52 protein-coding genes (1 of these 52 running past the window's edge) are annotated in these 57671 nt (G+C 63.3%); 27 read left to right on the top strand and 25 right to left on the bottom strand.

The genetic code is table 11. The features are described from left to right. The 3 genes from mfd to NCT32_RS06720 form a co-directional block, all read left to right on the top strand. Window positions 1-3450, top strand: the 3' portion of a protein-coding gene (mfd, locus tag NCT32_RS06730) for a transcription-repair coupling factor (protein WP_061117386.1). 24 nt of this gene lie to the left of the window's left edge; the window shows 3450 of its 3474 coding nt (coding positions 25-3474); its start codon lies off the left edge, out of view; it ends in the stop codon at window positions 3448-3450. A gap of 91 nt (window positions 3451-3541) precedes the next feature. After that, window positions 3542-4768 (top strand): acetylornithine deacetylase, encoded by a 1227-nt coding sequence (gene argE / locus NCT32_RS06725; protein WP_061117387.1) that lies wholly within the window; start codon window positions 3542-3544, stop codon window positions 4766-4768. Window positions 4769-4788: 20 nt separating this feature from the next. After that, entirely contained in the window at window positions 4789-5793 is a 1005-nt protein-coding gene (locus tag NCT32_RS06720; RefSeq protein ID WP_061117388.1) for a threonine/serine dehydratase, read from the top strand. A gap of 53 nt (window positions 5794-5846) precedes the next feature. Here NCT32_RS06720 and NCT32_RS06715 read toward each other — a convergent pair whose 3' ends face one another. The 4 genes from NCT32_RS06715 to NCT32_RS06700 form a co-directional block, all read right to left on the bottom strand. Further along, window positions 5847-6662: an ABC transporter permease subunit gene (locus tag NCT32_RS06715; RefSeq protein ID WP_061117615.1), complete on the bottom strand. Its 816-nt coding sequence runs from the start codon at window positions 6660-6662 to the stop codon at window positions 5847-5849. Then, on the bottom strand, window positions 6662-7567 hold the full coding sequence (locus tag NCT32_RS06710; RefSeq protein WP_061117389.1) for an ABC transporter permease subunit: 906 nt from the start codon (window positions 7565-7567) through the stop codon (window positions 6662-6664). Before NCT32_RS06710 ends, NCT32_RS06715 begins: the two co-directional genes overlap by 1 nt. Then, window positions 7564-8736, bottom strand: coding sequence for an ABC transporter ATP-binding protein (locus NCT32_RS06705; RefSeq protein WP_061117390.1), 1173 nt, complete (start codon window positions 8734-8736; stop codon window positions 7564-7566). Before NCT32_RS06705 ends, NCT32_RS06710 begins: the two co-directional genes overlap by 4 nt. Before the next feature lie 130 nt (window positions 8737-8866). Continuing rightward, a complete protein-coding gene (locus NCT32_RS06700) occupies window positions 8867-9982 on the bottom strand; it encodes a polyamine ABC transporter substrate-binding protein (RefSeq protein WP_061117391.1) in 1116 nt (371 codons plus the stop codon). 519 nt (window positions 9983-10501) lie between these two features. Here NCT32_RS06700 and NCT32_RS06695 point away from each other — a divergent pair. The 3 genes from NCT32_RS06695 (at window position 10502) to NCT32_RS06685 (ending at window position 13493) form a co-directional block, all read left to right on the top strand. Beyond that, window positions 10502-11839 carry an Nramp family divalent metal transporter gene (locus NCT32_RS06695; protein WP_061117392.1) on the top strand — a complete coding sequence of 446 codons (1338 nt, stop codon included), beginning with the start codon at window positions 10502-10504 and terminating at the stop codon, window positions 11837-11839. Between the two features lie 97 nt (window positions 11840-11936). Next, a complete protein-coding gene (locus NCT32_RS06690) occupies window positions 11937-13217 on the top strand; it encodes a phospholipase A (RefSeq protein ID WP_250490008.1) in 1281 nt (426 codons plus the stop codon). A gap of 72 nt (window positions 13218-13289) precedes the next feature. Then, window positions 13290-13493 (top strand): DUF1289 domain-containing protein, encoded by a 204-nt coding sequence (locus NCT32_RS06685; RefSeq protein ID WP_061117394.1) that lies wholly within the window; start codon window positions 13290-13292, stop codon window positions 13491-13493. Window positions 13494-13557: 64 nt separating this feature from the next. Here the strand turns inward: NCT32_RS06685 and NCT32_RS06680 are convergent, their stop codons facing one another. From NCT32_RS06680 to NCT32_RS06665, 4 genes are all read right to left on the bottom strand, one after another. Continuing rightward, on the bottom strand, window positions 13558-15150 hold the full coding sequence (locus NCT32_RS06680) for an ABC-F family ATPase (protein WP_061117395.1): 1593 nt from the start codon (window positions 15148-15150) through the stop codon (window positions 13558-13560). Window positions 15151-15349: 199 nt separating this feature from the next. Next, window positions 15350-16795, bottom strand: coding sequence for a threonine synthase (gene thrC / locus NCT32_RS06675; RefSeq protein ID WP_061117396.1), 1446 nt, complete (start codon window positions 16793-16795; stop codon window positions 15350-15352). A 15-nt stretch (window positions 16796-16810) separates the two neighbouring features. Continuing rightward, window positions 16811-18133: a homoserine dehydrogenase gene (locus tag NCT32_RS06670; RefSeq protein WP_061117397.1), complete on the bottom strand. Its 1323-nt coding sequence runs from the start codon at window positions 18131-18133 to the stop codon at window positions 16811-16813. 25 nt (window positions 18134-18158) lie between these two features. Then, window positions 18159-19397 carry a pyridoxal phosphate-dependent aminotransferase gene (locus tag NCT32_RS06665; RefSeq protein WP_061117398.1) on the bottom strand — a complete coding sequence of 413 codons (1239 nt, stop codon included), beginning with the start codon at window positions 19395-19397 and terminating at the stop codon, window positions 18159-18161. A 443-nt stretch (window positions 19398-19840) separates the two neighbouring features. On the opposite strand from NCT32_RS06665, the gene NCT32_RS06660 reads away from it, so the two are divergent. The 12 genes from NCT32_RS06660 to NCT32_RS06605 all read left to right on the top strand — a co-directional run bounded on the left by NCT32_RS06660 (window position 19841) and on the right by NCT32_RS06605 (window position 32805). Continuing rightward, window positions 19841-20215 (top strand): Mth938-like domain-containing protein, encoded by a 375-nt coding sequence (locus NCT32_RS06660; protein ID WP_061117616.1) that lies wholly within the window; start codon window positions 19841-19843, stop codon window positions 20213-20215. A 365-nt stretch (window positions 20216-20580) separates the two neighbouring features. Continuing rightward, window positions 20581-22254, top strand: coding sequence for a glycosyltransferase family 39 protein (locus NCT32_RS06655; RefSeq protein ID WP_061117399.1), 1674 nt, complete (start codon window positions 20581-20583; stop codon window positions 22252-22254). A gap of 97 nt (window positions 22255-22351) precedes the next feature. Further along, window positions 22352-22723 carry an SMR family transporter gene (locus tag NCT32_RS06650; protein ID WP_061117400.1) on the top strand — a complete coding sequence of 124 codons (372 nt, stop codon included), beginning with the start codon at window positions 22352-22354 and terminating at the stop codon, window positions 22721-22723. A 76-nt stretch (window positions 22724-22799) separates the two neighbouring features. After that, window positions 22800-23969: a DegT/DnrJ/EryC1/StrS aminotransferase family protein gene (locus NCT32_RS06645; protein WP_061117401.1), complete on the top strand. Its 1170-nt coding sequence runs from the start codon at window positions 22800-22802 to the stop codon at window positions 23967-23969. 34 nt (window positions 23970-24003) lie between these two features. After that, window positions 24004-25041, top strand: a complete 1038-nt coding sequence (locus NCT32_RS06640; RefSeq protein ID WP_061117617.1) for a glycosyltransferase — start codon at window positions 24004-24006, stop codon at window positions 25039-25041. Further along, entirely contained in the window at window positions 25038-26024 is a 987-nt protein-coding gene (locus tag NCT32_RS06635) for a formyltransferase (RefSeq protein ID WP_061117402.1), read from the top strand. Before NCT32_RS06640 ends, NCT32_RS06635 begins: the two co-directional genes overlap by 4 nt. Next, on the top strand, window positions 26021-27067 hold the full coding sequence (locus NCT32_RS06630; protein WP_061117403.1) for a bifunctional UDP-4-keto-pentose/UDP-xylose synthase: 1047 nt from the start codon (window positions 26021-26023) through the stop codon (window positions 27065-27067). The genes NCT32_RS06635 and NCT32_RS06630 overlap by 4 nt, the downstream gene beginning before the upstream one ends. 9 nt (window positions 27068-27076) lie before the next feature. Then, a complete protein-coding gene (locus NCT32_RS06625) occupies window positions 27077-27973 on the top strand; it encodes a polysaccharide deacetylase family protein (RefSeq protein ID WP_061117404.1) in 897 nt (298 codons plus the stop codon). 83 nt (window positions 27974-28056) lie between these two features. Then, window positions 28057-28518 carry a peroxiredoxin gene (locus tag NCT32_RS06620; protein WP_061117405.1) on the top strand — a complete coding sequence of 154 codons (462 nt, stop codon included), beginning with the start codon at window positions 28057-28059 and terminating at the stop codon, window positions 28516-28518. 397 nt (window positions 28519-28915) lie between these two features. Beyond that, a complete protein-coding gene (locus tag NCT32_RS06615) occupies window positions 28916-30784 on the top strand; it encodes a PhoH family protein (RefSeq protein ID WP_061117406.1) in 1869 nt (622 codons plus the stop codon). 193 nt (window positions 30785-30977) lie between these two features. After that, a complete protein-coding gene (locus tag NCT32_RS06610; RefSeq protein WP_061117407.1) occupies window positions 30978-31940 on the top strand; it encodes a C40 family peptidase in 963 nt (320 codons plus the stop codon). Window positions 31941-31998: 58 nt separating this feature from the next. Beyond that, entirely contained in the window at window positions 31999-32805 is an 807-nt protein-coding gene (locus tag NCT32_RS06605) for an SDR family oxidoreductase (protein WP_061117408.1), read from the top strand. Between the two features lie 49 nt (window positions 32806-32854). On the opposite strand, the gene NCT32_RS06600 is transcribed toward NCT32_RS06605, so the two are convergent. The 8 genes from NCT32_RS06600 to NCT32_RS06565 all read right to left on the bottom strand — a co-directional run bounded on the left by NCT32_RS06600 (window position 32855) and on the right by NCT32_RS06565 (window position 38810). Beyond that, window positions 32855-33865 carry an inorganic phosphate transporter gene (locus NCT32_RS06600; protein ID WP_061117409.1) on the bottom strand — a complete coding sequence of 337 codons (1011 nt, stop codon included), beginning with the start codon at window positions 33863-33865 and terminating at the stop codon, window positions 32855-32857. Window positions 33866-33977: 112 nt separating this feature from the next. Continuing rightward, the gene (locus NCT32_RS06595) at window positions 33978-34604 is read right to left on the bottom strand and encodes a DUF47 domain-containing protein (protein WP_061117410.1); all 627 of its coding nucleotides are present in this window, start codon (window positions 34602-34604) and stop codon (window positions 33978-33980) included. A gap of 139 nt (window positions 34605-34743) precedes the next feature. Further along, window positions 34744-36132 carry a replicative DNA helicase gene (locus NCT32_RS06590; RefSeq protein ID WP_008349838.1) on the bottom strand — a complete coding sequence of 463 codons (1389 nt, stop codon included), beginning with the start codon at window positions 36130-36132 and terminating at the stop codon, window positions 34744-34746. Window positions 36133-36249: 117 nt separating this feature from the next. Continuing rightward, window positions 36250-36705 (bottom strand): 50S ribosomal protein L9, encoded by a 456-nt coding sequence (gene rplI, locus NCT32_RS06585; protein ID WP_061117411.1) that lies wholly within the window; start codon window positions 36703-36705, stop codon window positions 36250-36252. 28 nt (window positions 36706-36733) lie between these two features. Next, entirely contained in the window at window positions 36734-37009 is a 276-nt protein-coding gene (rpsR, locus tag NCT32_RS06580; RefSeq protein WP_007000150.1) for a 30S ribosomal protein S18, read from the bottom strand. 2 nt (window positions 37010-37011) lie between these two features. Continuing rightward, the gene (gene priB / locus NCT32_RS06575; protein WP_061117412.1) at window positions 37012-37311 is read right to left on the bottom strand and encodes a primosomal replication protein N; all 300 of its coding nucleotides are present in this window, start codon (window positions 37309-37311) and stop codon (window positions 37012-37014) included. A 45-nt stretch (window positions 37312-37356) separates the two neighbouring features. After that, window positions 37357-37728, bottom strand: a complete 372-nt coding sequence (rpsF, locus tag NCT32_RS06570) for a 30S ribosomal protein S6 (RefSeq protein WP_061117413.1) — start codon at window positions 37726-37728, stop codon at window positions 37357-37359. Window positions 37729-37856: 128 nt separating this feature from the next. Then, the gene (locus NCT32_RS06565; RefSeq protein ID WP_061117414.1) at window positions 37857-38810 is read right to left on the bottom strand and encodes a LysR family transcriptional regulator; all 954 of its coding nucleotides are present in this window, start codon (window positions 38808-38810) and stop codon (window positions 37857-37859) included. A 171-nt stretch (window positions 38811-38981) separates the two neighbouring features. On the opposite strand from NCT32_RS06565, the gene gcl reads away from it, so the two are divergent. The 4 genes from gcl to lysM all read left to right on the top strand — a co-directional run bounded on the left by gcl (window position 38982) and on the right by lysM (window position 43363). After that, entirely contained in the window at window positions 38982-40757 is a 1776-nt protein-coding gene (gcl, locus tag NCT32_RS06560) for a glyoxylate carboligase (RefSeq protein ID WP_061117415.1), read from the top strand. A 71-nt stretch (window positions 40758-40828) separates the two neighbouring features. Next, window positions 40829-41629 (top strand): hydroxypyruvate isomerase, encoded by an 801-nt coding sequence (hyi, locus tag NCT32_RS06555; protein WP_061117416.1) that lies wholly within the window; start codon window positions 40829-40831, stop codon window positions 41627-41629. A 27-nt stretch (window positions 41630-41656) separates the two neighbouring features. Then, window positions 41657-42565: a 2-hydroxy-3-oxopropionate reductase gene (locus tag NCT32_RS06550; protein WP_061117417.1), complete on the top strand. Its 909-nt coding sequence runs from the start codon at window positions 41657-41659 to the stop codon at window positions 42563-42565. 303 nt (window positions 42566-42868) lie between these two features. Continuing rightward, the gene (lysM, locus tag NCT32_RS06545) at window positions 42869-43363 is read left to right on the top strand and encodes a peptidoglycan-binding protein LysM (RefSeq protein ID WP_061117418.1); all 495 of its coding nucleotides are present in this window, start codon (window positions 42869-42871) and stop codon (window positions 43361-43363) included. A 79-nt stretch (window positions 43364-43442) separates the two neighbouring features. On the opposite strand, the gene NCT32_RS06540 is transcribed toward lysM, so the two are convergent. From NCT32_RS06540 to NCT32_RS06515, 6 genes are all read right to left on the bottom strand, one after another. Then, on the bottom strand, window positions 43443-44435 hold the full coding sequence (locus NCT32_RS06540) for an asparaginase (RefSeq protein WP_086960875.1): 993 nt from the start codon (window positions 44433-44435) through the stop codon (window positions 43443-43445). Window positions 44436-44466: 31 nt separating this feature from the next. Then, window positions 44467-45393: a CysB family HTH-type transcriptional regulator gene (locus tag NCT32_RS06535; RefSeq protein WP_061117420.1), complete on the bottom strand. Its 927-nt coding sequence runs from the start codon at window positions 45391-45393 to the stop codon at window positions 44467-44469. A gap of 34 nt (window positions 45394-45427) precedes the next feature. Beyond that, window positions 45428-46498 (bottom strand): sulfate/molybdate ABC transporter ATP-binding protein, encoded by a 1071-nt coding sequence (locus NCT32_RS06530; protein ID WP_061117421.1) that lies wholly within the window; start codon window positions 46496-46498, stop codon window positions 45428-45430. 16 nt (window positions 46499-46514) lie between these two features. Continuing rightward, window positions 46515-47423: a sulfate ABC transporter permease subunit CysW gene (gene cysW, locus NCT32_RS06525; RefSeq protein WP_061117422.1), complete on the bottom strand. Its 909-nt coding sequence runs from the start codon at window positions 47421-47423 to the stop codon at window positions 46515-46517. Beyond that, window positions 47420-48325 (bottom strand): sulfate ABC transporter permease subunit CysT, encoded by a 906-nt coding sequence (gene cysT / locus NCT32_RS06520; RefSeq protein ID WP_061117423.1) that lies wholly within the window; start codon window positions 48323-48325, stop codon window positions 47420-47422. The genes cysW and cysT overlap by 4 nt, the downstream gene beginning before the upstream one ends. A 91-nt stretch (window positions 48326-48416) precedes the next feature. Beyond that, window positions 48417-49451: a sulfate ABC transporter substrate-binding protein gene (locus tag NCT32_RS06515; protein WP_061117424.1), complete on the bottom strand. Its 1035-nt coding sequence runs from the start codon at window positions 49449-49451 to the stop codon at window positions 48417-48419. 258 nt (window positions 49452-49709) lie between these two features. On the opposite strand from NCT32_RS06515, the gene lexA reads away from it, so the two are divergent. The 3 genes from lexA (at window position 49710) to NCT32_RS06500 (ending at window position 51617) form a co-directional block, all read left to right on the top strand. Continuing rightward, window positions 49710-50387 (top strand): transcriptional repressor LexA, encoded by a 678-nt coding sequence (gene lexA / locus NCT32_RS06510; RefSeq protein ID WP_061117425.1) that lies wholly within the window; start codon window positions 49710-49712, stop codon window positions 50385-50387. Between the two features lie 206 nt (window positions 50388-50593). Continuing rightward, a complete protein-coding gene (locus tag NCT32_RS06505) occupies window positions 50594-50920 on the top strand; it encodes a hypothetical protein (RefSeq protein WP_061117426.1) in 327 nt (108 codons plus the stop codon). 100 nt (window positions 50921-51020) lie between these two features. Continuing rightward, the gene (locus tag NCT32_RS06500; RefSeq protein ID WP_061117427.1) at window positions 51021-51617 is read left to right on the top strand and encodes a DUF2939 domain-containing protein; all 597 of its coding nucleotides are present in this window, start codon (window positions 51021-51023) and stop codon (window positions 51615-51617) included. Window positions 51618-51634: 17 nt separating this feature from the next. On the opposite strand, the gene NCT32_RS06495 is transcribed toward NCT32_RS06500, so the two are convergent. Then, window positions 51635-52144 carry a universal stress protein gene (locus NCT32_RS06495; protein ID WP_061117618.1) on the bottom strand — a complete coding sequence of 170 codons (510 nt, stop codon included), beginning with the start codon at window positions 52142-52144 and terminating at the stop codon, window positions 51635-51637. Between the two features lie 331 nt (window positions 52145-52475). Between NCT32_RS06495 and nodI the strand changes: the two genes are divergently transcribed. Next, on the top strand, window positions 52476-53438 hold the full coding sequence (gene nodI, locus NCT32_RS06490; protein WP_061117428.1) for a nodulation factor ABC transporter ATP-binding protein NodI: 963 nt from the start codon (window positions 52476-52478) through the stop codon (window positions 53436-53438). A 4-nt stretch (window positions 53439-53442) separates the two neighbouring features. After that, complete coding sequence (locus NCT32_RS06485) at window positions 53443-54303, top strand: ABC transporter permease (protein WP_284508491.1); 861 nt, start codon at window positions 53443-53445, stop codon at window positions 54301-54303. A 58-nt stretch (window positions 54304-54361) separates the two neighbouring features. Here NCT32_RS06485 and gnd read toward each other — a convergent pair whose 3' ends face one another. Together gnd and tkt are read right to left on the bottom strand one after the other, a co-directional pair. Continuing rightward, window positions 54362-55342 carry a phosphogluconate dehydrogenase (NAD(+)-dependent, decarboxylating) gene (gene gnd / locus NCT32_RS06480; RefSeq protein ID WP_061117429.1) on the bottom strand — a complete coding sequence of 327 codons (981 nt, stop codon included), beginning with the start codon at window positions 55340-55342 and terminating at the stop codon, window positions 54362-54364. Between the two features lie 6 nt (window positions 55343-55348). After that, window positions 55349-57442, bottom strand: coding sequence for a transketolase (tkt, locus tag NCT32_RS06475; RefSeq protein ID WP_061117620.1), 2094 nt, complete (start codon window positions 57440-57442; stop codon window positions 55349-55351). Window positions 57443-57671: the final 229 nt, after the last annotated feature.

The following is a 57671-nucleotide window of genomic DNA, read 5'->3' as shown; positions in this document are numbered from 1 at the left end:
CAGTCCAGTTCTCCCATCGCGCTCGTAAAGCCGGGCCAGCGCTTCGTCTTCGACGGCGCCTCCGGCTCCGCCGATGCGCTCGCCATCGCTCGCTATCACGCCGCGTATCGCGAGAAGGTGCCGCTTTTGACGGTCGTGACCGCGGGCGCCGTCGATGCGCAGCGTCTCGCCGCTGAAATTCCCTTCTTCGCGCCGGACGCGCGCGTGCGGCTGCTGCCCGACTGGGAAACGCTGCCGTACGACACCTTCTCGCCGCACCAGGATCTCGTGTCCGAGCGTCTCGCGACGCTGCACGATCTGGGCGAAGGCCGCTGCGACATCCTCATCGTGCCCGCGACGACGGCGCTCTATCGCATGCCGCCCGCGTCGTTTCTCGCGGCCTACACGTTTTCGTTCACACAGGGCGAGCGCCTGAACGAGGCGAAGCTCAAGGCGCAATTGACGCTCGCCGGCTACGAGCACGTGAGCCAGGTCGTGCGGCCGGGCGAATACTGCGTGCGCGGCTCGCTCATCGATCTGTATCCGATGGGCTCGGCGCTGCCCTATCGCATCGACTTGTTCGACGATCAGGTCGACTCCATCCGCGCGTTCGATCCCGACACGCAGCGCAGCCTCTACCCCGTGCGCGACGTGCGCCTGCTGCCGGGCCGCGAATTTCCGTTCGACGAAGCCGCGCGCACGGCGTTTCGCAGCCGCTGGCGTGAAGTCTTCGAGGGCGATCCGAGCCGCTCGCAGATCTACAAGGACATCGGCAACGGCGTGCCGTCGGCGGGCATCGAATACTATCTGCCACTATTTTTCGACGAAACCGCGACGCTCTTCCACTATCTGCCGGAAGGGTCGCAGCTCGCGTTCGTCGGCGACATGGACGCGGCGATCAAACGCTTCACGAACGACACGAAGCAGCGCTACGACTTTCTCCGGCACGACCGCGAACGGCCTTTGCTCGAACCGCGCCGGCTCTTTCTGACCGACGACGATTTCTTCACGTTCGCAAAACCGTTCGCGCAACTGAAATTCCCGAGCACGCCTGAAGGCGGCTGGGCGGTGCCGCTGCCGGGGCTCGCCATCGACCGTCACGCCGACGAACCGCTGCTCGCGCTGCGCCATTATCTGGAGCAAACCGAGAACCGCGTGATGCTCGTCGCGGAATCGGCGGGACGGCGCGAAACGATGCAGCAATTGCTCGCGGATAACGGCCTGCGCGGCGAGTCGCGCGACACGTTCCAGGAATGGCTCACGAGCGACGGCAAGTTCACGCTCGGCATCGCGCCTCTGTCGAACGGTTTCGCGCTGCCGCTCGAGAAGCTCTCGATCATCACCGAGACGGAGCTGTACGGGCCGCTCGCACGCCGCGCGGGACGACGTCGCCAGGAGCAGGCGAGCAACGTCGATTCGATGGTCCGCGATCTGGCCGAGCTGAAGGTCGGCGATCCCGTCGTCCATGCGCAGCACGGCATCGGCCGCTACATGGGCCTCGTGTCGATGGATCTGGGCGAAGGCGAAACCGAATTCCTGCATCTCGAGTATCAGAACGACTCGAAGCTGTACGTGCCGGTTGCGCAGTTGCACGTGATCTCGCGCTATAGCGGCGCGGACCCGGAAAGCGCACCGCTGCACACGCTCGGCTCGGGCCAGTGGGAAAAGGCCAAGCGAAAGGCTGCACAGCAGATCCGCGATACTGCCGCGGAACTCCTCAACCTCTACGCGCGCCGCGCCGCGCGCGAGGGCTACGCGTTCAAGCTCGAACCGCGCGATTACACCAAGTTCGCGGAAAGCTTCGGCTTCGAGGAAACGCCGGATCAGGCGGCGGCGATCGCGGCGGTGATCGGCGACATGACGAGCGGCAAACCGATGGACCGCCTCGTATGCGGCGACGTCGGCTTCGGCAAGACGGAAGTCGCGCTGCGCGCCGCGTTCATCGCCGTCATGGCGGGCAAGCAGGTCGCGATTCTTTCGCCCACTACCCTGCTCGCCGAACAGCACACACAGACCTTCACCGACCGCTTCGCCGACTGGCCCGTGCGCATCGCGGAGCTGTCGCGCTTCAAGAGCGGCAAGGAAGTGTCGACGGCTGTGCAGCAGATCAATGAAGGCTCGGTCGATATCGTCATCGGCACGCACAAGCTCTTGTCGGGCGATGTGAAGTTCAAGCGCCTCGGGCTTGTGATCATCGACGAGGAACACCGGTTCGGCGTGCGGCAGAAGGAAGCGTTGAAGGCGCTGCGCGCCGAAGTCGACGTGCTCACACTCACCGCGACGCCGATTCCCCGCACGCTCGGCATGGCGCTCGAAGGCCTGCGCGATTTCTCCGTGATCGCGACCGCGCCGCAGAAGCGCCTTGCGATCAAGACCTTCGTGCGGCGCGAGGAAGACGGCGTGATTCGCGAAGCGATGCTGCGCGAGCTCAAGCGCGGCGGCCAGGTGTACTTCCTGCACAACGAAGTCGAAACGATCGAGAATCGCCGCACGATGCTCGAAGCGCTGGTGCCCGAAGCGCGCATCGCGGTGGCGCACGGCCAGATGCACGAACGCGAGCTCGAACGCGTCATGCGCGATTTCGTCGGCCAGCGCGCGAACGTGCTGTTGTGCACGACGATTATCGAAACGGGCATCGACGTGCCTAGCGCGAACACGATCCTCATGCATCGCGCGGACAAGTTCGGGCTCGCGCAGTTGCATCAGTTGCGCGGCCGCGTCGGGCGCTCGCATCACCAGGCGTATGCGTATCTGCTCGTCCACGATACGCAGTCGCTGACGAAGCAGGCGCAACGCCGGCTCGAAGCGATCCAGCAGATGGAGGAACTGGGCTCAGGCTTCTATCTCGCGATGCACGACCTCGAAATCCGGGGCACCGGCGAGGTGCTCGGCGACAAGCAATCCGGCGAGATTCACGAGATCGGATTCCAGCTTTACACCGACATGCTGAACGACGCCGTGCGCGCGCTGAAGGAAGGCCGCGAGCCGGATCTGAACGCGCCGCTTGCCGCGACGACCGAAATCAATCTGCACGCGCCCGCTATCCTGCCCGCCGACTACTGCGGCGACGTGCAGGAGCGTCTGTCGCTGTACAAGCGGCTCGCGAACTGCGAATCGAGCGATGCCATCGACGGCATTCTGGAAGAGCTCGTCGACCGTTTCGGCAAGCTGCCGCCGCAAGCGCATGCGCTCGTCGAGACGCATCGGCTGCGACTGGCCGCAAAGCCGCTCGGCATCACGAAGATCGATGCGGCCGAGCAGTCCATCTCGCTGCAGTTCGTCCCGAACCCGCCCGTCGATGGCATGAAGATCATCGAGATGGTTCAGAAGCACAAGCACATCAAGCTCGCGGGGCAGGACAAGCTGCGCATCGAGTCGCGCAGCCCCGATCTCGCGGTGCGGATTTCGACGGTGAAAGAGACGTTGCGGGCGTTGGGCGGCCCGGTGAGGCAGCCGGTTGCCGCGCGGTGATGAGTGCTCGAAACCAAGACCCAAAAGCCTTAGGTGCAGGCCAACACCTAAATTTGGGCTATGATCAAACTCTCCTCGCTGGAGTCAAAAAATGTCACAAACCGCCGATGCGGCGCATCCCAAAGTTCAGTCCGAAAACGAAACGCCGATTTCCCTGGCGTGGATCGAACGCCTAGTCTCGATCGATACCGTCAGCCGCAATCCGAATCTCGGCCTGATCGAAACCGTGCGCGACGCATTGCGCCACGCGGGCATCGAAGCGACCGTCACCAACGATCCGCGCGGTCAGTGGGCGAACCTGTTCGCCACGGTCCCGGCGCACGATGGCGAGACCAACGGCGGGATCGTGCTGTCGGGTCACACCGATGTCGTGCCGGTCGATGGCCAGGACTGGCAGAGCGACCCGTTCAAGCCCGAAGTCCGCGATGGCCTGCTCTACGGCCGTGGCTCGTGCGACATGAAGGGCTTCATCGGCGCGGCGCTCGCGATGCTGCCGAAGATGCAGGCGACGAAGCTCGCGAAACCGATCCACTTCGCGCTGTCGTACGACGAAGAAGTCGGCTGCGCCGGCGCGCCGCGGATGATCGCGGACCTGCAAAAACGCGGCGTGAAGCCGGATGGCTGCATCGTCGGCGAGCCGACATCGATGCGCCCGATCATCGCGCATAAGGGCATCAACACGTATCACTGCTGCGTGCGCGGGTTTGCGGCGCACTCGTCGCTCACGCCGAAGGGGCTGAACGCGATCGAATATGCGGCGCGGCTCATCTGTCACATCCGCGATCTCGTCGACGAGTTCCGCGCGAAAGGTCCGTTCGACGAGCTTTACGACGTGCCCTTCACCACCGGCCAGACGAGTACGATCAAGGGCGGCAACGCGATCAACACCGTGCCCGCCGAATGCAACTTCGAGTTCGAGTTCCGCAATCTGCCGACTATCGATCCGGACGCGATTTTCAGGCGCATCGAGTCGTACGCGCACGAGACGCTGCTGCCGAAGATGCTGAAGGAGCACGGCAACGCGGCCATCGAATTCACCAAGCTCGCGTCCGCACCGGGGCTCGACGCCACCGAACAGGCCGCGATCACGCAGCTCGTGCGCGCGCTCACGCAAAATCAGGAGAAGCACAAGGTTGCCTACGGCACCGAAGCGGGCCTGTTCGCCAACGCGGGCGTGCCTAGCATCGTGTGCGGCCCGGGCAATATCGAGCAGGCGCACAAGGCAAACGAGTATGTGTCGCTCGAACAGCTCGTCCAGTGCGAAGCGTTCCTGGGCAAGTTCATTCACAGCATGTCTATCGAAGCGCAGGCTCGCTGACCTTTTCATAACAAAAAGCCATGTCCACTGCCACGCAGCATTCCGACAACACGATCGACGGCACGCCGATTCCGACGCTCGACGAAATCGCCGAGCAGCACATGGCGCTCACGCCCTGGGTTGCGCGCACGCCGACTTTCGAGCGTCACGATTTTCCGACGCTCGAAGGCACGCCGATCACGTTCAAGTTCGAACTGCTGCAGGCGAGCGGTACGTTCAAGGCGCGCGGCGCGTTCTCGAACATCCTCGCGCTCTCGGACAGCGAACGCTCGGCGGGCGTCACCTGCGTGTCGGCGGGCAATCACGCGGTGGCGGTGGCTTACGCGGCGCAGCGCATGGACGTGGGCGCGAAGGTCGTCATCATCAAGAGCGCGAGTCCGGCGCGTGTCGCGCTGTGCCGGCGCTTCGGCGCGGAGGTCGTCTTCGCGGAAAACGTCGCCGAAGCATTCGATGTCGTGCGGCGAGTGGAAGCGGAAGAAGGACGTGTCTTCATCCATCCGTTCAACGGCTACCGTACGGTGCTCGGCACGGCGACGCTCGGCTATGAGTGGACCTCGCAAGCACCCGATCTCGACGCGGTGATCCTGCCGATCGGCGGGGGCGGCCTGGCCGCGGGCGTATCCACGGCGATGCGTCTCGCGAATCCGTCGTTACACGTGTACGGCGTGGAGCCCGAAGGATCGGACGCAATGAAGCGCAGTTTCGAAGCCAATCACACGATCAAGATGGGCGCGATGCACGGCATCGCCGACTCGCTGATGGCCCCGCACACCGAGCAGTACAGCTATGAGTTGTGCCGGCGGCATATCGATGACATCGTGACCGTGTCGGACAACGAGTTGCGGCATGGCATGCTGCAGCTTTTCAGCGAGCTCAAGCTCGCGGTCGAACCGGCGTGCGCGGCTGCCACGGCCGCCCTGCTCGGCCCGTTGCGCGAACGTCTGCAAGGCAAGCGCGTCGGTGTGCTGTTGTGTGGCACCAATACCGATCCGGCGACCTTCGCGAAGCATCTGGCGAACGCCTGAAAATGCACGCGGCCCCATGCAGGGGCCGCGATGCCATTCGTGGGCGTCCGGCGCTACAGAACGCCCGCGAGCCTTCTGCGCTCACTGCGCTGCATGAAGGCATTCGCCCCGATCACACCGATCGTCACGAGCGCGATGAACAAGGTCGCGAGCGCGTTCATTTCGGGATTCAGGCCCAGGCGCACACGCGAAAACACGACGAGCGGCAGCGTAGTCGATCCTGGCCCGGAGAGAAACGCCGACAGCACGAGATCGTCGATCGACAGCGTGAACGAGAGGAGCCAGCCTGCGACGAGCGCCTGAGAAATCAACGGCAGCGTGATCGCGAAGAATACGCGCAGCGGCGTCGCGCCGAGATCGAGCGCGGCCTCCTCCAGCGACGGATTCAACTCCCGCACGCGCGATTCCACGATGATCGCGACATACGAGATGCACAGCATCACGTGCCCGATCCAGATCGTGAAGAAGCCTCGATCGGGCCAGCCAATGAGCTTCGCCATTTCGACGAACAGCAGCAGCAGCGAAATGCCCTGAATGACTTCGGGGATCACGAGCGGCGCGTTGATCATGCCCGCGTAGAGCGTGAAGCCCTTGAAGCGTCCCATGCGCGCCAGCACGAAACCCGCCCACGTTCCGATCACGACCGACGCGCACGCCGTCAGGAACGCGATGCGCAACGACAGCCACGCGGCGTTGATCAGTTCGTCATCCGTGATGAGCGCGCGATACCACTTGAGCGACGGCTCCGTCCACACCGTGACGAGCGGTGAGTCGTTGAACGAATAGACGATGAGACTCAGGATCGGGATATACAGAAACGCAAACCCGAGGCCGAGCGCGGTGATTTGCAACGGACGGCTGGGCTTGATCATCGCTTCTGCTCCAGTTGTTTCGCCTGGAAGTGCTGGAAGAGCGCCATCGGCACGAGCAGCAGCAGGACCATCGCGCAGGTGACGGCGGACGCCATCGGCCAGTCGGCGTTGTTGAAGAACTCGTTCCACATGACGCGGCCGATCATCAGCGTGTCAGCGCCGCCGAGCAATTCAGGAATCACGTACTCGCCCACCGCCGGAATGAACACGAGCAGACAGCCCGCGATGATGCCGTTCTTCGACAACGGCAATGTGATCTGCACGAACGCCTTCCACGGCTTCGCGCCGAGATCGTAGGCCGCTTCGAGCAAGGTCAGGTCCATCTTCACGAGATGCGCGTAGAGCGGCATCACGAGAAACGGCAGATACGAATACACCATGCCGATATACACCGCGATATTCGTGTGATACAGCTCGATCGGCGAATGCAGCAGGCCGATCGACATCAGGAAATTGTTGAGCAGGCCGTTGTTCTTGAGGATGCCGATCCATGCATAGACGCGGATCAGAAACGACGTCCAGAACGGCAGCATGACCGCCATCATCAGAATGTTGCGCGTGGACGGATTCGAACGCGCGATGTAATACGCCATCGGATAGCCGATCAGGAGGCACAGCAGCGTGGACACCGCCGCGACCAGCAGCGAGTTCATGTAGGTCGCGAAGTACAGGCTGTCCTTGATCAGAAATGCGTAGTGCGCGAAGTCGAGCGCGATATGCATCACGCCTTCTTCCATCGACACGAGATCCGTGTACGGCGGAATGCCGAGCTGGCTGTCCGCGAAGCTGATCTTCACGACGAGCAGGAACGGCACGAAGAACAGCAGCAGGAGCCACAGGTACGGCCCGCCGATGACGAGCGTGCGCCCTGACACGCCCAAGCGGTTGAGCAGCTTCATCATGAGGTCAGCACCACGCCCGCGGACGCGCTCCAGCGCACGTAGACTTCGTCGTCGAAGGTCGGCGATTCGATCTCGCCGATCGCGAGACTCGACAGGTTCGCAACCACGACCTTGCCCGAATCGAGCGTCACGTGATACAGCGTGTAGCCGCCCATGTACGCGATGTTCGTCACCCTGCCGCGGCCCCAGTTGTACGCGCCTTCGGGCGGCTTGCGCGTGAGCGCGATGCGCTCCGGGCGCACGGAGATCGTCACCGGCATGCCGAGCGGGCCGGTGATGCCGTGGCTCACATAAAGTCGCACGGGCAAGTCTTGCGATTCGACGAAGACGTGATCCGGCTCGTCTTCCACGACATTGCCATCGAAGAGATTGGTCGAGCCGATGAACTGCGCCGAGAAGCGCGTGTTCGGGTATTCGTAGACCTCGTGCGGCGTGCCGAGCTGAACGATCTGCCCTTCGCTCATCACGGCGAGGCGATTGGCCATCGTCATCGCCTCTTCCTGATCGTGCGTCACCATGATGCAGGTGACGCCGACCTGATCGAGAATGTTGACGAGCTCGATCTGCGTGCGCTGGCGGATCTGCTTGTCGAGCGCGGACATCGGCTCGTCGAGTAACAGAAGCTTCGGGCGCTTCACGAGGCTGCGCGCGAGCGCGACACGCTGCTGCTGACCGCCCGACAACTGATGCGGCTTGCGTTTGGCGAACTTCGCCATCTGCACGAGCTCCAGCGCGTTGTTCACGCGATCCTTCAGCTCGCCGCCCTTGACGCCTTCCTGCTTCAGCCCGAACGCGACATTCGACTCCACGCTCATGTGCGGAAAGAGCGCGTAGGACTGGAACATCATGTTCACCGGCCGGTTGTACGGCGGCATCTTCGCGAGGTCTTCGCCGTCGATCAGGATCTGCCCTTCCGTCACGGATTCGAGCCCGGCGAGCATGCGCAAAAGCGTCGACTTGCCGCAGCCGGAACTGCCGAGCAGCGCGAACAGCTCGCCCTTCCTCACCGACAGGTTGACGCCCCGCACGGCCGTCGTCTCGCCGAATTTCTTCACGACGTTGACGATCTGCACGAAGTTGTCGTCCATGTTCCGGGCCGATGGAGATATGCCCGGCTCGCGCCGGCCGGCATTAGGCGCTGCCTTCAACGCGCTCGACTGCTCACTCATGATTGCCTGTTCGACTCCTTGCTTCCATGCGTCTTTTTCGTGACTCGCCCGACGTGCGATGCGATCACGAACAAAGCCCCCGGAGGTCCAGGGGCTTCGTCGTTTCAAAAGAATAACCGGCTTTTGGGATTCATCGGCCGGACTTGAATTCCGTCCAGAGCCGCGTCTGCAGGCGCTGGATTTCAGGCGGCAGCGGCTTCAGCAGGAACAGCGTCTTGATGACGTCCTGCGGCGGATACACGGCGGGATCGTTCGCAACGTCCTTGTCCACATACTTGCGCGCTTCCAGATTCGCGCTCGGGTAGTAGACCGCGTTCGTGATCGCCGCGTGAACCTGCGGCGTCTCGATGTAGTTGATCCACTCGTGCGCGGCGTCCTTGTTCTTCGCGTCCTTCGGGATCGCCATCACGTCGAACCACACGGGCGCGCCGCCCTTCGGAATGTAGTACTCGATCTTGAACGGCTTCTTCGCCTCGACCGCGCGATGCTTCGCGATCACGACGTCGCCCGACCAGCCGTAGGTGAAGCAGATGTCGCCGCCGACCATGTCGTTGATGTAGCCCGACGAGTTGAACTGCGTGATGTACGGGCGGATCTTCTTCATCATCGCGAGCGCTTCGCGATAATCAGCCGGATTCGTGCTCATCGGGTCTTTGCCGATGTAATGCAGCGCGGCCGCGAACATCTGATCCGGCGCGTCGAGCACCGAGACGCCGCACGCCTTCAGCTTCGAGATGTTCTCGGGCTTGAAGAGGATGTCCCAATTGTTCAGTTCGACGCTCGGGCCGAGGATCTGTTTGGCCTTGTCGACGTTGTAGCCGAGGCCGGTCGTGCCGTAGGCCCAGGGCACCACGTACTTGTTGCCCGGATCCGCGCCCTCGACGAGCTTCATCAGCTCGGGATCGAGATACTTGAGGTTGGGCAGCTTCGACTTGTCGAGCGGCATGAAGATGTTCGCGGCGATCTGCTTGCCCGCGTAATTGCTCGTCGGCACGACGATGTCATAGCCGGAACGGCCGGTGAGAAGCTTTGCCTGCAGCGTGTCGTCGCTGTCGTAGTTGTCGTACTTCACCTTGATGCCGGTTTGCTTGGTGAAGTTGGGAATCGTGTCCTTCGCGATATAGTCCGACCAGTTGTACACATTCAACTGCGTGTCCTTCGCAAGAGCTGCGAGCGGAGTCAGCATCGCGGCGCATGCCAGTGCGCCCGCCAGCTTGGCCGTGCGGCCCGCCAGTTTCTGGTTCATTTCGATTCTCCCTTGTTCCGACTTGTCACGGTGTCGCGCCGCGCCGACCCGGCGCATGGTTGCATCGCCCGAACTGGTCCGCGACTCCCTTAAAACCCCGAAAACTACCATTAAACGCATGTCCGACAAAAAATAAAAAGTCGCGTGTCGCGCAAAATGTACACGCCCTTGCGCGGCGGGGCCACAGTCTTGCCAGGCGGGCTTCTCGACGGCCTCGCGCCACGCGCGGCCGGCAGGAAAGAGCGCGCATTTTAGCCCCTATTTGGCCCCCGGGGGCACCCGATAAGACCACGCTCGTCAAAAGGGGACGCGTGAGCGTAAGCCCGATGCAATGTCATTATTCGTGCTCGGCCTTCGGCGTCCCGCGAATGGGCGCCCGCGCCTGACGAACAGCCAGCGGAACAGTTGTTGCGAGCCAGTTCGACGTGCGCCGCGAAACGCGGCGTCTTCTGAACCGGCAACGCGTGCGCACGACTGAGTTGGCGCCACGTTGCCTCGCAATTCGAGGCAAGTTCCCGCATGAACACGAATCCCCCCGCGCTCGCCGAGCTTTCAGCCGCGCAATCCGACGCGCAGTCGCCCGCGGCAAGCCGCGAGCGCCGGCAGCGTGCCCCGCGCCCGCGCGGCCGCTGGTATTCGTTCGCGGGCGCGGGCGCACTCGTCGCCGTAGGGTATATGGATCCCGGCAACTGGGCGACGGCGCTCGCGAGCGGTGCGCGCTACGGTTACTCGCTGCTCTTTGTCGTGCTGCTCGCGAGCCTGATGGGCATGCTGCTGCAATGGATCGCGTCGCGCGTGGGTGTCGTGACCGGGCGCGATCTCGCGCAACTCTGCCGCGAGCGCTTCGGCCGGCGCACGACGCTCGTGCTGTGGATTGCGTGCGAAATTGCGATCATCGCGTGCGACGTCGCGGAGGTCGTCGGCAGCGCGGTGGCCCTGCAGATGCTCTTCGGCCTCTCGCTCACGGTGGGCGTGCTGATCTCGGCAGTCGCGACTTTTACGATGCTCGCGCTGCAAAGCCGCGGCAGGCGTCCGCTGCAGCGCGCCGTGGCGGTGCTCATCTTCTTCGTGAGCTTCTGCTTCGTGGTGGAACTCGCCCTCGCGCATCCGGTCTGGGGCGACGCAATGCGCGGGCTGGCGCCGTCGCCCGCGTTGCTGCGCGATGCCGGCATGCTCTGGCTCGCGGCGGGCGTGCTCGGCGCGACGGTCATGCCGCACAACCTTTATCTGCACTCGGCGCTCGTCAAGGAACACGCGGGCGCCCGCGACGACGCGACGATCGGGCGCGCGCTTCGCGGCGTGAATATCGACACGTTCGGCTCGCTCGGGCTCGCGTTCGTCGTCAACGCATCGCTGCTGGTAGTCGCGGCCGCGGTGTTCCATGCGACCGGCCATACGAACGTCGACGATCTCGCCGATGCGCACCGGCTCATCGAGCCGCTCGTCGGGAGTCATTGGGCGGGCGTCGTGTTCGCCGCCGCGCTGCTCGCCTGCGGCCTGAACGCGACCGTGACCGGCACGCTCGCCGGCCAGGTGGTGATGGAGGGCTTCCTGCGGCTGAAGATGGCGCCCTGGGCCCGGGCGCTCCTGACGCGCGGCCTTGCGATCGGCCCGGCGCTCGTCGCGGTCGCGAGCTTCGGGCAGCACGGCTCGAACGCGCTGCTCGTCGCGACGCAGGTCGTGCTGAGCCTGCAGTTGCCGCTTGCGGTGATTCCGCTCGTGCGCTTCGCCTCCGACGCCGGCCTGATGGGTCGCTGGCGCGTCGCGCGCGTGCCGCTCGCGCTCGCGTGGGCGTGCGCGGGCGTGATCGTCGCGTTGAACGGCGCGATGCTTTGGCAGGCGGTGTCGGTGGGCTGAGTCGCTGATGTCGTGCCGAATTTTCGGGATCGCGACGCGCCCCGCGTTGTCAGACCGTTCGGACGCCCGCCTCCGCCCCAGACAGGACACAAACCATATGGCTCAAGGCCCTCAATCGATTTCGCTGCAACATTTCCATCGCTTTGCCGGCCACGCGCGCACGCTCGCGCTTGTTTTCGCGACCCTCGGTGCAAACGAGGCGGCTCACGCGACCGTCGCGGTCCTTCAGCCTGCGCGCGAAGCGGCCGCCTCACAGCCGCTCGAATTGACCCTTCTCTACACCGACGATGACGCGAAGCCGCTCACCGTCGAGGTGCCCAGGCAATTGACCGTGAGCCTGACGAACGGCGATCTGCCGCCCGCGCCGCTCACGCTGGAGCGCGATTCCGCAGTGCCGGATCGTCTGCGTCTCGCGCCCGGCCAATATCGCCGGGTGCGCTTTTCCGCGCCCTGGCCGGATTCGGCGCGCGGCACGGTGACGATCGATCCAGTAGGCTTCGATGCGTCGCCGATGCTCGTCACGATCAATCGGAGCGAGACGCAGACGCAGGTCGCGGCCGCCGAGCGCCGCGAAACGCAGGCGACGACGCCCGAGCAGCTCGCGAGCGCAAGCGCCGCCGCGAACACCGCAGCCGTGCCGACGACCACCGGCGACACGATGCTCTCCGGCCGCTTCTCGACCTTCGAACCGGTTTACTTCGCGGACGGCAAGAACGGCGACAACCTCGCGAAATTCCAGTTCAGCTTCAAATATCGCCTGCATCTCCCCGACGATCCGCGCTCACGAGGCTTGCTGGACAACCTCTACTTCGGTTACACGCAGACGGCGATATGGAATCTCTCGGCCGAGTCCGCGCCGTTCCGCGACATCAGTTTTCAGCCGCAATTGTTCTACTACGTGCAGGACACCGGCTGGAAGAGTCCGCTCTTCACGCGTATGGGCATGGAAGCGGGCTTCGGACATGAATCGAATGGAAGGAGCGGCGACGATTCGCGCTCGATCAACATTGCCTTCGTGCGTCCCACCTGGGATTTCGGCGACCTGAACGGCAATCACCTGACGCTTTCGCCGAAGTTCTATTACTACCTGTCGAAGTCGGGCAACGAGGACATCGCGGATTACCGCGGCTATGTGGATTTTCTCGTGAAATACGGCAGCCCCGACGGCTGGCAGCTCGCGACGACACTGCGCAAAGGCACGAAGCACTGGTACGGCAGCATCGACTCCCAGCTCACGTACCCGCTCGCGAAGCTGATCGGCAGCGCATGGGGCGGCTATCTGTTCGTGAGCTACTTCAACGGATACGGCGAGGACATCCTCGATTACAACCAGCGACATCACTGGATCGCGCGGATAGGCTACAGTATCGCGCGCTGAGTTTTTTTACGAATCTGAACGCCGCGTTGCCGCCCTCTTTTCCCGGCGATAGCGCGCTCACGAGTTAGCCCAATGTCTTCGAATCTTCACGACCTGCCCGACAGCCCCTGTATCGGCGTGTGCTCCACGCTTTTCGACGACGTCTGCAAAGGCTGCGGCCGCACCGCGGGCGAGGTGTCCAACTGGGTCTTCCTCACCGACGAGGAGAAACGCGCGATCTGGACGCGCATTACGCGCGAGGGCACGGCGATGCGGTTCCGCAATGACAGGCTCTGAGCGCAACGAAAAACGGCCCGCTCTTTCGAGACGGGCCGCTTCGACGCGTATGTGAACAGGGAGATTACTGAATCCCCTGGCTCGACAGGAAATCCTCGTAATTACCGCCGAAATCGCGCAGCGTGCCGTCGGTCTTGACTTCAATGATCCGGTCCGCCAGTCCGCTCACGAACTCGCGGTCGTGCGACACGAAGATCAGCGTGCCTTCGAATTTCTCCAGCGCGATCTGCAGCGACTCGATCGACTCCATGTCCATATGGTTGGTCGGTTCGTCCATCAGCAGCACGTTGTGGCGGCCGAGCATCAGCTTGCCCCAGATCATGCGGCCCTTCTCGCCGCCCGACAGCACCTTCACGTTTTTCTTGATGTCGTCCGCATTGAACAGCAGGCGGCCGAGCGTGCCGCGCATCATCTGCTCGTCGTCGCCTTCCTTGCGATACTGGTCGATCCACTCGGTCAGCGTTTCGTCCTTCGGAAACTCTTCGTACGTATCCTGCGGCATGTAGCCGACGTTCGCGTTTTCCGCCCACTTCACGGTGCCGTGATCGAGCTCGATCGCGCCCTTGAGCGACTTGAGCAGCGTGGTCTTGCCCGCGCCGTTCTCGCCGATGATCGCGATACGCTCGCCCGGCTGCACGCTGATGCTGAAGTTCTGGAAGATGGTCCGGTCGTACTTCTTGGTCAGATCCTCGGCCACGACAGCGATGTTATGCAGCTTCTTCTCGAACTCGAAGCGGATGAACGGATTCTGGCGCGACGACGGCTTGAATTCCTCGATCTTGATCTTGTCGATCATCTTCAGGCGGCTGGTCGCCTGGCGCGCCTTCGACTTGTTGGCCGAGAAGCGGCGCACGAAGTCCTGCAGGTCGGCCACGCGCTCCTTCGCCTTCTGGTTCGCTGCCTGCTGGCGCTCGCGCGCCTGCGTCGACGCGAGCATGTAGTCGTCATAGTTGCCCGGCCAGACTTTCAGCGTGCCGTAGTCCATGTCCGCCATGTGGGTGCAGACCTGGTTCAGAAAGTGACGATCGTGCGAGATGATGATCATCGTCGAGTTGTACTGGTTCAGGACGTCTTCCAGCCAACGGATCGAATTGATGTCGAGGTTGTTGGTCGGCTCGTCGAGCAGCAGCACGTCGGGTTTCGAGAACAGCGCCTGGGCGAGCAGCACACGCAGCTTCCAGCCCGGTGCGACGTTGCTCATCGGGCCGTTGTGATCGTTGATGTTAATGCCGATGCCGAGCAGCAATTCGCCCGCGCGCGCTTCGGCCGTGTAGCCGTCGTATTCGGCGAATTTGGCTTCGAGGTCGGCGGCGCGCATGTAGTCGTCGTCGGTGGCGTCCGGGTTCGCGTAGATCGCATCGCGCTCGGTCATTGCGGCCCACATTTCGGTGTGGCCCATCATCACGACATCGAGCACGCGCATGTCTTCATACGCGAACTGATCCTGACGCAGCTTGCCGAGCCGGACGTTCGGTTCGAGGATGACATTGCCGGAGCTCGGCTCGAGGTCGCCGCCGAGGATCTTCATGAAGGTCGACTTTCCGCAGCCGTTGGCGCCGATCAAGCCATAGCGGTTTCCTTCGCCGAACTTGACCGAGATGTTCTCGAAGAGGGGCTTGGGCCCGAATTGCATGGTGATATTGGCGGTAGACAGCACGGCGCGTCCTTTTGAATGGGGTACGACGAAAAACCTAAGATTTTAGCAGCTTTTGACGGTGTTTTGCCGGATAGCGGCGTTTTCGCGGCTAGCGGGCGGCGCGCTCACGCATTGCCGCATCGTGAAAAAGGGGCGCGGCCAATGTAGCCGCGCCCCTTGAACTCCGTGAAGACCGCGCGATGCGCAGACGCGTATCGCGTTATGTGCGCTCGGCGATGAAAGCCTTGACCACGCCTGCATCCGCCGGAACGATATCGAACCTTTGTGGCAGTTTTTCAAGTCCCACGAAAGCCGCCGGCCGCTCCGGCTCGCGATTCAGCGCTTCGCGGATGGTCTCGCCGAACTTGATCGGCTGGGCGGTTTCCAGAACGATCATCGGCACGCCCGGCTTCAGGTTTTCGCGCGCGACCTTCACGCCATCGGAGGTGTGGGTGTCGATCATCGTCTGATAACGCTCGTACACGTCGCGGATGGTCTTCACGCGATCGTCGTGATCGCTCTTGCCCGACACGAAGCCGAATTCCTGCACGCGCGCGAAATCGCCGCTCGCCGCGAGATCGAAACCGCCCTTCTCCTCGACGTCGCGGAACAGTTGCAGCACGCGCGCCGGATCGCGCCCGAGCAGATCGTAGACGAAGCGCTCGAAGTTCGAAGCCTTCGAGATATCCATGCTCGGCGATGTCGTGTGATACGTCTCCGCCGCGCCCCGCACGCGATACACGCCCGTCTTGAAGAACTCGTCGAGCACGTCGTTCTCATTGGTCGCGACGACGAGCTGCTCGATCGGCAAGCCCATCATGCGCGCGATGTGACCCGCGCACACGTTGCCGAAATTGCCCGACGGCACCGTGAACGAGACGCGCTCGTCGTTGCTCGCCGTCGCGGCGAAATAGCCCTTGAAGTAGTAGACGACCTGCGCGACGACGCGTGCCCAGTTGATCGAGTTGACCGTGCCGATCTTGTGCTTCGCCTTGTACGCGTGATCGTTCGATACGGCCTTGACGATGTCCTGACAGTTGTCGAAGTTGCCCTCGACGGCCAGATTGAAGATGTTCGGGTCCTGCAGCGAGAACATCTGCGCGGTCTGGAACGCGCTCATCTTCTTGTGCGGCGACAGCATGAAGACGCGCACGCCGGTCTTGCCGCGCATCGCGTATTCAGCGGCGCTGCCGGTGTCGCCCGAGGTCGCGCCGAGGATGTTCAGCGTCTCGCCGTGCTTTGCCAGCGCGTATTCGAAGAGGTTGCCGAGCAGTTGCATCGCCATGTCCTTGAAGGCGAGCGTCGGGCCGTTCGAGAGTTCCAGCAGCGACAGCGTCGTGCCGTTTTCCACGCCGAGCGTCTTGAGCGGCGTGATCTGCACCGCGCTCTCTTCGTGGCGCACGTTGCTGTACACCTGCCCGGTGTAGGTCTTGCGCGTGAGCGAGCGCAGGTCTTCGGCGGGGATGTCGTCGCTGAACTTCGACAGCACTTCGAATGCGAGATCCGCATACGACAGCGTGCGCCAGCGCGCGAGCTCGTCGGCCGATACGCGCGGATACTCCGCCGGCAAATACAGCCCGCCGTCTTTCGCGAGCCCGCCGAGAAGAATGTCCGAGAACGTGTGGCGCTCGTTGCTGCCGGCGCCGCGCGTCGAAATGTAGTTCATCGTGCGTCCTTGCCCTTAGTTGAGCGCTTCCATGCGCAGCTTCGTCACCTTCGAAACGACCGTGGACAGCGCTTCGATCTGCGCGATCGCCGCGTTCACGTTCTTCTCCAGCGTCTCGTGCGTGATGAGGATGATGTCGGTTTCGCCCTTGTTCGCGCCGTCGACTTCTTCCGATTCCTTCTGCAGCAACGCGTCGATGGAGATGGCCTTGTCAGCGAGGATGCGCGTGATGTTCGCGAGCACGCCCGTCACGTCCGCGACGCGCAGGCGCAGGTAATAGCCGCTCGTCACTTCGTCGATCGGCAGAATCGGCGTGTTCGACAAGCTATCCGGCTGGAACGCCAGGTGCGGTACGCGATGTTCCGGATCGGCCGTGTGCAGGCGCGTCACGTCGACGAGATCGGCGACCACGGCGGAAGCCGTCGGCTCGGCGCCCGCGCCCTTGCCGTAGTAGAGCGTGGTGCCGACCGCATCGCCGTGCACGACGACCGCGTTCATCGCACCCTCGACATTCGCGAGCAAACGCTTGGCCGGAATCAGCGTCGGATGCGTGCGCAACTCGATGCCCTTCTCCGTGCGCCGCGCGATGCCGAGCAGCTTGATGCGATAGCCGAGGTCTTCCGCGTAGCGAATGTCGATGGCGGCCAGCTTGCTGATGCCTTCCACATACGCGCGGTCGAACTGCACCGGCACGCCGAAGGCGATCGCGCTCATGATCGTGACCTTGTGCGCGGCGTCGACGCCTTCGATATCGAAGGTCGGATCGGCTTCGGCGTAACCGAGCTCCTGCGCGGCTTTCAGTGCGGTCGCGAAGTCGAGCCCTCGGTCGCGCATCTCCGAGAGAATGTAGTTAGTCGTGCCGTTGATGATGCCCGCGATGTACTCGATGCGGTTTGCCGTCAACCCTTCACGCAGCGCCTTGATGATCGGGATGCCGCCCGCCACTGCCGCTTCGAACGCGACCATCACGCCCTTCGCGCGAGCGGCTTCGAAAATCTCCGTGCCATGCACCGCGAGCAGCGCCTTGTTGGCCGTCACGACATGCTTGCCGTTCGCGATCGCGCGCAACACCAGCTCGCGCGCGAAACCCGTGCCGCCGATCATTTCGCATACGATATCGATGGAAGGATCGTCGACGACCGCGTTGAAGTCGTTCGTCACCGCGATGCCTTCCCGCTTCGCGGCTTCGGCCTTCGCCGGCGTGCGCACCGCGACGCGCGCGATGTCGATGCCGCGCCCCGCGCGTCGTTTGATTTCTTCCTGGTTACGGCGCAGCACCGTGAAGGTGCCGCTGCCGACCGTGCCGAAGCCCAAGAGTCCTACTTTGATCGATTCCATGCAGCGCGAGTCTTTAAAAGAGAGATTAAGCGGAATGTCGTTTGCGATAGCCGTCGAGGAAGCGCGCGATACGGTTGATCGAATCCGCGAGATCGTCGACATTCGGCAGGAAGACCACGCGGAAGTGATCCGGTGTCGGCCAGTTGAAGCCCGTGCCCTGCACCAGCAGCACCCGCTCCTCGAGCAGCAGGTCCGTGATGAACTGCTGGTCGTCCTGGATGGGGTACATCTTGGGATCGAGCTTCGGGAACATGTAGAGCGCCGCCTGCGGCTTCACGCAGGTCACGCCCGGGATGGCCGTGAGCATGTCGTAGGCGAGCTCGCGCTGCTTGTAGAGGCGTCCGCCCGGCAAGATCAGGTCGTTGATGCTCTGATAGCCGCCAAGCGCGGTCTGGATCGCGTACTGGCCGGGCACGTTCGGGCACAGGCGCATCGACGCGAGAATGCCGAGGCCCTCCAGATAGTCCTTCGCGCGGCGGCGGTTCTCTTCGATCAGCCCGGAAATCGCCATCCAGCCCGCGCGATAGCCGCACGAACGGTAGCTCTTCGACAGGCTGTTGAAGGTGACCGTGACCACGTCTTCGGACAGCGCGGCCATCGACGTGTGGGTCTGGCCGTCGTAGACGATCTTGTCGTACACCTCGTCCGCGAAAATGATGAGGCCGTGCTCGCGCGCGATCGCGATCAGCTCGCGCAGCAACTCGTCCGAGTACAGCGCGCCCGTCGGGTTGTTCGGGTTGATGACGACGAGCGCCTTGGTGTTCGGCGTGATCTTCGCGCGGATGTCGTCGAGATCGGGCATCCAGCCGTTGCCTTCGTCGCACATATAGTGGCGCGGCGTACCCGACGACAGGCTCACGGCGGCCGTCCACAACGGATAATCCGGCGCCGGAAGCAGCACTTCGTCACCGTCGTTCAGTAGCGCCTGCATCGCCATCACGATGAGCTCGGACGCGCCATTGCCGATGTAGATATCGTCCAGTTCGACGCCGGTCACGCCCTTTTGCTGCGTGTAATGCATGATCGCCTTGCGCGCGGCGAACACACCCTTCGAATCCGAATAGCCCGACGATCCCGGCAGATTGCGGATCATGTCCTGAATGATCTCGTCCGGCGCCTCGAAACCGAACGGCGCCAGATTGCCGATATTGAGCTTGATGATGCGATGGCCTTCCTCTTCGAGGCGCTTCGCGTGTTCGAGCACGGGCCCGCGAATGTCGTAGCAGACGTTTTGCAGCTTGTTGGATTTGAGAATCGGTTTCACGGCTGGCGCTCTGGGTCTGGGTGTTGATGCGGACTGGTTTTTCTGAATCGATCAGGTGCGGCTCGGCATTCGGGCGGACAGCCCCGCGCGCCGGCAGCGCACGGGCGTTGCGATGAAAACCGGGTTTGAAGCCTGAAGGCGGCTCGTCCGGACGACTCGCGCGTTCCCGAGCGCCGAACGATGCATTTTAGACGTCGCGCCAGGTAGGGCGTGAGCGATGCGGACCGGTTGCGTGTCGGAGGCGGCTTGTGGCGGCACGCGAGTGCAACGGACGGCGCTCGAGCGAGCCCGGCAGCCGAAAAGTTATAATTTACTGATTATGGCTCAGTTCCGCAATGCACCAAAGGAACGCGCAGGCCGATGCGCCAAAAGGCGCGCGCGGGCAGCTTCCAACGTTGCGGCACACGCTGGGCCGTCAACCTTTCTCTTGCCGGATCATCGTTTTGAAACTGCACCAGGAATCCAACAACGCGCTCAACACCATCACGAGCTACGGAGACGGTTTCGTGGCGATCAATCTCGAAAGGCACGAAGGCAGCGTGATCGTCATGCCCGAGACGCCCGTCGCGGCGTGGCCGGTGTCGTCATTTGAAGCGCTCACGCCCGGCGATTTCGATGCACTCGTCGAAGCGGCGCCCGAAGTCGTCATCTTCGGCAGCGGGTCGCGGCTACGCTTTTTGCATCCGCGGCTTACGGCGCAACTGGCGAAGCACCGCATCGGCGTCGAAACCATGGACTTCGGCGCGGCGTGCCGCACCTACAACATTCTGATGTCCGAAGGCCGGCGCGTGGCCGCGGCGCTTCTGATCGAAGCCTGAGGAAGGCCTAAGGAAACGCTAAGGAAGTAGTGCCAGACTTCCGCCGCCCGTCCGACATCGGCCGTGCGCCCGTGGCTGACACGTATCGAATTTAACGAATGCCGGCCGGCCGTGCGCTACACTCCCGCCCGGCGTTTGTCTTTGCCGACGCGCGGGCGGGGCCCGAAATCAATCGGTGGGCATTCGGCGGAGTCGCTTCGGCACGGCTATCGGGGCGCGCACCGGACGGCGCGTGCCGGAACTCGCGAACTCACAGCGAAAATGCGTGCCTGAGCATGCGCGTACTGCATTCTCGCGCAGCTCCATTCATCGCCCATTTTCGTTTCACTAGCGCCGCTCATTGCGGCATCGGACAGGTCGACTTCATGAACGATACGCCTTCCCGGCTACCGCTCACGCGTCTTTCGCTCATCCTTCTCGTACTCGCGCTTGCGTTCATCTGGTTCGCGCCGCTTGGTTATCGTCACCTCGTGCCGAGCGATGAAGGCCGCTACGCCGAAATGGCACGCGAGATGTTCGTGACCGGCGACTGGATCACGCCGCGCTACAACGGCTACAAATACTTCGAGAAGCCGCCGCTGCAGACCTGGGCGAACGCGCTCTCCTTCGCCTGGTTCGGCATCGGTGAATGGCAGGCGCGGCTCTACACGGCCCTCACGGGATTCGCGGGCGTGCTGCTCATCGGTTACACGGGCACGCGCGTGTTCAACGCGATGACGGGCTTCGCCGCCGCGGTCATCCTGGCGACTTGTCCGTACTGGAACCTGATGGGCCACTTCAACACGCTCGACATGGGCCTGTCGTTCTGGATGCAGCTGACGCTCTGCGCGTTGCTGCTCGCCCAGCGCCCCGGCCTGCCGACGCGCGAAGTGCGCCTGTGGATGTGGCTCTGCTGGGCCGCAATGGGCGCGGCCGTGCTGTCGAAAGGACTGGTCGGCCTGATCCTGCCGGGCGCGGTTCTCGTCCTCTACTCCCTCGTTTCGCGGGACTGGGCGCTCTGGAGGCGGCTCTATATCGGCAGCGGGTTAATCGTGTTCCTGATTGTGACCGGACCCTGGTTCGCGCTCGTCCAGATGAACAATCCGGAATTCTTCAATTTCTTTTTCATCGTCCAGCAGTTCAAGCGCTATCTGACGCCCGAGCAGAACCGCCCGGGTGCGTTCTACTATTTCGTGCCCGTACTGCTCGTCGGGTTTCTGCCGTGGCTGTCGATCACCTTTCAGAGTGTGCGCCACGGCCTGAAGACGCCGCGCCAGCCGAACGGCTTCGCGCCGGTCACGATGCTCCTCGTCTGGACGGCGTTCATCTTCCTGTTTTTCAGCGCGTCGCACTCCAAGCTCGTTTCTTACGTGTTGCCGGTCGCGCCCGCCATCGCGCTTGTGATCGGGCTCTATTTGCCCTCGCTGACGAAGGCTCGGTACCGCATGCACCTTATCGGCTACGCGGTGTTTCTCATCGCGGCGGCGTTCGGCGCGATCTTCATCGGCCGCGCGGGCAGCGCCAACACGCCGAACGCGCTCTATCGCGCGTTCCAGATCTGGGTCTACGCGGGAATCGCCGTCGCGTTCGTCGTGACGGTGTTCGCGATCTGGCTGAACCGGCGCAGCGTGCTCGCGGGCGCGGCGGGACTGGGTGCAGCGTGGCTGCTGCTCGGCACGATCGCAGGCTCCGGACACGACGTCTTCGGCACGCAGAGTTCGGGTGTAACACTGGTGCCCGCCGTGAAGGCCGCGATGGCGAAGTTGCCGCCCGACACGCCGTTCTATTCGATCGCGAAGCTCGATCACACGATGCCCTTCTACCTCGGCCACACGATGATCATGGTCGCAGAGGCCGACGAGTTGACCTTCGGCACGCAGACCGAGCCGCAGAAATGGGTGCCGAGCATCGACGAGTGGATCAAAGTGTGGGATTCGAAGCGCTACGCGCTCGCGCTGATGCCGCCGTCCCGTTACGAAGAACTCACGGCGCGCCACGTACCGATGCAGCTGATCGCGAGCGACCAGCGCCGTGTGATCGTCGAAAAGCCGCAGCCGTGAGCCGCGTCTTCCATTTGAGCGGCAATGTTGCGCCGCACGATCGTTCGGCATTGGCCGACGAACCGAGTATCCTTGTTCCGAATTTGAAAAACGCGCGATGAACCCGATTTCCTTTATTTGCATCGTCATCGGCGTATCGTTGAACGCGTGCGCCCAGCTTCTGCTCAAAGCCGGCGTGAATGCGGTGGGCCATTTCGACATGACGCCCGCCAACATTTTGCCGGTCGGCTTAAAGATTGCGACGCAGTGGCCCATCATCGGCGGGCTCGCGTGCTATGTGCTGAGCGTCGTCGTGTGGATCGTAGGCCTGTCGCGCGTGGACGTATCGATCGCCTATCCGATGCTTTCGCTCGGCTATGTCGTCAATGCGTTCGCCGCGTGGTACCTGTTCGGCGAAGTGCTGTCGATGCAGCGGCTCCTCGGCATCGGCATCATTCTGATTGGCGTCGTGGTGCTGGCGCGCGGCTAGTTCGCCGAATCTCGTCGGCTAGTTCGCCGAATCGAAGCGTCGGCCGGATCAATTCATTTTTTAAACGCATAGTCCAATGACTCAAACAACGCGGCCGTTTTTGCCTTTCGTGAAACCGGAGATCGACGAGGAAACCATTCAGGGCGTGATCGACGTGCTGCGCTCGGGCTGGATCACGACCGGACCGCAAAACCAGCAGTTCGAAGCCGAACTGTCGGCGTACGTCGGCGGCCGCCCGGTGCGGGCGTTCAACTCGGGCACCTGCACGATGGAGATCGGCTTGCGCATCGCCGGCGTCGGCCCGGGCGACGAAGTCATCACCACGCCGATGACCTGGGTGTCGACCGCGAACGTGATCCTCGAAGTGGGCGCGACGCCGGTGTTCGTCGATATCGATCCGGTCACGCGCAACATCGACCTGAACCTGCTGGAGCGCGCGATCACGCCGCGCACGAAGGCGATCATGCCGGTCTATCTGGCGGGCCTGCCCGTCGACATGGACAGGCTTTACGACATCGCGCGCGCCCACAAGCTGCGCGTCATCGAGGACGCCGCCCAGGCGTTCGGCTCGAGCTGGCGCGGCAAGCGCATCGGCGCGATCGGCGACATCGTGTCGTTCAGCTTCCACGCGAACAAGAACGTGACGTCGATCGAAGGCGGCGCGCTCGTGCTCAACAATGAGGACGAAGCAGAACTGGCGCGCAAATATCGCCTGCAGGGCATCACGCGCACGGGATTCGACGGCATGGACTGCGACGTGCTCGGCGGCAAGTACAACCTGACGGATGTGGCCGCGCGCGTCGGGCTCGGCCAGTTGCGGCAGATCGAGCGGTTCACCGAAAAGCGTCGCGAACTCGCGCGCGCGTACTTCGACGCATTCGAAGGCGGGGCAGCGGTCAGGCTCGGCGCCGGCTTGCCCACGCCGAATTTCACCGACAGCAACTGGCACATGTTTCAGATCGCGCTGCCGCTCGAGAGGCTCAGGCTCACGCGCGCGGAGTTCATGAGTGAAATGAAGGAGCGCGGCATCGGCACGGGGCTGCACTACCCGGCGCTGCATCTTTTCACGCTGTATCGCGCGCGCGGCTTCAAGGAAGGCATGTTTCCTCATGCGGAGCGCTACGGCGCGTCGACGGTCACGCTGCCGCTCTTCACGCTGATGAGCACGGACGATGTCGAACACGTCGTGAAATCGGTCGACGAGATTTTCGAGCAGTTCGGCGGCGACCAGAAAGAGAATGGATAACTTACAGCGGGCAACCAAGGACAATCAGCGCAACATGAGTCATCTGGATTTTCCGGCGACGTCCCCCGAACTTTCGGTGATCATCCCGGTGTACAACGAGGAAGACGGCCTCGCCGCCCTGTTTCAGCGCCTGTATCCGGCGCTCGACGCGCTCGGCACGTCGTACGAGGTGATCTTCATCAATGACGGCAGCCGCGACAAATCGGCTGCGTTGCTCGCGCAGCAGTTCCGCGAGCGGCCCGACACCACGCGCGTCATTCTGCTCAACGGCAATTACGGCCAGCACATGGCGATTCTCGCGGGCTTCGAACAGTCGCGTGGCGAGATCGTCGTCACGCTCGATGCCGACCTGCAGAATCCGCCCGAGGAAATCGCCAAGCTCGTCGAGAAAATGCGCGAGGGTTACGACTACGTCGGCACCATTCGTCAGCAGCGGCAAGACAGCCTGTGGCGCAAGAAGGCGTCGCGCGCGATGAACCGCCTGCGGGAGCGCATCACGAAGATTCGCATGACCGACCAGGGCTGCATGCTGCGCGCGTACAGCCGCCATATCATCGATACGATCAACCGCTGCGGCGAGATCAACACGTTCATTCCCGCGCTCGCGTACACGTTCGCGCAGAATCCCATCGAAGTCGATGTCGCGCATGAAGAGCGCTTCGCGGGCGAGTCGAAGTATTCGCTCTACAGTCTCATCCGCCTGAACTTCGATCTCGTCACCGGATTTTCGGTGGTGCCGCTGCAATGGCTGTCGTTCATCGGCGTGATTCTGTCGGTGGGCTCGGCGGGCCTCTTCCTGCTGCTGTTGATTCGCCGCTTCATGTTCGGCGCGGAAGTCCAGGGTGTGTTCACCCTCTTCGCCATCACGTTCTTCATGCTCGGCGTGATCATCTTCGCGCTCGGACTTCTCGGGGAGTACATCGGGCGCATCTATCAGCAGGTGCGCGCGCGGCCTCGCTATCTCGTCCAGACGATCCTCGAAGAGCGCGACGGCCTGCCTTCCGCGATCAAGCCGCTTCAGGAATCCGTACAGCACGTGGCCGTCGTCACGCGTGAGGAAGACGGCCGATGAAGCCGCGCGCAGTCGTCTTCGCCTATCACAACGTCGGCGTGCGCTGTCTGCAGGTGCTGCTCGCGCGCGGCGTCGATGTCGCGCTCGTCGTCACGCACGAGGACAGCGCGAGTGAAAACATCTGGTTCGGCAGCGTCGCGCAAGTTGCGGCCGAACACGGCATCGACACGATCACACCCGCAGATCCGAAGGCGCCCGAACTCTACGACGCGCTGCAAAAGATCGCGCCGGACTTCATCTTCTCGTTCTACTACCGTCATATGCTGCCGGTCTCGCTGCTCTCGCTCGCGCGGCGCGGCGCGTACAACATGCATGGCTCGCTTTTGCCCAAGTATCGCGGCCGGGTGCCGACGAACTGGGCGGTGCTCAACGGCGAGACCGAGACGGGCGCGACGCTGCATGAAATGGCGGAGAAGCCCGACGCGGGCGCGATCCTCGCGCAGACGCCGGTGCCGATTCTCCCCGACGACACCGCGGCGCTCGTCTTCGACAAGACCGTCGTCGCCGCCGAGCAGACGCTCTGGCGCGTGCTGCCCGCGCTCCTGGCGGGCGAAGCTGCGCATCTGCCGAACGATCTCGCGGCGGGCAGCTATTACGGCGGGCGCAAGCCGGAAGATGGCCGCATCGACTGGTCGCTGCCCGCCCAGCGTGTCTACAACCTGATCCGCGCGGTTGCTCCGCCCTATCCGGGCGCATTCACGGATATCGGCGCGGACCGTTTCATCGTCGCGCGGGCGCGGCTCGTGCCTGAAACCGGCGCGCCCGGATTTTCCTCCGAAAGACTCGGTGAGTTGCGGGGTTTGCCCCCGGGCCTAAGGGTGGCGGATAATGCGCTGTTCGGCGTCTGCGGCGATGGCCGCGTCATCGCCATCCACGAATTGCGCCATCGGACGCTCGACGCCGATTCGCAACCCGTGGACGAAGAGCGCCCCGTCGATCCCGCCGAATTCGGCCGCATCATTCAATCCTCTCGTCATTCATGAAAAAAGTTCTGATCCTGGGTGTCAATGGCTTCATCGGCCACCACCTGTCCAAGCGCATCCTCGAAACCACCGACTGGGAAGTCTTCGGGATGGACATGCAAACCGATCGCCTGGGCGAGCTCGCGAATCACGAGCGGATGCATTTCTTCGAAGGCGACATCACGATCAACAAGGAGTGGGTCGAGTATCACGTGAAGAAGTGCGACGTGATCCTGCCGCTCGTCGCGATCGCAACGCCCGCGACTTACGTGAAGCAGCCGCTGCGCGTGTTCGAGCTCGACTTCGAAGCGAATCTGCCGATCGTCCGTTCGGCCGTGAAGTACGGCAAGCATCTCGTGTTTCCGTCGACCTCCGAGGTCTACGGCATGTGCGCGGACGAGCAGTTCGATCCGGAAAACTCGATGCTCTCCTACGGCCCCATCAACAAGCCGCGCTGGATCTATGCGTGCTCGAAGCAGTTGATGGACCGCGTGATCTGGGGCTACGGCATGGAAGGGCTGAACTTCACCCTCTTCCGTCCGTTCAACTGGATCGGCCCGGGTCTCGACTCGATCTACACGCCGAAGGAAGGTTCGTCGCGCGTCGTGACGCAGTTCCTCGGCCATATCGTGCGCGGCGAGAACATCAGCCTCGTCGACGGCGGCGCACAGAAGCGCGCGTTCACCGACATCGACGACGGCATCGGCGCGCTGATGAAGATCATCGAGAACAAGGACGGCGTGGCCTCGGGCAAGATCTATAACATCGGCAATCCGACGAACAACTTCTCGGTGCGCGAACTGGCGCACAAGATGCTCACGCTCGCAAACGAGTTCCCCGAATACTCGGAGACCGCGAAGAAGGTGCAGCTCGTCGAGACCTCGTCGGGTGCGTACTACGGCAACGGCTATCAGGACGTGCAGAACCGCGTGCCCAAGATCGACAACACGATGCAGGAGCTCGATTGGGCGCCGCAAGCCACCATGGACGACGCGCTGCGCAAGATCTTCGAAGCGTATCGCGGTCACGTGGGCGAGGCCCGCAAGCTCGTCGAGCAGTCGTAAGGAAGAAGCGTGGCGCGCATCGTTCTCAAGATCGACGTCGATACGCTGCGCGGCACGCGCGAAGGCGTACCCAACCTCGGGCGCCTGCTCGACAAGTACAGCGCTCGCGCGACGTTCCTGTTCAGCCTCGGCCCCGATCATACGGGCTGGGCGCTGCGCCGGGTCTTCCGGCCGGGCTTCCTCAAGAAGGTTTCGCGCACTTCGGTGGTCGAGCATTACGGCGTGAAGACGCTCATGTACGGCGTGCTGTTGCCGGGGCCGGACATCGGCCGCGAAGCGGTATCGGAGATGCGCGCGATTCACGAGGCCGGCTTCGAATGCGGCATCCATACGTGGGATCACGTGTACTGGCAGGACAACGTGCGTGGACGCGACCGCGAATGGACCGTCGCGCAGATGCAGCAGAGCCATGCGCGCTTCATCGAGATCTTCGGCGGGCCGCCCGTCACCCACGGCGCGGCCGGCTGGCAAATGAACGGCTATGCGTTCGAGCAGATCGACGCGTGGGGCATGCGCTATGCGTCCGACGGGCGCGGCCACTCGCCGTACATTCCCGTGCTGGACGGCCGCACGCTGAATCACATCCAGATGCCCACCACGCTTCCGACGCTCGACGAAGTGCTCGGTGCCGACGGCGTCGACGAAAGCAACGTTGCGTCGCACGTGTTGCGCCATACGGCCGACAATCCGCACGATCAGGTATTCACCCTGCACGCCGAGCTCGAAGGCCAGAAGCTCGCGCCCGTGTTCGAGCAACTGCTCGCCGGCTGGCGCGCGCAGGGACACAGCTTCGCCACGATGGGTGATTACCATGCGGCGCTGGACCGTGCGTCGCTGCCCACGTACCCTGTGACGTGGGGCGAGATTCCGGGCCGCGCGGGCGAGCTGATCGTTCAGCCGGGCTGAGGCGGCGCGTGGCCGATTACGGCCTGCCTCGCGAGCTTCGTCCTATTTCTCACCTTCAAACCAGAACTACCGGAGAAACCTACGTGTCAGTCGCAGTCGACCAGCCCGTTCCCGACTTCACCGCCCCCGCGACGGGTGGCGAGTTCACCCTGTCGTCCCTGCGTGGGAAGAAGGTCGTGCTCTTCTTTTACCCGAAGGACAACACCCCGGGCTGCACGACCGAAAGCCTGCAGTTTCGCGACCACTACGACCAGTTCAAGGCGGCAGGTGCGGAAGTGATCGGCATCTCGCGCGACAGCGTGAAATCGCACGACAACTTCAAGGCCAAGCTGGAGCTGCCTTACACGCTGGTTTCCGACGGCGACGAAGCCATCTGCTCGGCCTTCGATGTCATCAAAATGAAGAAAATGTATGGCAAGGAAGTGCGCGGCGTCGAGCGTTCGACCTTCCTCATCGACGGGAATGGCGTACTCCGCCGCGAGTTCCGCGGCGTCAAGGTGCCAGGCCACGTAGAGGCGATTGTGGAGGCTGTACAAGCGATTTGAGGCACGTTATATTGGTTCGCAATGAGCGCCTGTCCTCCCCATTCCCTCTGCCTTAGCGCGAGCCGCCGTGTGCCTGCCGGTACGGTCGGCATGGACCCGGGCTACGTGGAGTCGGCAAGGCAAAGGCGCTCTGAAGCAGAAGTCAGCCGCTGGTTCCGGTAGTCGGAACGGCGGCTTTTTCATTTGGCGCCGCACAAAAGCCAGGTTCATCGGCTCATGCGCGACGCCTTGCACGCGACCTCCAAGGAGCAGATCGAAACTTAGGCGAACCGGCGATTTCGACAACGAAGCGCGCCACCGGGCGCAAACTGCTGGATGCGTATCGCTTCGAGGGCGTACGAGCAGGATGCGACAGGCGGCGCACGATACACGACCCGATTCCTTTCGAGGGAACACTATGCCTTTGCCTACCGCCCCGGCCAAGCTCGGCCACCTCCTTCCGGCTGAGGAATACAAGGCCAAAGCCCGGCCTTCGAAGCAGTCGAAGAAACAAGCCGCGGCGAGCGATGACGACGCCTACGGCGCGGTCGAAACCGTCGCGGCTGAGCGTCCCGCCGCTACGAACGCCGCGCACACGCTGCGCTCGATCGCAAGCGACGTGCTGACCCAGATTCCGGCCGAACCGCATATGGAAGCGGTCGTGCCGCCGCCCGCGCCGGGCACCGTGCCGACGCGCGGCCGAAAATCGAAACAGACCGCGGCGCTCCTGCAGGCGGCGCCGGGCGCGCGCGCCACGCCGGAACCCGTCGAAGCCCGCACCGGGCGCGCCGAAACCCCTGTGGCGCCCGAGGCATCGGCCCCGGCCGTGGCAAGAGACACGCGCACGCAGAACAAGCGCCGCAAGGGCACGGCAACCGAAGACGAGTTGCGCAAGCTATTCGTGCTCGACACCAACGTGCTGATGCACGATCCGAGCTCGCTCTTCCGCTTCGAGGAACACGACGTCTATCTGCCGATGATGACGTTGGAAGAACTCGACAATCACAAGAAGGGCATGTCGGAAGTCGCGCGCAACGCCCGTCAGGTGAGCCGCACGCTCGATGCGCTCGTCGCGCACGCGGGCGACGCCGGCAAGATGGCGGAAGGTTTGCCGTTGGCCGCGCAAGGCAACCGCGACGCGCTCGGCCGCCTTTACTTCCAGACGACGCTCACTGACATCGAGCCGGTGGAAGGCTTGCCTGTCGGCAAGGCGGACAATCAGATTCTCGGCGTCGTGCGCGCGCTGCAAAAAGAGCGGCCGGATCGTCAGGTCGTGCTGGTGTCGAAAGACATCAACATGCGCATCAAGGCGCACGCGCTCGGGCTGCCCGCCGAGGACTATTTCAACGACCAGGTTCTCGAGGACAAGGACCTGCTCTACTCGGGCGTGCGCGCGCTGCCGCAGGACTTCTGGACCAAACACGCCAAGGGCATGGAAAGCTGGCAGGACACCAAGACCGGCACGACCTATTACCGCGTGACCGGGCCGCTGTGCCCGTCGATGCTCGTCAACGAGTTCGTCTATCTGGAGCCGCAGAACGGCGAGCCGTCGTTTCACGCGGTCGTGCGCGAGCTGAACGGCAAGACCGCGCTCCTGCAGACGCTGCGCGATTACGGTCATCACAAGAACAACGTGTGGGGCATCACGGCGCGCAATCGCGAGCAAAACTTCGCGCTCAACCTGTTGATGAACCCGGAAGTCGATTTCGTCACGCTGCTTGGCCAGGCGGGCACCGGCAAGACGCTGATGGCGCTCGCCGCGGGCCTCGCTCAAGTGCTCGACGACAAGCGCTACAACGAGATCATCGTGACGCGCGCGACGGTTCCGGTCGGCGAGGATATAGGCTTCCTGCCGGGGACCGAGGAAGAGAAGATGCAGCCGTGGATGGGCGCATTCGACGACAACCTCGAAGTCCTGCAGAAGACCGACGACGCCGCCGGCGAATGGGGCCGCGCCGCAACGCAGGAACTCATCCGTTCGCGACTGAAGGTGAAGAGCATGAACTTCATGCGCGGGCGCACGTTCGTCGACAAGTACGTGATCATCGACGAGGCGCAGAACCTGACGCCTAAGCAGATGAAAACACTCGTCACGCGTGCGGGCCCTGGCACGAAGATCATCTGCCTCGGCAACATCGCGCAGATCGACACGCCGTACCTGACCGAAGGCAGTTCAGGGCTTACGTATGTCGTCGATCGCTTCAAGGGGTGGACGCACAGCGGGCACGTGACGCTCGCGCGCGGCGAGCGTTCGCGTCTTGCGGATTACGCCTCCGATATTCTCTAAGCAGCGCGTGCGCGTACCCGGCGGCCCGGTGGAGGAATCCCCCGGGCCGTTTCCTTTTGTCTGAACGTTCCCCGGCTGCAACACTTACGGCACGAACTTCATGTAAATCCTGAAGACATCTTGTCGCAGATCCGTTCGGCGGGCTAGTATCGGCACAGTGCCCTTCCTGGCGAGATTTCGCTCGCCTATAGCAATGCGTCGAATCTGGTTCCTGCTTTCCGTCTCCGTACTGCTTGCCGCGTGTGGAACCGCGCCGCAGCAGACCTCGCGCAGGCCCGCCGCCGGCACGACCGCCGGCACCACCGCCAACCGCACCTTCCAGACGCCGCCCGGCTTTCCGAACTTCGTCGATCACAGCGTCGGGCGCGAGGAAATTTCCATTCAGGCGATGTCGCTCGTCGGCGTGCCGTACCGTTGGGGCGGCAATACACCCGACGCCGGTTTCGATTGCAGCGGACTCGTGCGTTATGTCGTCGACCGTGCGGCGTCGGTCAATCTGCCGCGTACGACCGCCGACATGAGTTCGCGAGGCGAATCGGTCGAACCGGACGAGATCGCGCCGGGCGATCTGATCTTCTTCAACACGACCGGGCGGCCGCATTCGCACGTGGGCATATACGTCGGCAAGCTGCGCTTCGTGAATGCGCCATCGACGGGCGGCACCGTGCGGCTCGACTATCTGACGAACCCCTATTGGGCGAAGCGCTTTGACGGCATCCGGCGCGTCGCGCCGCCGAAGGCCGCACCCACGCCGTTCGACGCGCCGACTTATCTGGCTTCGCCCGCGCCGGCTCCTGCCTATCCGCGGCAAACGCCACCTCCTCCGACAAACCCCGACGCCTTCGAACCGCCGCCCTCCACGCTCACCGCCGCGCAACGACAATCGCAGGCCGCGGGCGCGACCGCGCCTCAGACCGCCGCCGTCGTCAACGCGTCGCCCGATCCGATCCAGGCAGCCGCCGATGCCTTCGAGCCGCCGCCCCCCAGCTCGCGCGCCGCAGTTCAACAGGCGCGCGCCGCTCAGACCGCCGCCAAGTCCGACGATGCCGCCGAACCGCCCGTACGCGTGATACGCGCCTCGACTGGTTCGATCGCCGCGCCCCGCCCCGCGCAAAGCGACGATCCCATCGCCCGTTTCGCCACCGGCACGAACTGACGCGCGCCACGCGTCTCTGCTATCGTGTTCCGATCATTCGTCGACGGAGCGCAACACCATGGACCTGGGACTCGCGGGCAAGGTCGTCCTGATCACGGGCGGCAGCAAGGGAATCGGATTTGCATGCGCTAAAGCGTTCGCGAGCGAAGGCGCGAAAGTCGCGATCGTCTCGCGCGATGCCGCGAATCTCGCCCGCGCCCGCGAGCAACTGGCGAGCGCGGGTTATCACGTCCATCTCGCGCGCGCCGATCTGCACGAAGCACACAGCGCCGAGGATGTGGTCGAGGAAGCGAGCGCCGCGCTCGGGCCGATCGATATTCTTATCAACAGCGCCGGCGCCGCCCGGCGCTACGATCCCGACACCCTCGATGCCGCGGCTTACAAAGCGGCCATGGACGCCAAGTACTTCTCCTACGTCTATCCGCAGCAGGTCGTGCTGAAGCGCATGGCCGAACGCCTGCGCAACGATCCCGGCGCCGAGCCTGGCGCGATCGTCAATATCGTCGGGATGGGCGGGAAGATCGCAACGGACATCCACATCGCGGGCGGCGCGGCCAATGCGGCGCTGATGCTCAATACCGTCGGCCTCGCTCATCATTATGCGAAGCTCGGCATTCGCATCAACGCGATCAATCCGGGCGCGACGCTCACCGAGCGCGTCGAGGAAGCGCTGGATCTGGAAGCGAAACGGCAAGGCGTCACGCGCGATCAGGTGCTCGCCGAAAGCCAGGCGAAAGTGCCCCTCGGGCGCTACGCGAAACCGGAGGAAATCGCCGACGTCGCGCTCTTTCTGGCGAGCCGCCGCGCGAGTTACGTGTCGGGCGCGATCATTCCGATGGACGGAGTGTCGTCGCCGATCATTTGATGCGCTCGGGCCGCGCGACGGTTCGGGGACCCGAGACGGGACACGACGCTTACAAGAAGCGGTGGCCGACCCACCAGCCCGCTGCGGCGAGCGCGGCGGAGGCGGGAATCGTCAGAATCCAGGCCCACACGATGTTGCCCGCGACGCCCCAGCGCACCGCGCTGAACTTCTGCGTCGCGCCCACGCCGACGATCGCGCCGGTGATCGTATGCGTCGTCGAAACTGGAATGCCGAGGAACGACGCGACGAAAAGCGTGATCGCCCCGCCCGTCTCCGCGCAGAATCCGCCGACCGGCTTCAACTTCGTGATTTTCTGGCCCATCGTGCGCACGATCCGCCAGCCGCCGAAGAGCGTCCCGAGACCCATCGACAGATAGCACAGGCCGATCACCCAGACCGGCGGCGCATCGGAGGCCGCCGACGCGTAGCCGGTCGCGATCAGCAGCATCCAGATGATGCCGATCGTCTTTTGCGCGTCGTTGCCGCCGTGGCCGAGCGAATACAGGCCTGCCGAGACAAGCTGCATGCGCCGGAAACGCCGGTCGACCTTCGAAGGCGGTGTGCGGAAATACAGCCACGACACGAGCAGCATGAAGAACGAGCCGAGCACGAAGCCGAGCAGCGGCGAGATGAAAATGAACGCGACCGTTTTCAGCAGCCCGTCCCAGTTGAGCGATCCCCAGCCCGACTTCGCGAGCGCGGCGCCGACGAGACCGCCGATGAGCGCGTGCGACGAGCTCGACGGAATGCCGTAGTGCCACGTGACGATATTCCAGCCGATCGCGCCGACGAGCGCGCCAAAGATCACGTAGTGATCGACGATCTCGGGATCGATGGTGCCTTTGCCGACGGTCGCCGCGACCTTCAGGTGAAAGATGAAATATGCAATGACGTTGAACGCAGCGGCGAATGCGACCGCCTGCTGTGGCTTGAGCACGCCGGTCGAAACGACCGTCGCAATGGAATTGGCGGCGTCGTGAAAGCCGTTCATGAAGTCGAACGCGAGCGCGACTATGACGAGCAAGGCGACTGCCCAGATGGCGAGTTGAATCGAATGCATCAGTTGGTGTTGTTTTGACCGGTCTTGAAATGCGCTGCCGGTTTGTCGTCCCGGTTTTTTCGTGTCCCGCCGCGCGCGGGCCCGCCGCGCGCCGGGGGCTTGGACGGCTTGGTCAGGCGTTTTCCAGCACGATGCCTTCGATGATGTTCGCGACGTCTTCGCACTTGTCGGTAATCGTCTCGAGCAGCTCGTAAATCGCCTTCAGCTTGATGAGCGTCTTCACGTCGTCTTCCTCGCGGAAGAGCTTCGACATCGCCGAGCGCAGCACGCGGTCGGCATCGGACTCCAGACGGTCGATTTCCTCGCAGATCTTCAGGATTTCGCTCGCGCGCTTCATGTCGGCCAGCAATTCGACGGCCTGCTGCACGCGTATGACCGTGCCGGTGCAGATATGCGCGAGCTGGCTGGCTTCCGACGTCACGGCGCGCACGTCGTACAGCGAAATGGCCGTCGCGACGTCCTCCATCAGATCGAGGATGTCGTCCATCGTCGTGATGAGCTTGTGGATTTCGTCGCGGTCGAGCGGCGTGATGAACGTCTTGTGCAGCAGGTCGATGGTCTCGTGCGTGAGCTTGTCGGCACGCTTTTCGTTCGCCTGGACGTTCTGCTTGTGGACCTCGGCATCGTCGAGGTTATCGATCAGCAGTTCGAGCTCGCGGCTTGCATCGACCATGCACTTCGCGTGCGCATTGAAGATCTCGAAGAATTTGCCCTCGGTGGGCATGAAACGACCAAACATGAAATTCCCGCTAAATGGGTCAGTGTTGACACAACATCAAACTGTCATATTGTACCTGTGCGTGTTATCCGACGCACCGCGCGTTCATGACGCGCGGCGGTGGTTGTCGGCAGGGATTGACAGTGATGCGATTCGGGGCTTATTCCCCGCCGTAGAAATTCTGCGCACCAGCGAAGTTGTCGAACTTCGTGTATTGGCCGTGGAACGTCAGGCGTACCGGCCCGATCGGACCGTTACGCTGCTTGCCGATGATGATCTCGGCGGTGCCCTTGTCAGGGCTGTCGGGGTTGTAGACTTCGTCGCGATAAATGAAGAGGATCACGTCCGCGTCCTGTTCGATAGCGCCGGATTCGCGCAAATCCGACATGATCGGGCGTTTGTTCGGACGTTGTTCGAGGCCGCGATTCAACTGCGACAGCGCGATCACCGGCACGTCGAGCTCCTTCGCGAGACTCTTGAGCGAGCGCGAGATTTCGGAGATTTCAGTCGCGCGGTTTTCGCCGCCGCCCGAGCCCGACATCAGTTGAAGGTAGTCGACGATGATCAGGCCGAGCTTGCCGCATTGGCGGGACAGACGCCGCGCGCGCGAGCGCAGTTCCATCGGATTGAGGCCGCCGGTTTCGTCGATGAAAAGCTGCGCCTCGCTCATTTTCTGCACCGCGTGCGTGAGCTTCGGCCAATCCTCATCCGTGAGACGGCCCGTGCGCATGCGGTGCTGATCCAGCCGGCCGACCGAACCCAGCATACGCATCGTCAGTTGCGTGCCCGGCATTTCCATCGAGAACACTGCGACGGGCAAGCCGTACTCCACCGCTACGTATTCGCCGATGTTCATGGAGAACGCCGTCTTGCCCATCGACGGGCGTCCCGCCACGATGATCAGCTCGCCGCCATGCATGCCAGAGGTCATGCGGTCGAGATCGACGAAGCCGGTCGGCGTGCCGGTCACATCACTCGGATTGGCCGTGTGGTACAGCGTGTCGATGCGCTCGACGACCTGCGTGAGCAGCGGCCCGATTTCCAGGAAGCCCTGCGTGCCGCGCGCCCCTTCTTCGGCGATCGAGAACACGCGCGCTTCGGCTTCGTCGAGAATCTGACGAACTTCCTTGCCTTGCGGATTGAAGGCGTCGGCGGAGATTTCATCCGCGACCGACACGAGACGGCGCAGCACGGCACGGTCGCGCACGATCTCCGCGTAGCGGCGGATATTCGCGGCGCTGGGCGTGTTCTGCGCGAGCGCGTTCAGATACGCGAGCCCGCCTACTTCCTCGGCCTTACCGGCCATCGTGAGCGCTTCGTAGACGGTGATCACGTCCGCCGGGCGCGTCGACGCGATCAGCTTGCCGATGTGCTCATAAATGATGCGATGGTCGTAGCGATAAAAATCGCCCTGGTGCATGACATCGGCGATGCGGTCCCATGCGGCGTTGTCCAGCAGCAGGCCGCCAATCACGGATTGCTCGGCTTCGATCGAATGCGGCGGGACCTTCAGCGCGTCGAGTTGCGGGTCTTTGGACGGAGCGTTCATGGGGTGGAATTATCGATGAAATACAGCCGGCGATACTATTGTCAGGCGAAAAAAAACGGAGCCGTCGAGGCTCCGTTTTCCTGTGCTGCTCGCGAGGCGCGGGGCCTCGCTTGAAACTTACGCGTGCTCGCCGAGCACCGACACGGTGACGTCGACCAGCACGTCCGTGTGCAGCGCCACTTGAACCGAATGGTCGCCGACCATCTTGAGCGGGCCTTGCGGCAGACGCACTTGCGCCTTTTCCACTTCGGCGAAGCCTTGCGACTTGAGTGCTTCAGCGATGTCCGCGTTCGTGACCGAACCGAACAGACGGCCGTCCACGCCCGCCTTTTGCGAGATCTGAACCGTGAAACCGTTCAGCTTTTCGCCTTGCTTTTGCGCGGCAGTCAGCTTCTCGGCGGCGACCTTTTCGAGCTCGGCGCGGCGAACTTCGAATTCGGCGATCGCGTCCTTCGTTGCGCGGCGTGCCTTCTTGCCGGGGATCAGGAAGTTACGTGCGTAGCCGTCCTTGACCTTGACGATATCGCCCAGGTTGCCCAGGTTGACGACCTTTTCCAAAAGAATGATTTGCATTTTTGGCTTTCCTTAGTGCGTCGTCTGATTAGGCCTTGTGCAGGTCGGTGTACGGCAGGAGCGCGAGGAAACGCGCGCGCTTGATCGCCGTGTCGAGCTGGCGCTGGTAGTGCGCCTTCGTGCCAGTCAGACGAGCCGGCGTGATCTTGCCGTTTTCGCCGATGAAGTCCTTCAGCGTTTCCGTGTCCTTGTAGTCGATGTACTCGACACCGGCTGCCGTGAAACGGCAAAACTTCTTGCGCTTGAAGAGCGGGTTTTGTTGCTGACGACGCTTGTCGAATTTCTTACCAGTCGGGCGGGGCATGATTAGTCCTTTCCAATGTCCTGCAATTCTGTGATGTGAAACACCAGGGTTCGCGCGTTACGGCTCTTTTTGGCCAGGAATCCGGTGAAGCGTGCTTCGACGCCCATCGGATAGTTTTCCAGCCTGCCGCTCGCCTCTCCAGCCGCAACCGCCTGCAGTGTCAGCTCGATCTTTCGGGCGATGCCTGCTTCGACGACTTCTGCCGCGTGTTGCAACGTGCAGCTTGCGATCGGGATGCCGGCGGGCGTGTACCGCACCGGTTCGCGCTCCACGACGCTTGCTGTCAGTTGCAGCCGGTTCACGAGATAGCTTCTGTTCCCTGGTGGCTTGACAGTTCGAAACTGTCCTTAAGCCTGCGCTTCGGACGGCTGGCTGGCCGCCTTCTTGGCTTCTTCGCGCTGCACTTCCTTCATCATCGGCGACGGGCCGGTTTCGGCCTTCTTCATCTTGACGATGAGGTGACGCAGAACGGCGTCGTTGAACTTGAACGCGTGTTCCAGTTCTTCGAGCGTAGCCTGGTCGCATTCGATGTTCATGCAGACGTAGTGAGCCTTCGCGAGTTTCTCGATCATGTAGGCCAGTTGGCGACGGCCCCAGTCCTCGATGCGGTGGATCTGGCCACCGTGCGACGTGATCGTGCTCTTGTAACGCTCGATCATCGCGGGCACTTGCTCGCTCTGATCGGGATGCACGATAAAGACGATTTCGTAATGACGCATGTTCACTCCTTGTAGCTACTTGTGGATTGAAGCCACCCGGGCGTCGGACCGGTGTGGCAAGTGAGAAGCCCGAAACTATAGCGCGAATCGGCTGGGCCGGCAAGTCAAATCGTCGGCTTTTCAAGCAGTTAGCGGCTGTGCTCGTGCGGCGGATGCGATTCGCCGGGAAGCGTCAGCGGACGGCTCCAGTAACCGGGCTGCGCATAGATTTCCTTAAGATAATCAATGAAATACCGCACGCGCGCCGGTACGTAGCGCTGTTGCGGATAGACCGCGAGGATGTCGTAGTCGGGCAGTTCGAATTCGTCGAGGACGGTTTCGAGTTCGCCCGACTCCAGTTGCCGCTGGATCTCCCAAGTCGAGCGCCAGCCGAGCCCCAGCCCTTCCGACGCCCAGCGGTGCAGCAACTCGCCGTCGTTGCAATCGAGGTTTCCGGTGACGCGAACCGTCACGACCTTGCCGCTACGCCGGAAATACCAGCCGCGGTTCTGTCCCCCCTGCAGATTGAACGCAAGGCAATTGTGATTCGGCAGGTCTTCGAGCGCTTTCGGCCGGCCGTGCTTCCTGAAGTAGGCAGGCGTGCCGCACACGACGCGCCGGTTGCTTGCGAGCTTGACGGCGACGAAATTCGGGTCGACCGCCCCGCCGATGCGAATCGACAGGTCATAGCCCTCGCGCACCAGATCGACGACGCGGTCGGTCAGATTGAACGACATCTGCAATTCGGGCTTGTCAGCGACGAACGCGGGCGCGTGCGGCGCGACGTGCATGCGCCCGAACGCCGCCGGCGCCGACACGATCAGATGTCCGCCCACCGCGCGCCGTCCCGCCGCGAGTTCGTTCTCTGCCTGATCCCATTCCGACAGCAGATTTTTGCAGCGGTCCAGAAACGCCGCGCCCTCTTCGCTCACGACGAGCCGCCTCGTCGAGCGATACATCAGCTTCACGCCGAGGCGCTTTTCGAGCGCGTCGATGCGCCTTCCGAGAATCACCGGCGACACGCCCTCCTCCAGCGCCGCCGCGGCCAGGCTGCCGGCTTCGGCCACGCGCACAAAGGTTTCTATCTGCTTGAAGCGGTCCATCTCTCGTCTCCAGCCGCCATATCGAGCGGAACGGACATTCGATACTTTTTGTTTGGGAAAAAGCGACTCCGGCTGATCTTATCAAACCTTTTTCACAGACTTAAAGTGCAACGGAACCCTGCTTGAATGCAGACAGCCATTTCGGATAGAGACCCCAGGAAGGAGACAACCATGCCCAAGATGAGAGCCGTCGACGCAGCCGTCCTCGTGCTGGAAAAAGAAGGAATCGACACCGCGTTCGGCGTGCCGGGCGCCGCCATCAACCCCTTCTACTCGGCGATGAAGAAGTCGGGCAGCATCAGCCACGTGCTCGCGCGCCACGTCGAGGGCGCCTCGCACATGGCCGAAGGTTATACCCGGGCCGCGCCCGGCAACATCGGCGTTTGCATCGGCACGTCGGGTCCGGCGGGCACGGACATGATCACGGGCCTCTACTCGGCCCAGGCGGATTCGATCCCCATTCTCGCCATCACCGGCCAGGCGCCGCGTGCGCGTCTGTACAAGGAAGACTTCCAGGCCGTCGACATCGAATCGATCGCCAAGCCGGTCACGAAGTGGGCCGTCACCGTGCGCGAGCCGGCGCTCGTGCCGCGCGTGTTCCAGCAGGCCTTCCATCTGATGCGCTCGGGCCGTCCGGGTCCGGTGCTGGTCGACCTGCCGATCGACGTGCAGCTCGCCGAGATCGAATTCGACATCGACACGTATGAGCCGCTGCCGGTCTACAAGCCGAAGGCAACGCGCGCGCAGATCGAAAAAGCGCTGACGATGCTCAACGACGCCGAAAAGCCGTTAATCGTCTCCGGCGGCGGCGTGCTGAATGCAGCGGCCGAAGATCTGCTCGTGCAGTTCGCCGAAACGCTCGGCGTGCCCGTCATTCCGACGCTCATGTCCTGGGGCGCGATTCCGGACGATCACCCGCTGATGGCCGGCATGGTCGGCCTGCAGACGTCGCACCGCTACGGTAACGCGACGATGCTCGCCTCCGACTTCGTGCTCGGCATCGGCAACCGCTGGGCGAACCGCCATACCGGCAGCGTCGAGGTTTACACCAAGGGCCGTAAGTTCGTGCACGTGGATATCGAGCCGACGCAGATCGGCCGCGTGTTCGGACCGGACCTCGGCATCGTGTCGGATGCGAAGGCCGCGCTCGAACTGTTCGTCGAAGTGGCGAAGGAATGGAAGGCCGCCGGCAAGCTGAAGGACCGCCGCGCGTGGGTCGCCGACTGCCAGCAGCGCAAGCGCACGATGCTGCGCAAGACGCACTTCGACAACGTCCCGATGAAGCCGCAGCGCGTCTACGAAGAGATGAATCTCGCGTTCGACCGCGACACCTGCTTCGTCACGACGATCGGTCTGTCGCAGATCGCGGGCGCGCAGTTCCTGCACGTCTTCAAGGCGCGTAACTGGATCAACTGCGGCCAGGCCGGCCCGCTCGGCTGGACGATTCCCGCTGCGCTCGGCGTGCGTGCCGCGGACCCGCAACGCAAGATCGTCGCGCTCTCGGGCGACTACGACTTCCAGTTCATGATCGAAGAGCTCGCGGTCGGCGCGCAATTCAAGCTGCCGTACGTGCACGTGGTCGTGAACAACTCGTACCTCGGCCTGATCCGTCAGGCCCAGCGCGGCTTCGACATGGACTATTGCGTGCAGCTCGCGTTCGACAATATCAATGCGCCTGAGCTCGAAGGCTATGGCGTGGATCACGTCGCGGTCGCCGAAGGTCTCGGCTGCAAGGCGCTGCGCGTGCACAAGCCGGAAGACATCGCACCGGCGCTCAAGCAGGCGCAGGCGCTGGCTGCCGAACATCAGGTGCCGGTCGTCGTCGAGATGATTCTCGAGCGCGTGACGAACATCGCGATGGGCACCGAGATCGACGCGATCAACGAGTTCGAGGAGCTCGCCGCGAGCAAGGTCGATGCACCGACCGCAATCACGCCGCTCGACTGAGTATCGCCGCCGCGTGTCGAACGACCGGACCGCGCGGCGCACATCCACTGACCGACCATCAGGACAAAATAATGCCGAAATTTGCTGCGAACCTGACCATGCTGTTCAACGAAGTCCCGTTCCTCGACCGCTTTGCCGCGGCGGCGAACGCGGGCTTCAAGGCGGTCGAGTTCCTGTTCCCTTACGCGTTCTCGATCAGCGACATCCAGAGGCGCCTGAAGGACAACGACCTGCAGATCGTGCTGCACAACCTGCCCGCGGGCAACTGGGAAGCGGGCGAGCGCGGTATCGCCTGCCTGCCGGATCGCGTCGCGGAGTTCCGCGAAGGCGTGCCGCGCGCGATCGAATATGCCAAGGCGCTGAACGTGCCGCAACTGAATTGCCTCGTCGGCATTCCGACGGCGGGCGTCTCGGCGGAACAGGCGCGCACGACGATCATCGAGAATCTGCGTTTTGCGGCAGACGCCCTGAAGAAGGAAGGCATCAGGCTGCTGGTCGAGCCGTGCAACGCGTACGACATTCCGGGCTTCGCGCTCAACCGTTCGAAAGAAGGACTGGATGTGATCCGCGCGGTCGGCTCGGACAATCTGTTCCTGCAGTACGACATCTATCACATGCAGCGCATGGAAGGCGAACTCGCGGCGACGATCACGAAGAACCTGCCGCAGATCGCGCATATCCAGCTCGCCGACAACCCCGGCCGCAACGAGCCGGGCACGGGCGAAATCAACTACGCGTATCTGTTCGGCCTGCTCGACGAGATTGGTTATCAAGGCTGGATCGGCTGCGAGTACAAGCCGCTCAACGGCACCGAAGCGGGCCTCGGCTGGCTGCAAAGCATCGGCGGCGTGAAAGCCACCGCTGCCGCTTAAATCTGACACACAGGAGGAGCTGGAAGCATGGCAACCATCGGTTTCATCGGTCTCGGCATCATGGGCGCGCACATGGCGCGCAATCTCATCAAGGGCGGTCACAAGCTCGTCGTGAACGGCAAGTATCCGGTGCCGGACGATATCCGCGCGCAGACGCAGGTCGTCGCGGATTCCACCGCGGTCGCGCAGGAAAGCGAGATCGTCATCACGATGGTGCCCGACACGCCCGATGTCGCCAATGTGCTGTTCGCCGATGACGGCGTCGCGAAGGGTCTCACGAAGGGCAAGCTCGTGATCGACATGAGCTCGATCGCCCCGCTCGACACGCAGGAGTTCGCGAAGAAGATCAACGCGCTCGGCTGCGACTATCTCGACGCGCCGGTGTCCGGCGGCGAAGTCGGCGCGCGTGAAGCGACGCTCACGATCATGGTCGGCGGTCCCGAGAAGTCGTTCGAGATCGCAAAGCCTTTGTTCGAACTGATGGGCAAGAACATCTCGCTCATCGGCGACAACGGTGCGGGTCAGACGTGCAAGGTCGCGAACCAGATCATCGTCGCGCTGAACATCGAGGCGGTCGCGGAAGCGCTGCTGTTCGCCGCACGTTCGGGCGCCGATCCGGAGCGCGTGCGTAAAGCACTGATGGGCGGTTTCGCATCGTCGCGCATCCTCGAAGTGCATGGCGAGCGCATGACGAAACGCACGTTCAATCCGGGCTTTCGTATCGAGCTGCATCAAAAGGATTTGAACCTCGCGCTCGACGGCGCGCGCAAGATGGGCCTCGCCCTGCCCCACACGGCGAGCGCGCAGCAATTGTTCAGCGTATGCGCCGCGAACGGCGGAAAGGCGTGGGATCACTCGGCGCTCGTGCGAGCACTCGAAATCATGTCGAACTTCCAGGTGGCCGAAGAGCCGCAGCAGGCCAAGGCTGCTGCGTGATTCGTATCGCCTGAACCGTGGGGCGTCCCGCGTATGGGCACGCGGGACAAATGTCGCTCTGGGCTGAGGGCGGCAAAGTGGGGTCCGAGAGCGGCACCCGGCGGTGCGCCGGGTAAGCCTTGGTCGGTCAGACGGTTTGTCGTCGGGTGTCCGCGTCGGATTGTTGCAGTCTGTGTCTTACTGCTGAAGCATGAGCGGTGTACAAATCCTTTTGTGAAAACTCAGAACTATCTGGTGGTCATCGCGACTAATCTGCCTAGACTTCGCGAGCCGTAACACCACTGTTAATCAAGGAGTTGAACAATGGGAATCCTCAGCTTTATCAAGGAAGCAGGTGAGAAGCTCTTCGGCGCAGTCTCGTCGAAGGCTGAAGCGGCGCCGGCCGCGGCGCCTGTCGATGTCGCGGCGCTGAATCAGAAAGCGGGCGAAGCCATCGCGACGTACATCCGTTCGCAGGGTCTCAATGCGGACAATCTGGATGTGAAGTATGACGGCGCGTCGCATACCGTGACCGTGTCGGGCCAGGCGCCGGATCAGGCGACGAAGGAAAAGATTCTCGTCGCGGCGGGCAATGTGCAGCACGTCGACAAGGTCGATGACCAGTTGACCGTGCCCAGTAGCGAGCCCGAGTCGCAGTATTACACCGTCGTGTCGGGCGACAATCTTTGGAAGATCGCCGAGAAATACTATGGCAACGGCTCGAAGAACGATGTGATCTTCGAAGCGAATAAGCCGATGTTGAAGAGTCCGGACAAGATTTATCCAGGGCAGGTGCTGCGTATTCCGGCGGCGAACTGATTTTTCTTGGTTTCGACGATTCGAACGCGGACTTCGGTTCGCGTTTTTTTGTCTTGCAATCAATCAAACAAACTAAAAACTAGTAAGCATCGAAAACGCGCTGCAGGTCTCCGACCCCCGAAGCCAGAGCAAGCATCAACAACACCCGCGCCTTATAGGCATTAAGCGTCCCCGCACTGACGCTCCCGAGCGCGTCATCATTCGCGGCGCCGTTGCGCATCACATGCCCCGACCCCACGCGCGACGCGCGCACCACCGCGACGCCCTGCCTTACCGCATCGGCGAGCGCCTGCGTGAGCGTCGCATGCATCGAGCCGTTGCCCGTGCCCGCGACGACGATCCCGCGCACACCCGCCGCCACGAGGGCATCGACCATCACGCGCGATGCATCCGCGTAACTCGCGACGATCTCGACCATCGGCCATTCATCGGTCACGGAAAACTCGCTGGCAGCGGTATGCGGCCGCACGACCGTACGCTGAAACTCGACGCGCCCGTCCTGCACGAAGCCGAGCACGCCGGTCTCGGGCGAACGGAACGCATCGACCGCGTAGGTGCTCGTCTTGGTGACATCGCGTGCGCAGTGGATCTGATTATTGAATGCGACGAGCACGCCCTTGCCCGCCGCGTCCTTCGAGGCCGCGACCGTCACCGCGTTCAGCAGATTGAGCGGGCCATCGGCGGACAGCGCGGTCGATGGACGCATCGCCGCCGTCAGCACGACAGGCTTCGCGTGCTTCACGGTGAGATGCAGCAGATACGCGGTTTCTTCGAGCGTATCGGTGCCATGCGTGACGACGACGCCATCGATATCGTCCTGCGCGAGCAGTTCATTGACGCGCGAGGCGAGCGCGGTCCACAGCGCAACGCTCATGTCCTTGCTGTCGATGCTCGCGATCTGCTCGGCGTGAATGCGCGCGACTGTACCTAGCGCGGGCACGGCATCGAGCAATTTGTCGACGCCGACGACGCCCGCCTTGTAGCCCGCCGTCTTCGATGCATCACCGGCGGACCCGGCGATGGTGCCGCCCGTTGCCAGCACGGCGATGCGAGGGAGAGAGGAAGTATTCATGCCGGCGATTGTAAATCAGCCGGCATGTGAATCACGCCGTTTCGCGAAGCTGGGCCGCGATCTGCGCTTCTTCGAGTTGCGGCGCGAACATCTCGATCAATCGATACGCGTACGCCCGCAGGAACGCGCCCTTTCTCAGCCCGACGCGCGTCGTGCTGGCCTCGAAAAGATGCTGCGTGTCGAGCGCGACGAGCTCGGTGTCCCGCTTCGCGTCGTAGGCCATCGCCGCGACAATGCCGATGCCCATGCCCAGCTCGACATACGTCTTGATGACGTCGGCATCGATCGCGGTCAGCACGATATCGGGAATCGCGCCCGCGCTCGCGAACGCCTGATCGACGTGCGAGCGGCCGGTGAAGTCCTGGTCGTAGGTGACGATCGGATATTCGGCGATCTGCTCGAGCGTGATGTTCTCGCGGCCGACGAGCGGATGATCCTTCGGCACGACGACCGTGTGATGCCACGAATAGCACGGAAACGTGACGATGTCCGGGTAACGGTCGAGCGCTTCGGTCGAGATGCCGATATCCGCCTCGCCATTGATGATCATCTGCGCGATCTGCTGCGGGCTGCCCTGGCGCAGCGCGAGATGCACCTTGGGGAACACTTCCGTGAACTGGCGGATGACCTTCGGCAGCGCGTAACGCGCCTGCGTGTGGGTCGTCGCGACGACCAGGTGGCCGTTGTCCTGATCCGCGAACTGGCGCGCGACGCGCCGCAGGTTCTCGGCGTCGAGCAGCATGCGCTCGATCAGCTGATGCACCTCCTTGCCCGGCTCGGTGAGTCCCGTGAGACGTTTGCCGCGTCGAATGAAGATATCGACGCCGAGCTCGTCCTCGAGATCCTTGATCTGTTTCGACACGCCGGATTGCGACGTGTAGAGCACGTTGGCGACCTCCGTCAGATTCATGTTCTGACGCACGGCCTCGCGCACGAAGCGCAGTTGCTGAAAATTCATGTGAACCTCTCCGCGATCCTTTTATGTCGTTATGTCATTGCGCCGGCGATGGCGCCGGAAAGACCCGCAGCGCGCGTGGCACGGCCGTCACGCCATCGCCGATATCGAGCTTGAGCGCGCGCCATGCCTCCCGATCCAGCTCCGCCTCGATCACGCTGCCCGCGCTGCCTTCGAGCTCGACGCGCACCGAGCCGCCCAGCGTCACGACGCGCCGCACGCCGACCACGATGCCATCGCGATGCGCGCCGTCGGCGGGATACAGTGCGAGATCATGCGGGCGCACATACGCAAGCGCCCGGCCGCTGAAATGCGCCTGTGTGGCGATCGGGCTCGCGGCGCCATCGGCGACGAAGCCGTTCGCATCGACATTGCCCTGCAGCCGGTTCGCCGCGCCGAGAAACTCGTACACGAACGACGTCTGCGGATGATCGTACACGTCCTGCGGGCTACCTACCTGCTCCACCCGCCCATGATTCATCACGACGATGCGGTCCGCCACTTCGAGCGCCTCTTCCTGGTCATGCGTGACGAAGAGTGTCGAGATATGCAGATCGTCGTGCAGGCGGCGCAACCAGCTGCGCAGTTCCTTGCGCACTTTCGCGTCGAGCGCGCCGAACGGCTCGTCGAGCAGGAGCACTTTCGGCTCGACGGCGAGCGCGCGTGCGAGCGCGATGCGCTGCCGCTGTCCGCCCGACAGCTCGGAGGGAAAACGTTCGGCGAGCCAGTCGAGCTGCACGAGCTTCAGCAGTTCATGCACTTTCTCGCGGATCGCGGCTTCGCTCGGACGCTCGCGGCGCGGCTTCACACGCAGGCCGAACGCGACGTTCTCGAACACCGTCATGTGCCTGAAGAGCGCGTAATGCTGGAACACGAAGCCGACTTGCCGCTCGCGCGCGCCGACTGCCGCGACGTCCTCTCCATGCAGCACGACTTGTCCCGCATCGGCGAATTCGAGGCCTGCGATGACCCGCAGCAGCGTGGTCTTGCCGCAGCCGGAAGGCCCGAGCAGCGCGACCAGTTCGCCTGCCGGAAAATCCAGCGTGACGTTGTCGAGCGCGGTGAAATCGCCGAAGCGTTTTTGCAGATTGCGAACGATGATGCTCATGATGTTGTCGGCCTCTTCAATGCTGGGCGGGTTTCCGGGCTTCGCTGACGGCTTGCGACATGCGCCGCTCCGCCAGGAGCTTGAGCGCGAGCGTGACGAGCGCGAGCAGCGCGAGCAGCGACGCCACCGCGAACGCGGCCGAGAAGTTGTATTCGTTATAGAGAATTTCGACGTGCAGCGGCATCGTGTCGGTCTGGCCGCGGATGTGGCCCGACACGACCGATACCGCGCCGAACTCGCCCATCGCGCGGGCGTTGCAGAGGATCACGCCGTAGAGCAGGCCCCACTTCACGTTGGGCAGCGTCACGCGCCTGAAGATCTGCCAGCCCGATGCACCGAGCACGTGCGCCGCTTCCTCTTCGTCGTTGCCCTGCGCCTGCATCAGCGGAATCAGCTCGCGGGCGACGAACGGGAACGTCACGAAGATGGTCGCGAGCACGATGCCCGGCACCGCGAAGATGATCTGCACGTCATGCGCGGCGAGCCACGGGCCGAACCAGCCCTGCGCGCCGAAGATCAGTACGTAAATGAGACCCGAGATCACCGGCGAGACCGAGAACGGCAAATCGATGAGCGTGGTCAAGAGCGCCTTGCCGCGGAAGTCGAACTTCGCGATCGCCCACGACGCCGCCAGTCCGAACACGACATTCAGCGGCACGGCGATCGCCGCGGTGACCAGCGTGAGCTTGATCGCGGACCACGCATCGGGATCCTTCAGCGACTCGAAGTAATAGTCGATGCCTTTCGCGAATGCCTGCACGAACACCGCGACGAGCGGGACGACGAGAAAGAGCGCAAGAAACACGAGCGCGATGCCCGTGAGCAGCCAGCGCACGGCACGCGGCTCGGTGACGGGGTTGAGGCTGTGCTTGCGCACGCGCACGGGTGCGTGCACCGGAAGCGCCTTGCTATCGGGCGTGCTCATGCGTGACCTCCGCCCGGATGTCCGACGTGCAGCGAAGGGCCGGCCGCGACGGCAGGCGCCGCGCCCGTCCTGCTCGTGCGCCGCTGCAGGAACCACTGCAGCGTATTGATGAAGAGCAGCATCAGGAACGACACGCACAGCATCACGACGGCGAGCGCGGTCGCGCCGGCATAGTCGTACTGTTCGAGCTTCGTGATGATGAGCAGCGACGTGATCTCGGATTTCATCGGCACATTGCCCGCGATGAAGATCACCGAGCCGTACTCGCCGAGTGCGCGCGCGAACGCGAGCGCGAAACCCGTCAGTAGCGCGGGAAAGACCGAAGGCAGCACGACGCGGCGAAACGTCAGCCAGCGCGTTGCGCCAAGGCACGCGGCGGCCTCTTCCTGCTCCCGTTCGAATTCTTCCAGCACGGGCTGAACCGTGCGCACGACGAAAGGCAAGCCGATGAACGTCAGCGCGACGAGCACGCCCAGCGGCGTGAAGGCGACCTTGATGCCGAGCGGCGCGAGATATTGCCCGATCCAGCCGTTGCCCGCATAGACCGCGGCAAGCGAGATGCCCGCGACGGAAGTCGGCAGCGCAAACGGCAGATCGACGATCGCATCGACGATGCGCTTGAACGGAAACGTGTAGCGCACAAGCACCCACGCGACGAGAAAGCCGAACACCGCGTTGATGAGTGCGCCGCCGAGCGCCGCGCTGAACGTGAGCCGATACGACGCGAGCACGCGCGGCGAGGTCACCGCGCGTACAAACTGCGCCCAGTCGAGCGTCGCCGTCTTCGCGAAGGTGGCGGCGAGCGGAATCAGCACCACGAGGCTCAAGTACGCCACCGTGATGCCGAGCGTCAGGCCGAACCCGGGAAGCGCGCTCGGCTTCTTGAATGTGAGGGTCGTCATCCTTGATTGATCCTTTTTTGCGCCGGGGTGAGGCGCGTTGCTGCTTCGGGCGCGCGGCGTCATGGATGCGCCGCGTCGCCCGCTTCTTCTGTTACTGCGGTTGATAGATCGAATCGAACACGCCGCCGTCCGCGAAATGCGTCTTCTGCGCCTTGGTCCAGCCGCCGAACGTGTCGTCGATGGTGTAGAGCTTCAGCTTCGGAAACTGCTTGGTGAGTTCGGCGGGCACCTTGTCCGAGCGCGGCCGATAAAAGTTGCGTGCGGCGATCTGCTGTCCTTCGTCGCTATACAGGTACTTGAGATAGGCATCGGCGAGCTTGCGCGTGCCGTGCTTGTCGACGACCTTGTCGACCACCGCGACCGGCGGTTCCGCGAGGATGCTCACCGTCGGCACGACGATCTCGAACTTGTCGGTGCCGAACTCTTTCACCGAAAGGAACGCTTCGTTTTCCCACGCGATCAGCACGTCGCCCTGGCCGCGCTGCACGAAGCTCGTCGTGGCGCCGCGCGCGCCGGAATCGAGCACGCCGGCATTCTTATAGAGCTTCGTCACGAAATCTTTCGCGGTCTGCTCGTTGCCGCCCGGCTTGTGCTGCGCATACGCCCACGCCGCGAGGTAATTCCAGCGCGCGCCGCCCGAGGTCTTGGGGTTCGGCGTGACGATCGACACGCCGGGCTTCGTCAGATCGTCCCAGTCCTTGATGTGCTTCGGATTGCCTTTGCGCACGAGGAACACGATCGTCGACGTGTACGGCGACGCGTTGTCCGGCAGGCGCTTTTGCCAATCCGCGCCGACGAGTCCCTTGGAGGCGAGCGCATCGATGTCGTAAGCGAGCGCGAGCGTGACGACGTCGGCCTGCAGACCGTCGAGCACCGCGCGAGCCTGTCCGCCCGAGCCGCCGTGCGATTGCTTGAAGGTCACCGTCTCGCCGGTATCGGCCTTCCACTTTTTCGCGAACGCCTGATTGAAGTCCTGATACAGCTCGCGGGTCGGGTCGTATGAGACGTTCAGAAACGACGTCTGCGCGAAGGCCGACGCGGCCATCCCAACGCCCGCCGCCGTCAGCGCCGCCGCCGCGAGCAGGCGCCGCGCGCCTTTGCCCAATCCCAGTCTGATGCTTTGCATTCCCCGTTCTCCGTCTTATCGAATTGACGGAATCAGTCTATCGAGGCGTCTATATGATTAGAAATAATCGTTATTCACTTTTTTATACGTAAAACTGCTAAGAACGATATTCCTGGATGGAAAAAGCGATCGCGGCCGCGAAGCGTGCGCGCGGCAGCCGCAGACGGGCGAACTTAAAGTAAAGCTTGAAAAGCGCGAAATACTGTATAAAAATACAGTCACCTGTCCATCCATACAGTGCACCAAGGGCCCGAGCCAGTGACCAAGACATCAAAACTTACCGCGCGGCAGCAGCAGGTGTTCGAACTGATCCAGCGCGCGATCGACCGCACGGGCTTTCCGCCGACGCGCGCCGAGATTGCGGCGGAACTCGGCTTCAGCTCGGCGAATTCCGCAGAGGAGCACTTGCGGGCGCTGGCGCGCAAGGGCGTGATCGAACTCGCGGCGGGCTCGTCGCGCGGCATCAGGCTGCTCGGCGATGCCTCGCGCTCCGATCGTTCGGAGGACATGCCCCATCAATTCACGCTGCCGCATCAGAGCATCATGCAGCTGTCGCTGCCGCTCGTCGGGCGTGTCGCGGCCGGAAGTCCGATCCTCGCGCAGGAACACATCTCGCAGCATTACGCCTGCGACCCCGCGCTCTTTTCCAGCCGGCCGGACTATCTGCTGAAAGTGCGCGGCCTCTCGATGCGCGACGCCGGCATCCTCGACGGCGACTTGCTGGCCGTGCAGAAGCGCACCGAAGCGAAAGACGGACAGATCGTGGTCGCGCGTCTCGGCGACGACGTGACGGTCAAACGCTGGAAACGCCGTCCGGACGGCGTCGAGCTCATCGCCGAAAACCCGGATTACGAGAATATTTTCGTGCGCTCCGGCAGCAGCGATTTCGCGCTGGAAGGCATCGCGGTCGGGCTGATTCGTTCAGGCGAGTTCTGAGGTCTCCGCGCGACATGGGCGGGAAGCGAAAGTCGGAGGCAAATCATTCGCTCACTTTCGCAACGGGACAAGAAATGTCTCATTGACATCGCAAGATAGCCTCACCAACCGCTTTCGACGTTCAGTCGAGCCGGTTCAAACATAACAAGCATGACGGCCGCCGTGCGCGGTGCGCCGCGGTGCGTCCTATCGTCTGGAGAGTCATCATGGAACGTTTTGCCCGGCTGCTGCCCTTCCGTCAATTCGGCCGCCTGCGCCATCTGCGCGCGCTGATCGCCTGCGGCATGCCGCGCGCCGAAACTACGTCGGATCTCTTCGACGAAATGCCCGCGCTGCCGTCCCAGCAGCCGGCTTTCGCGCGCGTGTCGTTGAACAGCACAGTGCATGCGGAGCCGGAACAGCGCGCGCCGGTGCGTGTCTATCGCGGCCAGTCACGCGTGATTCTGGTAGGCAAGATCGACGAAGTGTCGCGCATGATCGACCGTTGCATCGCGGAGGAAAACGCAGGGCTCACCGGCGGCATCCTCGCCTGAAACGAGGCGCACCGCCCGCAGAATGTGAATCAACGGGATTTATCACGCGCCTGCGAGGTCAATTTCAGATTCACGTTTTGCAGAGAGGCTTCGCCGTCGCATGTCCCGCACTAGCCGCTCCGTCGCCGCCGCAGTCCTCGTCCTGATTCTCGCCGCGGCGCTCGCTTTTATCTATGCGTCGCCTTACATCGCGCTGAACCGCGTAAAACGCGCAGCCGATGCGCGCGATGCGCAGACCGTCAACGAGTACGTCGATTTTCCCGCGCTGCGCGCGAGCCTCAAGGAGCAGGTCGGCGCGCTGCTCACGCGCCGCGTCGATATACAAAAGAGCAATCCGCTCGCGATCATCGGGGCGATGATCGGCGCAGCGCTCGTCGGTCCTCTGGTGGACTCCTATGCGACACCGGACGGCGTCGCGGCGATTCTGAACGGCATTCCGCCGCGCGGCGATCCGGGCGAGCAGCCGCCGCCGGCCGGGAGCGGCTCATCGGCGGCGCACCCGGACGCGCCGGCCCCCGGCGTCACGACCGCGCAGCAGGCACCGAAGGTGCCGCCCCAGACCACGGCCGGTTATCGAAGCCTGAACACGTTCGTCGTCACGTATCAGCACGGCGCCGGAGATGCGCGTTACTCGGCGATCTTCCATCGCTACGGCCTCGTGACATGGAAGCTCGTCGCGGTCGATCTCAACGGGTGACGCGTCGAACGTCCTCTTCAGGCGCCGGCTTCGGCCTTGACCGGTTTCGCGGCGTAGGCCGCTTCGTCTTCGGCCTCCGCCGATTCACCGGCCTGACAGACGGCTACAAGAATGCTGCACTTCACGCGGTCGAGCAACGGAGTGTTGCCCGCGCCCATCCACCAGCGCGCGAGACCGTTGCGGCAGCGATGCCCCACCACGACGAGATCGACCTGAAGGCTTTCCGCAAGCGCGGCGATTTCGTCGATCGGGTGCCCGAACGCGAAGTGTCCCTGCGCCTGAAGACCCCGCTCGCGCAGCCAGTCGACGCCTTCCTGCAAAATGTCGCGCGCGGCCTCCTCGAAGCGTCCGCAGGCCATATCGGTTAGCAGTCCGGCGCTCTGCGCAATGCTCGATCGCATGTCCACCACCGCGAGGACGTGCGTCTCGGCATTCAGGTCCAGCGCGAGATTCGCGCCTTGCCGCAATGCCTTGCGACCCTCTCTGGAACCGTCATAGCAGAGCAGGATTTTTCGGTAGCTTTCCATCATGACCTCCCTGGCCAACTTGCCCTTCGCGCCCGCTCGATGCGACCACAGCGCGATTTACCCGCGGCGTTGCTTCATCATCGTGTGTCGCCACATGGGTGGCAACGCTGGAAAACGCTTACCGGCGCGAACATGCTAGCTCGCACCGTGCCAGAACTCTGAACACGCCAACGGACAAGCCTCTGGCACTTTCGGCCGGAACCGGTTCAACGCTCACCGCACAGGTTTGAAACGCGCCCGCCGCACGCGGTTGCACGCCAGGCATCGCCTTGGTGCAATGGATTACACTAGCCCGCTGGATTTCCCCACGCGGTTTTCCCGGCACGAATGCATGACTGATCAAACATTGCAACAGCGCACTGCACGCGGGTCCGATGAAAGCGGCGCGCCCGCCATCGAGTTCAGCGAAGTAAGGAAGCACTACGGTGAACGCACCGTCGTCGATGGTCTCTCGTTCGATGTGCGGCCCGGCGAATGTTTCGGACTGCTCGGCCCGAACGGCGCGGGCAAGACGACGACGCTCAAGATGCTGCTCGGCATCACCTTCCCCGATAGCGGCGCGATTCGTCTCGTCGGCGAGCCGGTCCCCGCGCGCGCCCGGTTCGCGAGAGAACGCGTGGGCGTCGTGCCGCAGTTCGACAACCTCGACCCCGATTTCACGGTGCGCGAAAATCTGACTGTCTTCGGCCGCTACTTTGGTCTGACCGGCGCGCGCATGGATGCGCTCGTGCCTTCGCTGCTCGAATTCGCGCGTCTGGAGAGCAAGGCGAATGCGCGCGTCGGCGAATTGTCGGGCGGCATGAAGCGGCGTCTCACGCTCGCGCGCGCGCTCGTCAACGATCCCGATGTCCTCGTGATGGATGAACCAACGACCGGACTCGATCCGCAAGCGCGGCATCTCATCTGGGAGCGCCTGCGCTCGCTGCTCACGCGCGGCAAGACCATCCTTCTGACGACGCATTTCATGGAAGAAGCCGAACGTCTGTGCGACCGCGTCTGCGTGATCGAGGAAGGCCGCAAGATTGCCGAAGGACGTCCGCACGATCTCATCGAATCGGTGATCGGCTCGGATGTCATCGAGATTTACGGGCCCGATCCGCAGGCGCTCGCGACGGAACTCGAGCCGTTCGTCGAGCGCATGGAAGTGAGCGGCGAAACGCTCTTTTGCTACGTGGACGATCCGCAGCCCGTGCATGCGCGCGTGAAAGGCCGCGCGGACGTGCGCTATCTGCATCGTCCGGCGAATCTCGAAGATGTTTTCCTGCGTCTCACGGGACGGGAAATGGTGGACTGACTCAATGGATACGCTCGAACCATCCCGCATCGACAAGAACAAGAAACGCGAGCGGGCGCAGCCGAAACACGCGCAAAGCGTGACGCCGCTAGCCAGCGCGCTGCCCGCCAATGCAACGCACTGGATGTCGGTCTGGCGGCGCAACTATCTCGTCTGGAAGAAGCTCGCGATTGCCTCGATGATCGGCAATCTCGCCGACCCCATGATCTATCTCTTCGGCCTGGGACTGGGTCTCGGGCTGATGGTCGGGCATGTCGACGGCGTGTCGTACATCGCGTTTCTCGCGGCGGGCACGGCGGCATCGAGCGTGATGATGTCCGCGAGCTTCGAGGCGATGTACTCGGGCTTCTCGCGCATGCACGTTCAGCGCACGTGGGAAGCCATCATGCATACGCCGCTCACACTCGGCGACATCGTGCTCGGTGAGATCGTATGGGCCGCGAGCAAGTCGGTGCTCTCTGGCGTGGCGATCATGATCGTCGCGGGCGTGCTCGGCTATGCGAGCTTTCCGTCGATGCTGATCGCGCTGCCCGTCATCGCGCTGACGGGACTCGCCTTCGCCAGCACCGCGATGGTCATCACCGCGCTCGCGCCGAGCTACGACTTCTTCATGTTCTATCAGACGCTCGCGCTCACGCCGATGCTCTTGCTCTCCGGCGTGTTCTTTCCGATCGCGCAACTGCCCGCGCTCGCTCAGCACGTCACGCAGGTACTGCCGCTCTTTCACGCGGTCGAACTGATCCGCCCCGCGATGCTCGGCCGCCCGTTCGACGGCGCAGCCCTCCATGTGCTCGTGCTGTTCGCGTATGCGCTCGTGCCGTTCTTCCTGTGCGCATGGCTCTTCCGGCGGCGCATGATGAAATGAAAAACGGCGATGGACCGCTCAAGTCCATCGCCGTATTTACACCGTCGACGAAGCAACGCTACTTCGCGGGAAACTCGTGATGTCCGCCGAAGCCGAAGCGCATTGCCGAAAGCATGCGTTCGGGGAACGATTCGGCATCGCGCGAACGGAAGCGCGTGTAAAGCGCCGCCGACAGCACCTGCGCGGGCACCGCTTCCTCGATCGCCGCCTCGATCGTCCAGCGCCCTTCGCCGCTGTCCGCGACTTCCGCCGAGAAGCGCTCGAGCGTGCCGTCGCTGGCGAGCGCGCCCGCGGTCAGATCGAGCAGCCATGACGACACCACGCTGCCGCGCCGCCATACTTCGGCGATATCCGCGAGATCGAGCGTATAGCGTTCGCCTTCCGCGAGGTCCTTCGACTCCTTGTGCCTCAGGATGTGAAAGCCTTCGGCATACGCCTGCATCAGACCGTACTCGATGCCGTTGTGGACCATCTTCACGAAGTGCCCCGAACCGACCGGTCCGCAATGCATGTAGCCATTCTCGACGCGCGGATCGCGCCCTTCGCGGCCGGGGGTCTCGGGGATGTCGCCGCGTCCCGGCGCGAGTGTCGCGAGAATCGGATCGATCCGGCGCACGACCGCCTCATCGCCGCCGATCATCATGCAGTAGCCGCGCTCCAGTCCCCAGATGCCGCCCGACGTGCCGACATCGACGTAATGGATGCCCTGCTCGCGCAACTGCGCGGCGCGGCGGATATCGTCTTTATAGAAGCTGTTGCCGCCGTCGATGATCACGTCGTCCGCGCCGAGAATCTTGTGCAGATCGTTGAGCGTGTCTTCGGTGATCTTCCCCGCGGGCAGCATCAGCCAGACGACGCGCGGCGCGGCCAGCTTCGCGACGAGATCGCCCAGGTCCTTCGCGCCCGTCGCGCCGTCGCTTGCGAGCGCTTCGGTCGCTTGCGGATTGTGATCGTACGCGACGCAGGCATGCCCGCCGCGCATCAGCCGCCGCCCGATGTTGCCGCCCATGCGCCCCAGTCCCACGATGCCGATCTGCATGATGATTCACTCCTTGCCGTTGGATTTCACGCGTTCGATCTGCTTCTTCGCGGCTTCGTAGACCGCTTCCGGCGTGAAGCCGAACTTGCTCTTCAACGCCTTCAACGGCGCCGATGCGCCGAATGTGTGCATCACGATCTGGGTTCCCAGCCGGCCGACATAGCGATCCCAGCCGAGCGTCGCGGCCTGCTCGACGCAGACGCGCGCATTCACGTCCGGCGGCAGCACCGAGTCCTTGTACGCCGTATCCTGCTTCTCGAAGATGTCCCACGACGGCATGGACACGACGCGCGCCGCGATGCCTTCGGCCTTCAGTTTTTCGTAGGCCTCGACGCACAGCGACACTTCACTGCCGGTCGCGAGCAGGAGAACCTCGGGCTTCTTGCCGCCTTCGGCATCGGCGAGCACATACGCGCCATGCTTCACGCCATCGGCCGATGCGTACTTCTTGCGATCGAAAGTCGGCAGCGCCTGGCGCGTGAGCACGATGCAGGACGGCTCCTTCGAATGCGACAGCGCGACGCGCCACACTTCGCTCACCTCGTTCGCATCGGCGGGGCGCATTGTGCAGAGGCCCGGCACGCCGCGCAGGGAGGCCAGCTGCTCGATCGGCTGGTGCGTCGGACCATCTTCGCCGACGCCGATCGAATCGTGCGTGAACACGTAGATCACCGGCACTTCCATGATCGCCGAGAGGCGGATCGGCGGCTTCATGTAGTCGCTGAAGATCAGGAACGTCGATCCATACGGACGCAATCCGGAGAGCGCCAGGCCATTGCAGACCGCGCCCATGCCGTGCTCGCGAATGCCGAAGTGCAGATTGCGTCCGCCGTAGCTGTCGTGCTCGAAGCTGCCCGCGCCCTCGAACTTGAGATTCGTCTTCGTCGATGGCGAGAGATCCGCCGCGCCGCCGATGAGCCAGGGAAGACGCGGCGCGATGGCGTTCAGCACCTTGCCCGACGAATCGCGCGTGGCGATACCTTTTGCGTCGGGCTCGAAGGTCGGAATATCGGCGTCCCAGTTGTCGGGAAGCTTCGATCCGAGCATCAGCCACGCTTCTTTCGCGAGTTCGGGATTGGCCTTCTCGTAGGCGTCGAAACGCTGCTTCCACTCGGCATGCAGCTTCTTGCCGCGCGCGCCCATGCCGTCGGCGATGTGCTGCATCACACCATCGGGTACATAGAACTGCTTGTCCTCCGGCCAGCCATAGAACTTCTTCGCGAGCTTCACCTCTTCCTCGCCGAGCGCCTCGCCGTGCGCGCTCGCCGTGTCCTGCTTGTTAGGCGCGCCCCAGCCGATGATGCTCTTCACGACGATCAGCGTCGGCTTGTCCGTGTGCGACTTCGCCTTGTTGATGGCATCTTCGAGCGCCTGCGCGTCGTTGGCGTCGTCGACGTGCAGCGTGTGCCAGTTGTAGCCGTGAAAGCGCGCTTCGACGTCGTCGCTATACGCGAGATCCGTATGGCCTTCGATGGTGATGCGGTTGCTGTCGTAGATCCAGATGAGGTTCGAAAGCCGCAGATGCCCCGCGAGCGACGCGGCTTCGTGCGACACGCCTTCCATCATGTCGCCGTCGCCGCACAGCGCGTAGACGCGGTAGTCGAAGATCGTGTCCTCGCCCTTGTTGAAGTGGGCTTCCTTCCAGCGCGCGGCCATCGCCATGCCGACGCTGTTGCCGAGACCCTGCCCGAGCGGGCCGGTCGTGGTTTCGACGCCGGTCGTCATGCGGTATTCCGGGTGACCCGGCGTCTTGCTGTCGAGCTGGCGGAAATGCTCGATGTCGTCGAGCGACACGGCGGGCTTGCCGGTCGGCTTGCCCTCATCGTCGACTTCCTTCACGCCCGCCAGATGCAGCAGTGAGTAAAGCAGCATCGACGCATGGCCGACCGACAGCACGAAGCGGTCGCGATTCGGCCAGAGCGGCGCGTCGGGGTCGTAACGAAGATGGTTCTGCCAGAGATGGAACGCGACGGGCGCGAGCGCCATCGGCGTGCCGGGGTGGCCGGAATTGGCCTTTTGCACGGCGTCCATCGAGAGGGTACGGATGGTGTCGATCGCGAGGCGATCGAGATCTTTGGCCTGAGGTGTTGCTTGAGACATGAGCGACGACTCCTTTGCGAAGAGCGCGCTGTGGCGAAAGGCGCCGCAGCGGGCAACCAGGACCATCGAGCAAGTGTAGTGCCTTGAAACCGGCACCGCACCGCGAATGTTGCGAGGGGTGCGCCGGGGGGGGGGGGGGGGGGGGGGGGGGGGGGGGGGGGGGGGGGGGGGGGGGCGGGGGGGGGGGGGGGGGGGGGGGGGGGGGGGGGGCGGGGGGGGGGGGGGGGGG

The sequence above is a fragment of the Caballeronia sp. INML2 genome (assembly GCF_023631365.1).
Classification (GTDB): domain Bacteria; phylum Pseudomonadota; class Gammaproteobacteria; order Burkholderiales; family Burkholderiaceae; genus Caballeronia; species Caballeronia turbans.
Note: the sequence above shows the minus strand (reverse complement) of the source record. Positions and strands in the feature narration are given on the sequence as shown.

Coding starts and splice junctions, on each gene's coding strand:
- argE (WP_061117387.1), top strand. CDS start 3,542: ATGTCACAAACCGCCGATGCGGCGCATCCCAAAGTTCAGTCCGAAAAC.
- NCT32_RS06720 (WP_061117388.1), top strand. CDS start 4,789: ATGTCCACTGCCACGCAGCATTCCGACAACACGATCGACGGCACGCCG.
- NCT32_RS06710 (WP_061117389.1), bottom strand. CDS start 7,567: ATGATGAAGCTGCTCAACCGCTTGGGCGTGTCAGGGCGCACGCTCGTC.
- NCT32_RS06705 (WP_061117390.1), bottom strand. CDS start 8,736: ATGAGTGAGCAGTCGAGCGCGTTGAAGGCAGCGCCTAATGCCGGCCGG.
- NCT32_RS06700 (WP_061117391.1), bottom strand. CDS start 9,982: ATGAACCAGAAACTGGCGGGCCGCACGGCCAAGCTGGCGGGCGCACTG.
- NCT32_RS06695 (WP_061117392.1), top strand. CDS start 10,502: ATGAACACGAATCCCCCCGCGCTCGCCGAGCTTTCAGCCGCGCAATCC.
- NCT32_RS06690 (WP_250490008.1), top strand. CDS start 11,937: ATGGCTCAAGGCCCTCAATCGATTTCGCTGCAACATTTCCATCGCTTT.
- NCT32_RS06685 (WP_061117394.1), top strand. CDS start 13,290: ATGTCTTCGAATCTTCACGACCTGCCCGACAGCCCCTGTATCGGCGTG.
- thrC (WP_061117396.1), bottom strand. CDS start 16,795: ATGAACTACATTTCGACGCGCGGCGCCGGCAGCAACGAGCGCCACACG.
- NCT32_RS06670 (WP_061117397.1), bottom strand. CDS start 18,133: ATGGAATCGATCAAAGTAGGACTCTTGGGCTTCGGCACGGTCGGCAGC.
- NCT32_RS06655 (WP_061117399.1), top strand. CDS start 20,581: ATGAACGATACGCCTTCCCGGCTACCGCTCACGCGTCTTTCGCTCATC.
- NCT32_RS06650 (WP_061117400.1), top strand. CDS start 22,352: ATGAACCCGATTTCCTTTATTTGCATCGTCATCGGCGTATCGTTGAAC.
- NCT32_RS06645 (WP_061117401.1), top strand. CDS start 22,800: ATGACTCAAACAACGCGGCCGTTTTTGCCTTTCGTGAAACCGGAGATC.
- NCT32_RS06640 (WP_061117617.1), top strand. CDS start 24,004: ATGAGTCATCTGGATTTTCCGGCGACGTCCCCCGAACTTTCGGTGATC.
- NCT32_RS06635 (WP_061117402.1), top strand. CDS start 25,038: ATGAAGCCGCGCGCAGTCGTCTTCGCCTATCACAACGTCGGCGTGCGC.
- NCT32_RS06630 (WP_061117403.1), top strand. CDS start 26,021: ATGAAAAAAGTTCTGATCCTGGGTGTCAATGGCTTCATCGGCCACCAC.
- NCT32_RS06615 (WP_061117406.1), top strand. CDS start 28,916: ATGCCTTTGCCTACCGCCCCGGCCAAGCTCGGCCACCTCCTTCCGGCT.
- NCT32_RS06610 (WP_061117407.1), top strand. CDS start 30,978: ATGCGTCGAATCTGGTTCCTGCTTTCCGTCTCCGTACTGCTTGCCGCG.
- NCT32_RS06605 (WP_061117408.1), top strand. CDS start 31,999: ATGGACCTGGGACTCGCGGGCAAGGTCGTCCTGATCACGGGCGGCAGC.
- NCT32_RS06600 (WP_061117409.1), bottom strand. CDS start 33,865: ATGCATTCGATTCAACTCGCCATCTGGGCAGTCGCCTTGCTCGTCATA.
- NCT32_RS06595 (WP_061117410.1), bottom strand. CDS start 34,604: ATGTTTGGTCGTTTCATGCCCACCGAGGGCAAATTCTTCGAGATCTTC.
- NCT32_RS06590 (WP_008349838.1), bottom strand. CDS start 36,132: ATGAACGCTCCGTCCAAAGACCCGCAACTCGACGCGCTGAAGGTCCCG.
- rplI (WP_061117411.1), bottom strand. CDS start 36,705: ATGCAAATCATTCTTTTGGAAAAGGTCGTCAACCTGGGCAACCTGGGC.
- rpsR (WP_007000150.1), bottom strand. CDS start 37,009: ATGCCCCGCCCGACTGGTAAGAAATTCGACAAGCGTCGTCAGCAACAA.
- rpsF (WP_061117413.1), bottom strand. CDS start 37,728: ATGCGTCATTACGAAATCGTCTTTATCGTGCATCCCGATCAGAGCGAG.
- NCT32_RS06565 (WP_061117414.1), bottom strand. CDS start 38,810: ATGGACCGCTTCAAGCAGATAGAAACCTTTGTGCGCGTGGCCGAAGCC.
- gcl (WP_061117415.1), top strand. CDS start 38,982: ATGCCCAAGATGAGAGCCGTCGACGCAGCCGTCCTCGTGCTGGAAAAA.
- hyi (WP_061117416.1), top strand. CDS start 40,829: ATGCCGAAATTTGCTGCGAACCTGACCATGCTGTTCAACGAAGTCCCG.
- NCT32_RS06550 (WP_061117417.1), top strand. CDS start 41,657: ATGGCAACCATCGGTTTCATCGGTCTCGGCATCATGGGCGCGCACATG.
- lysM (WP_061117418.1), top strand. CDS start 42,869: ATGGGAATCCTCAGCTTTATCAAGGAAGCAGGTGAGAAGCTCTTCGGC.
- NCT32_RS06540 (WP_086960875.1), bottom strand. CDS start 44,435: ATGAATACTTCCTCTCTCCCTCGCATCGCCGTGCTGGCAACGGGCGGC.
- NCT32_RS06535 (WP_061117420.1), bottom strand. CDS start 45,393: ATGAATTTTCAGCAACTGCGCTTCGTGCGCGAGGCCGTGCGTCAGAAC.
- NCT32_RS06530 (WP_061117421.1), bottom strand. CDS start 46,498: ATGAGCATCATCGTTCGCAATCTGCAAAAACGCTTCGGCGATTTCACC.
- cysW (WP_061117422.1), bottom strand. CDS start 47,423: ATGAGCACGCCCGATAGCAAGGCGCTTCCGGTGCACGCACCCGTGCGC.
- cysT (WP_061117423.1), bottom strand. CDS start 48,325: ATGACGACCCTCACATTCAAGAAGCCGAGCGCGCTTCCCGGGTTCGGC.
- NCT32_RS06515 (WP_061117424.1), bottom strand. CDS start 49,451: ATGCAAAGCATCAGACTGGGATTGGGCAAAGGCGCGCGGCGCCTGCTC.
- NCT32_RS06505 (WP_061117426.1), top strand. CDS start 50,594: ATGGAACGTTTTGCCCGGCTGCTGCCCTTCCGTCAATTCGGCCGCCTG.
- NCT32_RS06500 (WP_061117427.1), top strand. CDS start 51,021: ATGTCCCGCACTAGCCGCTCCGTCGCCGCCGCAGTCCTCGTCCTGATT.
- NCT32_RS06495 (WP_061117618.1), bottom strand. CDS start 52,144: ATGGAAAGCTACCGAAAAATCCTGCTCTGCTATGACGGTTCCAGAGAG.
- nodI (WP_061117428.1), top strand. CDS start 52,476: ATGACTGATCAAACATTGCAACAGCGCACTGCACGCGGGTCCGATGAA.
- NCT32_RS06485 (WP_284508491.1), top strand. CDS start 53,443: ATGGATACGCTCGAACCATCCCGCATCGACAAGAACAAGAAACGCGAG.
- gnd (WP_061117429.1), bottom strand. CDS start 55,342: ATGCAGATCGGCATCGTGGGACTGGGGCGCATGGGCGGCAACATCGGG.
- tkt (WP_061117620.1), bottom strand. CDS start 57,442: ATGTCTCAAGCAACACCTCAGGCCAAAGATCTCGATCGCCTCGCGATC.